Below are 57,671 nucleotides of genomic sequence, written 5' to 3' on the forward strand. Positions count from 1 at the left end.
CCACATACCTCCTTGACAGGATTGCTGAAAAGACAGGCATCGCTGCTGATCTCGGAAAGTGCTATGACTCATTGGCACCACAGATACTCTCCATAGCTTACTACCTCGTTATTGAGGAAGGGTTGCCATTATACCGTTTCACTAAATGGGGCAGCACCCACAGGCATCCTTATGGCAAGGATATTCCTTCTCAAAGGAGTAGCGAACTTTTCGGACTGATCACTGAAGAATCCAAGATGGATTACTTCAAGTACCAGGCAAAACGCCATTCCTGCGATGAATACCTCGCTTTTGATACAACATCTATCTCTTCATACTCGACATTGATAAAGCAAGCCAAGTATGGAAAGAACAAAGAAGGTGATTCCCTTCCGCAGATAAATCTTGCTCTGCTGTATGGAGAGGAATCAATGCTCCCTGTTTACTACAGGAAACTGGCAGGTAACATCACTGATGTTAAGACTATTGAGAACCTCGTTAAGGATGTGGATTTCCTTAAACTTGAAAAGCTCAAGCTTGTCATGGACAGAGGCTTTTACAGCGAGAAGAACATAAATGACCTGATGAAGCATCATCATAAGTTTCTCATCGGGGCCAGACTATCACTTAACCTTGTAAGCAACCGCCTTAACAAGATCCGTGATGATTTTGTTACCCGCTTTAACTATAATTCTGAGCTAAAGCTCTATGTTATGTCATTCACAGAAGAATGGGAGTACACTGAGGAAAAGCCTCGTTCAGGTGAAGTCATTACTGACAAACGCCGTATATATCTCCATTTCTACTACAATGACCAGAAAGCTACTGATGACAAGGTACGGTTCAATGCGATGCTTGACCGCCTTGAAAACAACCTGGTAAATGGCACTCCTGATCCGGAAGATACAAAGCTGTATCAGAAGTACTTTACAATACATGAGACACCAGTAAGAGGAAAAGTTTACTCATTCAACGAGGATGCTATACGTAAGGCTGAGCGCAACTATGGTTACTTTGCGCTTATGACCAATGGCATCAAAGACCCTGTCGAAGCGCTGCGTATATACAGGCTGAAGGATCTTATTGAGAAGTCCTTTGGCAACCTCAAAGAGCGCCTTTCCATGCGAAGGATGTCTGTCGCATCCGAGGAAAACTTTGAAGGCAAACTCTTTGTACAGTTCATTGCACTGCAACTGATGTCTTATATCAAAAAACAGATGGATGAAAATGGTCTGTTCAGCGATTACACCATGCAATCACTGCTTGACGAACTGGATGTTATTGAATACTATCAGCAGCCCGGCAAGGCCCATCACCTGTCTGAGATAACAAATAAACAACGTAAGCTCTATGAGCTTATGGAAGTACCTGTCCCGACATGATCCTTGGTATAAAAAGACGGGACTTTAGGATTAACACAGAACTTTAGCTTTGTTTGGAAACTTTCTATAAACAAATAAACGCCGTAACCATCGACATTTGCGTCTGGTTACAGCGTCATTTTTTGTGATTATTAACAAAATATAAAACGATTATAAACTCATTTCGGTATCAGATTATAAACGTGAAATTATGTATCTGAATGGTGGGGAAAAGTGAAATTTTGTCACTTAGCTTCCGCTTTAAGATACTTCTTGCCCTGTGCCTTTGTCAGGTTGTACTGGGCACAGATTTGCTCAAGGATGGTTTTATCATCATGATTAAGCTTTCTAAGGATAGTGACCGTTCCAGCAACACCTTTATCAATGCCCCTTTGTTCTGCCTTCTCAAAATCTTTTGCAAAAATTTCTCTAAAAACGTCACCCATATCTTTATCTCCCTCTAGCTTTTCAAATAGCTCTTTATTGGCTTTGGCACTTACTTTCAAGACAGCACTGGCATTTTTTCTATCGCCCTGATTTTCATACTGCCTTACCTCTTCAATAAAAGATCTGACATCCTCTTCTGCTGGGCTTATAGTTAAAATCTTCATCGCTCCCAGTTCTTTATCATCCAATTCTCTGGTAATAACAATACTTATTGGAATATCTATTATTCCACTTACCTGATATACACCTGGATAAAGTCTGCTAACAACATATCCTTCATTATTTAGCTGCTCAAACAATTTTACTGGCTTTCTGGCGCGATATATTGAAACAGTAATATCCTGTGCCTTTATTTCATCGACTTTTGAACCGAGACTCTTGTAGATTCCAGCATATCCAATCACCTTCCACAGGGTATCAATGTTCAATTCGTCTCGTGGATTCTTGTACTCGATTATATTATGCTTGCGAAAATCTCTACCTATGGCGTTATCGATGACTACGCCATCAGTCTTTTTCACGACAAGAAAATCGATTCTCAACGGTTCCTTGGAAAGAGAATGCTCTCTTTCAATTTCAATATCCGCAGAATAATTACGAAGGCTTAATTGTAAGCTCCCCTCAAAAGCAGAATGCCAATCCAGCCTCTGTTCATCAGCTGTTTCATTGTATTCTCTTTTCATTTTCAGTATAACACCTCCCTATTTTATCAACAATGATTTACTGTTAATCGCCTGCTCAAGAATTTGTTGCATTATCCCTAACGTTCTAGCGGGCTATTATTTGGAAATCCCCACTCATGCCTAGATTCATTCCGATATCGCAGCGCATTAGACGCGCTGCCTGCATGACTGGTTGCTCTGAATGAGCAAGTAAAGAGAGATTATCACTACTGATGAGTGATGTAAATAGGTTGGATGTAATCTTAAAGGAATCTTAAGAACTTAACGATTTTTGAGACACTTTTTCTTTATTACTCTGCACAGAGTTACAATGCCAATCCCCAGCAAAAAACCAATCGCATCAAAAGCCAGGTCTGTGGCACCAAACTCTCTTGTAGGAAGAAAAATCTTAAGTGTTTCATCTGCTAAAGCAACTGCAAAACATATTCCGGCTGCTTTCCAAAACTTAGGAACAGCGAAGCTCACAATACCTCCTAGCAAAAAATAAAGTGGCAAATGAAGTAGTGTCCTAAACCAATGCATATCAATCGTCCATCGTCCAGAAGCATTCGGAAATAATGCCAGGAAGATATTCTGCATTCCATACGATAGCCTGATCGTATCTTCTGGTGACTGCAATGTCAGAAAAACTATTAAAGCAAGAACTATTATTATAGGAAATAAGCGTTTGATAATAAACACCCTCTTTCAATCAGCATTGTCACACCCATACTCGTGTGAAACATAACAATACTATCATAATTATATATTCTGCACAAAACTTCATCCAAACTCCCCCTCATTTTCGCTAGTGCTTAAGAAAACATTAAGAAATTTCGACGGTAAATCTTAAGAATTTGGTTGTAAGATAAATCTTGGCTCAGGTTTCCAGAAGTCGATTCTAAGACTTCTGACATGAAGTCATGATTCTCGGTGCTTCGCCAGAGATTCCACTTTGCTACATGCAAAACTATAAAACACAGAAAGGTATATTTATGTCTATTCAAAACACAAATCTTAAAGATTACTTCCCTATGATTAGGGAAAGATCTGTAATCCAAAATGAAATCACCCAGTCGCCAATCATGGCTTCTATATTTAGCAATTGGGAAAAAGAAAAGCAAGATCTCTTTTTGGATATTTGCAGCGGTGCACGAGGCGCCAAAATGCTCTACGACTGCTTCTTTAAAGAAATCCTAAGTCCAGAGCATGTTCCGGAAAGATTATCTTCACTACTAAGTGAGCTACTTGGTAAAAAAGTCACCGTCAAACAAGTGCTCCCCAACGACAGCGAGCGCATCGCTGATGAGCTGTCACTTGTCATTACAGACATCGTAGTCGAACTGGAAGATGGAACTATTGCCAATGTCGAAGTGCAAAAAATCGGTTATGCTTTCCCCGGTGAAAGAGCCTCCTGCTACACAGCAGATCTTCTCCTTCGCCAGTACAAAAGAGTTCGCGATGAGCGCAGGGATAAGTTTTCCTACAAAGATTTTGCTCCCGTGTACACAATCATTATCATGGAAAAGAGCCCGCATATTTTTAGTGAATTCCCAGATGAATATAAACATTATATTTACGGAACTTCCGATACCGGCATCAAGCTCAATCTCCTTGAAAATATTATCTTCGTAAATGTTGATATTTTCCTCAACAAACTTCATAATGATGGTATAAATACTAAGCTTGAAGCATGGCTTACATTCCTGGGATGCGATGAACCAGCGTACATAGTCGAACTCATCAAGAAATACCCTGAATTCAAGCCATTGTATTCTCATCTGTACGACATGTGCAGAAACATTGAAGGGGTGATGAATATGTTCTCTAAAGAGCTGCAACTCATGGATCGTAATACAGTTAAATACATGATTGATGAATACCAGGAAAAGCTTGATACGGTAAAAGAGGAGCTTAATTCCACTACTGAACAGCTAAATTCCACTACCGAACAGCTAAATTCCACTACTGAACAGCTTAATTCCACCAAGGAACAACTAGATACCGCCCAAACTACCATCACCGAAAAAGATGATCAAATTGCTGATCTCAACAGTGTCATTGCCAAGCTCCAGAAAGAACTTGATGATTTGAAAAATACGAAATAAAACAAAAGCATCCCTCAGAACGGTCTACCGGCCGAACTGAGCGGATGCTCTTTTATTTTTATTCTACTGTTACGCTCTTTGCAAGGTTCCTTGGCTTATCTACATCAAGGCCTCTTGCTACAGATACGTAATATCCTAGAAGCTGAAGTGGAACTACAGCAAGGGAGCCAATGAAATGCTCATCCATCTTTGGTACGTATGTAACAAAATCAGCGATGTCTTCTATGTCATATCTTCCATAAGGTGCCAAAGCCATAAGGTATGCTCCTCGAGACTTACACTCTACCATGTTGGAAACAGTCTTCTCATAAAGCTTGTCCTGGCATAACAATCCAATAACCAATGTTCAAGGCTCGATAAGACTGATAGTTCCGTGCTTAAGCTCGCCTGCAGCATAAGCTTCAGAATGTATGTAAGAGATTTCTTTAAGCTTAAGGCTTCCCTCAAGACCAATCGCATAATCTATTCCACGTCCAATGAAAAAGACATCCTTTGAGTTGGCAATCTTAGCAGCGAACCACTGAAGTCTTTCCTTGTCATCAAGGACCTTCTGGATGCAATCAGGAATTCTCGAAACTTCTGAAAGATAATTATCATAAGTAGCTTTATCAATCTCTTCTCGAACCAAAGCAAACTCAAGCGCCAGGAGATATGCAACTACAAGCTGACAGCTATAAGCCTTAGTTGTAGCAACAGAAATCTCAGGGCCAGCAACAGTGTAAATTACATAGTCTGCCTCTCTGGCAATTGATGATCCAACTACATTTACGATTGCAAGCGTCTTGTTGCCTCTGCTCTTTGCTTCACGCAGAGCTGCAAGTGTATCTGCAGTTTCTCCGGACTGAGAAATCACAATAACAAGATTATTAGGATCAAGAAGTGGCTTTCTATATCTGAATTCAGAAGCGAGCTCTACTCTTACAGGAACCTTGGCAAGATCCTCAATAACATACTGCGCCGCCATTCCTACATGCCATGCACTTCCACATGCAACGATTGTCATTCCGGTAAAAGACCTGATTACATCTTCTTCGATACCTACCTTAACAAGGTCAAGTCTTCCATTAGTCACAAGAGATCCAATAGTATTGCGGATTGCAACTGGCTGCTCATGAATCTCTTTCATCATGAAGTGCTCAAAGCCGCCTCTTTCAGCTGATTCAGCAGAGAACTTAATCTCCACAAGCTCTTTTTCTATAAGATCACCGTTAAGATCATAGAATTCAGCCTTGCCTGGAAGAAGTCTACCCATCTCATTGTTGCCGATGTAGTATACATTCTTGGTATGATTGAGGATTGCAGGAACATCAGATGCTACATAGGTCTCGCCTTCGTTAACTCCAATGATCATAGGACTGTCTTTTCTTGCCACATAAATCTCATCAGGATAATCAGCGAACATTACCTCTAAAGCATATGAGCCACGAACTCTCACCATAGTCTTAGCAAGAGCATCAATAGGGCCAACCTTATATTTCTTGTAATAATAGTCGATCAGCTTAATAGCAACCTCTGTATCTGTGTCGCTATAGAACTCATAACCATTCTTAATGAGCTTTTCTTTTAACTCCTGATAATTTTCGATGATTCCGTTATGTACACCTACAACCTCTGATAAAACTGTTCCGGATGCAGAGCCTGTACAGTTACCGGACACATGCGGATGTGCGTTAATCTGTGAAGGACCACCGTGTGTTGCCCATCTGGTATGCCCTATACCGCAGCATCCATGAACACTCTTGCCGTTGTCTGTCTTCTCCTCAAGATTCTTGAGTCTTCCTACAGCCTTAACAACCTCAGCCTTATCCTCTCCATCTCTTACAGCAATACCTGCTGAGTCATATCCTCTATATTCAAGTTTCTTTAATCCATCAAGTAGTATTGGTGCAGCTTGGCGTTTGCCAATATATCCAACTATTCCACACATAGTATGATTTCCTCTCTATATAAATCCATATTGTACTGACTTTAAATAATAAATCTTTCGCGGAATATTATCAATAATTCTTTTTTGTTCGCACCGCACAATTTGTGGTAATTCAATTGATTTTTACCGCAAATTATGTGGCTGCTTATTATCTACCCCTTCGATCAGTTTTTATAACAAAAACTCCTAATACAAAAGCTTTCATCCTCTGTATTAGGAGTTAATTCTTAAATCAAATATAGTATTTATCCAGTTATTACTTCATCTGTTTCTTAAGCTTTTCCAGCTCAGCCTTTAGAGATGCATTCTCATCTTCTAATTCCATATTCTTATCAGCTAATTCCGTATTCTTATCAGTTAATTTCTTACGTTCAGCTTCGCCTTCCTTAAGTCCCTCGGCTCTGCCCTCAGCCTTACCCTCATGAAAAACTTTTATGTCAGGTAAATCCAGTACCTTACCACCCATAATACCACCTACCTTATCCTGCACTTTGTCATGCTTCATCGTAAGCTTATAAACAACTTTATGCGTTAACCTAATGATAACATTGTGGGATAACGCTGACAAGTTGCCTTTCTCAAGCTCCTCATCAAGTCTATCCATTATGTTTCTGAATACATCAGCAAGGTCTTCTGTTCTCTCTGCATCTTCATTAATTGACTTAAATTCACTTTCATAATTGAAAATATAAAATGGAATCATAAGATACAAATGGTTCTCAAAGATACTGTCAATCGAAAAGTCAGAAATCTTAATAATTTTAATGTCATAGCTTACTTCACCCTTAGGAGTCTCGATTATGACTTCTGCTCTATCAGGTGATGACAGTGACTTTCTCAGTAAAAGCAACCCTGCATAAGGAAATCTCACTCTCAGAATATTCCCTTCACTCTTACTCTCATCCAGAGCAGTCTGAGAATCATATTCAAACATCCTTACAAGGATCGAATTATCATAAGGCTTGCTCTCACACTCAAAATGATAAGTCTTGCTGACATCGTTCTGCGTGATCTTGAAATGCGAATCAGTGATTCTCTTCTCATCTGACTGATCAGCATGTTCGATATAATGCTCATTTCTCAGCCTGGTGATCTTGGCATTTTTATCATAATTCTCATTATAAAAATAGTTCACAAATGGAATTACAATATCATCACATTCCGTCTCCATAGTTCTGTAAGCATCATCATAAGCGAACTCAGAATAAAGCGGTGATGCCTTTTTGTCTTTGTTTTCTTCTTGCATATACATATGCCTCCTTCAAAAAATCCTAATTCTCCATCATTGAAATTGGCATCAGCAAGAACTGCTCAGCCTCTCCAGATTGGAAAAAGAACTGTGAAAGATTTTCACAGCCTGGTTATAATAGCATATGTAAATTTTAAATGCAAGAACTAATCCCTGCTCATTTGAGCAGGGTTTTTCTATCTACATAAAATCATAAGAAATTTCGACGGTAAATCTTAATAATTTCCGGTTAACATAGTCTATAGCTCATTTCTGAGCATCATAAAATTTCAGTTACATTCTTTTCTTCCGGCCTCTGAGCCATTTCCCAAAGATAGTAACAAACAGAAAGGATTTACTAATGTGCCAAGAATCAAAAATCATTAACGAATTTACCGGCAAGGACTATCTGAATGCCACCGGCCAAGTCGAGGTCGGAATGACCAACGACTACATGTTCAGGATCGTCTTTCAGCAAAACAAATTCGCGCTAAAAGGCCTTCTCTCATCTGTACTCCACTTAAAACCGAATTCGATCACAGATATAGAGATAAAAAATGTTGTTCAGCCCGGCGTAAGTATCGCTGACAAGGAATACAGAATGGACATCCTCCTAACTCTGAATAATGGCATTGTCATAAACATCGAAATGCAACTGAACAACTATGGTAACTGGCAGTTCAGGTCTGTAGCTTACATCTGCCGTGAATACGATAACATCAACCGCGGAGAAGATTACAAAAACGTTCTTCCAGTGTATCACATAGGTTTCCTTAACTTTACACTTTTCGAAGATCATCCGGAATTCTGTGCGGCTTATCAGCTGCGAAATGCCAAGGACAATTACCTTTATACTGACAGGCTCAATCTGATTGTGATAGAATTAAGCCATGAAGAGTTAGCTACACAAGATGATATCGACTATGGCATAACTGAATGGGTTCGCCTCTTCAAACCCAAAACCTGGGAGGAACTAAAAATGGTTGCACAGAATAATGAATGCATGTCTTCTGCTATTGAATCTCTCTACCTCTCAAACACAGATGAGAACATCCGCAAAGTTGCCAGAGATCGTGAAGATTTTCTCCGTTATCAGGCCAAAAGAGAAGAAACAATAAAAGAGCTTACAGATGAAAATGCTCGTCTCCGTAAGCTTTTAGAGGACAATGGCATTAAGCCATAACTTGCTATATAACTAATCCCTGCTCTTTTGAGCAGGGATATCTTTTTATAATAAATCAACCGCTTATAGCAAGACCTCTGAAACCATCAGCTTGCTTCTGACCATTCTCATCATCTGCAAATACTACTTTTATTTCATTCTTAACATCAACAACATCACCATCTAGCCAATTATTTACAACCATAATATGTCGCTGACTAAAATCATAATCGAAACTAACTTCTGGAGCAGCATATTCTTCTCCATCGATAATAATCTTGCAACTATTTGCCCCGGATATAAAATCATAATCTATACCAAGAATATCTCCTTGAAGAGATGTATTAAACGTAAAAGTATTATTATCACGAGTAAATTGCTCAGAACCTATCCACTGGAATTCATCAAACTCTGCAACTCTATCATTCACAGGAGAAATATCATTAGGATCAAATCCATATGACTCAGCAACAAGATCATTAATAGTATTCATTGTTGTCTCACAGTATACTTTATATCCATCATCATTAGGATGTACTGCATCTGCTGTAAGCGATTCATAATTCTTTTGAAGCGGTGCAATAGTATCCACCACAGGAATACTATAACGAGAAGCAATATCTTGTATTGTTTGCATCTTCAAAGTATATTCCTTCTGGCTAGATTCGAGTATTGCCAAAAGAGAAGCTTTAGGATAACGGTTTTTATCAGCACGTATCATAGCTTCATAATATAAGCTAATGTTCTCTTCTATATCATTCTGTCCATAACACAAAACAACAAGATCATAATCAACATTATCATCTAATGCCATAGTCCTAACATACCCAGCATATGATGCATTACCCCCATAGAAACATTTGTAAGATTTACCAAGACTCCAAATGATTCATTGATCTCATTTTGTAAAAGAGTACTCCACATATGGTCAGCATCAGATGCACCTGCGCCTTCCCCAATAGAGTCACCAACAACAAGAACATTTACATCAAACCCATCCACTAATTTCTGGTAAAATGAATCCACTTCTTTCTTCTCTTGCAATTCTAATTCTAATCGTTGTTGCTCTTCTTTCTGCGCCAATTGCTTCTCATGCTCTTGTTGTAATAAAACCTTTATGCTGGCTTCACGCTGCAGTTCTTGAATATGGCTATAATATAGAAGAACACCAAGAATTATTGTAAGAATCACAGATAATATAATTAGTATATAGCTAATACCCCCCGATTTTATTACGCTTATACATGCAGATTTTTTCCTTTCTACGTTTACTTTTTTCAACTACACGTTGGTGTCTGTCACCAATGTGCGCTCACACTAATTATCGCGGAGTCTTGCATTTAATAAGCCATAAATGAAACGAAATTCCTCTGTTCTTCCAAATAGCAACACACTTATTAGGAAGAAAACACTTCCCGAAACTAAGCCCCCTAAAATGCATCTATATACTAAGTTATCAGTTGGCAATAACTTAGTAGCCACAAGACTAACAACTATACTAATGATAAGTCCACAAATGTATGCGACCTGTTTCTTTAAATATATGTATCCATATTCATTATTGTAATAACTTCTAAATACAATAATACCGTTTACAATCCACAGAACAGACTGGCTTAGCACTGTTGCCAAAAGAACCCCTTCACATCCAATTGTCAATACTCCCAATAAAGAAAATGCAATGTTTACAAAAGCTCCAATAGACATAGCAATTTTACTAAGTTTAAACTCCCCTAATCCTATAAGATATTCATTTAATGGACCATAAACACAACCTATGTAATAATCTCCAGCTAAGAGCAATGAAATAGAATACTACATCACAACAGCATCACTTTTTGCCCATATTTGAACAAAAGAATCAGAAATGGTAGTGAAAGCACATGTAGATATTCCAGCAATTAAATATCTTATAAATGTATATCTCAATAACGTTCTAAACGATGAAGATTTTGTTGCGTCAGAATTCAAATAGTTTCCTATTAATGGCTGAATTGTAGACATTGTACTGTTGACAATACCTTTCATAGCACTTGATATGTACTTGTAGTTAGACAAAATGCCTACAATACCTGTTCCAAGTACTATAGAAATGATCATGTTATCAGTACCACTATAGATATATCCCGCAATTTTCCCCCCTAATACTTCCTTTGTATCATTTAAAATAACACGTAAATCAGCTTTGTCACATTTTTCTTTAGAATCAATATAGGAATATGTTCTAAATGAATATATTTTCAAGACTATATTGGCTATAATAATTTGAAAAATATTCAAAACTAAATAAAATAAATAACTGTGTAGTAACACTATTACAAATACTTTCAAAGCTGAAAAAATAACTGTAGCTATCATATCAACTAATAAACAAAGATGTTTCTTTTGATCAGCATTTAGCAGTATTCTTTGATAAGCTAATATATACGAACTTATTGAACAAATCAACTGAAGCACATATGCAAAATATATCTGCTCCCATGTAATAGATATATTCTTTACTATATAGGGAAGAAAGAAGAAAATTATAATTCCCAATACTGTAATGACAGCTGCTATAATATGATAAATCATCCTATATGATGCCATAAGCACACTTACGCGCTTTTTATCATCATCTATTATAGGTTTATACAACCTAAAAAGCATAGCAGATGTAAGTCCCATTTCTGCAAGTGATAACATGCTTACAATATCAATTAGCACACTATCTAATCCCAATAGTTCCATTCCCAAATATCTTATAGCAAATGTTCTAACTACAAATTTAGCCACAAGATTTACTAACTGTGAAGCAACCCCTATTCCAGCTCCTTTAACAGCTATTGTTTTTCGATCCATTTAATTTTTTTCCCTTATCTTAATGCATATATTAATCTCTTAGGCAAAACAGCATTAAGCCATTGCCTAAAAGCCACTGTTTTGTTAACTTCTCTTGACCTATGTAATACAATAATAACAGGATACTCGTCTTCTATGTGATTTGGTATTGAAAACATAGCATTTTCTCTCATATATTTTTCAGGTATTCGTCCATATTGAGAAGGATCACGGTGAGCAGTAATACCTTCTAACTTGCATAGCACGCTCAAAATAGACTGATCCTCCCTATGGGCAATACAATCCCCTGTATCAACATATAAACTATCAGGACAAATTAGCTCATAATTGCAGCAATACTCAAGCCATCTCTTTATAAAGCATATAGCCCTGTCTGTTTTTTTTACACATATAAATGTTCCTTGAATCTGATTGCTCTCAATAATATTTTTATTTGCCTGAACCCCCATACCTTCCAACATTGATTTCTTACTCCAATTTTTTTCTATCAGGGGAATATCACTTACCCAAATATCTGAATTTTTCATACTGTCTAATATTTTTTTACATGGTCTAATAAAATATGCGGCTGAATCACAATAAAAAATATAGTCCCCGATATTTACTTGGTCCAATGTTTTAAGAATAAAATAAGGTTTCCATAACCACAATCCAGCACCTCTTGGTTTTTCTAGTATTTCTTTATGCGAATTATAAAAACTAACATCAATATCTTCAGGATGATACTCTATAACTTTATCAAATAACCCTATTTTTTTACCTGTCCATGAATTAAAATGCTGTGCCTTAGCATATGCATCATTAGCATAATTGATTAATATTGTCCTATTATTTTTATACATTACTATTACCTTCCAAAATCAAATAATTGAACTTTTATTGTTATTATCAATTGAGTAGTTCTTTAAAAAAAGAACCATCCCTACTGTAAATGCAGCACTAATAGTATAGATGAATGAAGGATTATAAAACATAAACATTACTATACTTATTGCTGCAGACAAAACGCTATAATCACATGTGACATTTTTATTAACGTGAATCAATTGCAAACAACAAATGATCAGAATAAATAAACCTATAATTCCAAGATCCTTTAAAACCCATAAAGCAGCACTATCAACAATATAAGTATCACCTTGAAGAGCAATATAATGAGCACAAGTTCCTCTGCCAATAATAAAATAAACCGGATTCATACTATCTGAAATAATACTTTCAAACTGGAAAAGCCTTCCTTTAGCACTACCATCATTGTGCAATTCATTTAATTGGACTATATTCCCATCGCGCAACCTATATTCAACATAATAATCAATATATTTTTTGAATATATCAACATTCGTAACTAATTTGTAAACAAGAAGAAGCACGGCGAATCCTGCCACAAACACTATAATCCTGTTTGCTAACCTATTTTTTTTTAAATGAACTCCTCGGTTCTTTATAATCATAATAATGCTAGTTAACATGCAACTTAATGCAATAGTTATTAACTGCGTTCTCTCCTGTGAAAAGAATGATGCAACCAATAAAATAAGGCAACAAAAACCATTTACATATTTATAAACATATTTTTTGTTGCTAAAAATCTCAAAAAACTTAAAACAAAATAGAATTACTGTTAGTATTCCATTTGCCCTATAAAACATAAACCATTTGTATTGCTTATATAAAAAAAGCGCATTAATAATTGTATTAGCCGCAACAATTAACGATATTACTGATAACAACTCGCTCACATATCGCTTTATGTACTTATTGAATAAGAAAAATGTCGTTGGAATATATAATATAACGCGAATCAATCTAATACACTCACTAATTTTTCCTCCATTCAGTACCCCAAATGGAATCATTATTATCCATAATAATAATAATACGATCCACCATTTTAATTCGGTATTAACATTAAATCTATATCCATTGCTAATAACATTTAAGATATAAATAGCTGTCACATAAAAAATGACGAAATCCGAAATGCAAATTTTCATTTCTCCTAAACTTATTCCTATTTCAGAAGAAAAAAATGGCAAAACTACTAAAATACTAAAAAGATAAACAGTTAATGTTTTGTATTCACCTTTAATTCTCATTAATACTCCATATAGCGTCGAAAGCGCGTTATTTTTTTCGCGTAAATAATCTTCGCATTTTTATCATAAAATCTCTTATTGGTATAAATTTTCGGCATTGCCAATAAAAGGCATTTCCAATAATTTGTTTTCTCTCATATCTTTTTCCCCAATATAGTAAATTTCTTCGATATGATGCCTCTTTGCTTTGAGAAAAAATATTCAAAAGGAACTCCTCAAAAGTTTTCTGAACATTACTTACATAATTCGAATCTGCAAATGCTGGTGTGGCGAGCATTTTTTTATATTCATTTTCATTTTGATCCAATTCGATTATCTTTGAAACAATTTCTTGAATAACATTATCATCACCGTCAGCCTTAAGTCCAAAATCATGGCAATTAATGAAACTTCCTGCATTAAATTCTTTAGTAATATCAGGATTTCCCCAATATATAGGAACTGATCCAGCTGCAAATGCATGAACTATTTTTTCCGTCGTATATCCAGGAGTAGTCGAATTTTCAAAAGCTATTACAAACCTGTGTTTTTTTTGGAATTCTAACTTGCTTACTACGGGTCCCCCTATATTATTTCTATACCTTCCACCTGAATTGACTTTTTTGTAATTAGAAAGAGCATCAAATATTTTCTCCCTACATATAGCGGCATCTCCGTTGGAATATACAAAAGAACAAAAATCAGTTTTTGTATAGTCTTGTGATACTTCTTGCTTATGCTGTGCACGAATAAGATCAGAAGCGTAGTCATCTCCACTATACGCCTTAAAACCATCGACCATGTATAAAGGATATCTACAGTAACGGTCACCAAAATCCATATAATGAAAACCAATTGCATAATCGCAAATATTAAAATCTGGTACTATGTTCTCGGCAGTATAGAATATTCTTACACAGTTATATTTCAAGTAATCACTTGAATTAACAGAATATATCAGATAATCCGGATTATCAGATAATTCAACTGTATAATACTTCTTAAGGATATTACTAATAAAATTGTTCTGCGGATCAAATTTACCACCCATTCCAGAAAACTTTATCTTAATAGTTTTTTTTTGTTTCATTAAAGATGCCTCACCTATAATTAAATTATTACATCTCGTATACTTTGATATGCAATCCGAGAGTATAGAAATGTATCCTTTTTGCTACCTAGAGCAGCTTCCATCATCATTTTCTTCATATCACTATCGTATATAAATGCCTCTAATTTGTTGTATATCTCATCTACACTATCATAGTATAAGAACTGAACATTCCCACCTATATCAACATGTGAAGTTCCATCCCAATATTTAACAATCATTGGTTTCCCTTGTGCCACTGTCTGCTCCCAAAGCACTGAATGTCTCCCAGGATATACTACCAAATCTGATGCAGCTATATAACTATACAGTTCTTCTGAATTATGCCACCCAATATAAATGATTCTATCTGATAATAACGAATTAAACTTTTCCTTTAATTTATCTTCAACTGACCCAAAAACAAGTAATTTAATATGTTTTTCATCTAATCGGTTAATCGCTTCCATTAACAACAATGTTTGGTATTTAGCTGAATCTATTTTCCCACCTGTCAATATAACAAAGTCATTATCGCTTATTCTTAGCTCATCTTTTACATTCCTTATCTTGTCACATGCAGCATATACAAGATCATCATCTGCTCCCATTACCAATAATTCACATCTGTCACGAGATATACCATACATATCAACCAAAAAATCAACTCTAGCAGGCAATACACCATAAAATCTTATAGCATATTTATCTAATGCATGGGCTGTATAGCGCCAAATAATTTTATGGAGTATATACTTAGAATGCCAATTGGTTGCACTGTTCGAAAAATCTGAATGATTATCAACATACAACTTAACTTGCTTGTGATTCTTACAATATCTTGCAATCTCTAGTGAATCTAAAAAACAAACTCCATGGCAAAAGATTACATCCGGTTTTTCTTGGCATAAAGTCTGATACACACCCTTGAATCTCTTAAATTTTCTAGAAAGCTGATCTTTTCCTTCAATGTCTAAACGAATCATTTTTATGCCATCAGAATTAATATAATCACTATCTGATGTCTTACACAACTTACCATTACTTCCCCAAATCCACTTAGATGCTACAAAAGAAACTTCCATTCCTAGTCTTTTATGGTACTTGGGAAGAAGATTATCTTGATATGAAAGCCCATCCGTTACAGGCCCAGTCAAACATATATGAACAATTTTCATAGAAACTACCTCTTCTGTAGAATAACCTAATTATTTATAATAGCCTTGAACATTTTTTCATATCCACTATTATCAATTCTTGCATTACTTGCACTAATAGCATATGCATGTGCACATCCTACACAATCATTAAATTCTTTTTCATTCATAACAGAGTAATAATGAATTGCTTTTAAAAATGCACTTTCATCCCCAAGTGGTAGTACAAATCCGGCATTATATGCTTCCAAATTTTGCCAAGGCGTTAGGTCACTGATAACACATGGACAGCCGCCTGACAAAGCTTCTTGAATAGCATGTCCAAAATTTTCTCCTTTTGTTTGAAGTAAAAAAATATGATATTGTTTAAAAATATCGACTACCTTTTCTGATTCAGCAACACCTTTATATGTCCATTTAACATTTTCTGGTAGCTTATTTAATTCCTCCAAACATACATTCCATTCGTCTGAATCTTCGTTTGTGCCATATATTGATAATTCAATATCATCGTGACACTTCTGTAACATTTTAATTGACCCAATTAAATTTTTGTGGTGATTTATCCTTGACAGCCATATTACTTTTAACTGATTAACTTCTTTCTTTTTATATATATCAGCTTCATCTACTACTCTAGGCAAATCTTCCGCAATATAAATTCTAGATTTATCTGCCCTAATTTCTCTTTTTAAGTCTGATACTTCCATATCTGAAGTACATGACCAATAGAGGTTATCTACCAGTCCAAATAAATTTATAATAGTAGTAAAAGTCTTTTTTTTCACATATTTCCTATGAAACTCAAGTGGTGAGAACAATCCCATCGGTGCTATAACTACTGGAGCTTTTATAAGGCCTATTTTTTTTAGCAACATTGCTTTTAAGGCATAATCGCTAAAACATCCACATAAATAAACAATATCCACATCCGAGGCCAGTCTTCTTATAATATTAACTTTGAATCCACCTGGCTTTACATAATAAACATGCGCCTTCCCTACATCATTCCAATTAGCCTCTTTAATCCCTTCATATTGACAATCATCACCATGATCACGATCCAATGTCAGAATTTCAAAATCATATTTATCTCCATAATAATCCGATAAATTTTTAATTGACCTTACTGGTCCTCCATCTTTGTATCCAGGGAGATATCGTCCCATAATTATCAAAATTTTTAATTTTGACATTTAATTACCTCTTCTAATTCTTAGTATATGCATTCTACAAAGCATCAATTTACTTGATCATACTCGTAAATCTCTTTGTTCCTTTACCACGAAATTATATTTTTCACATTCAAACAACTTTGCATCAACAAGAAATCTATACCAATATGCTTGCAAAAAATGAAATATCCTTCCCTCAGGGCCATCCAAAAATCCTAACTTAAAATAGTAACGGTATATAAAATAAAGATGTGCTCTAAAGAACTTGGGCAACTTATAATAACCGCCATCCTTTACTATTCGTTTCATTTTTGCTTGCTCACTAGAGCCACCAGCTTCAACATATGATTGTCCAGATAACCTTAACTGATGATCCATCACTTCTTTATTACTATACCAATTATGCTTAGCCGTCCACCATTCCAAGTTTTTTTGATTATTATCTATTAAATCATGCTTAAATGTAGTTATTCTCCCTTCAGAAAGAACTATATGCTCATCCATTATTTTCATTTCGCATGAAGCTTTTCCAGTTCTAAATATTCTGAGCAAATACTCTGGATATCTACCACCATGTTTAATCCAGCGTCCCATAAAAATAGTTCTTCTCCTAATAACTACCCCATTTATAGGTGCCTCTAATTTGCATAGCTTTTCTTGAATTTCTTCTGCAAGATCTTCCATTATTTCTTCGTCGGCATCTATTCGCATGGTCCATTCAGTATCAATAAAAGTATTTGAAAAAGCCCAATTTAGTTGGTCTGCATGTGATGTAAACTCATGCAAATAGAAATCTAAAGAAGATCCAAACGCCTTTAATTCTTCATTCAATGAATCACATACACTTTTGGTCTCATCTGTGGATCCACTGTCCACTACTACAAAACGTTTTGCTATCCCTCTGAACGATTCAACGCATTTTCGTATATTTTTTTCTTCATTTTTTGTAATAATAACTACGGTTAAATCAGTCATTTTAGCCTTACTCCTACACTGTTTAATTCAGTGTTTTTATAACTTTTGCAGGATTTCCAACAATAACACTATTATCTTTAAACTTTCCTGCAACAACAGCTCCAGCACCAACTACACAACCATCACCTAGTACTGTGCCTTTTAGAATGATGGAATTACATCCAATAAAACAGTTCCTACCAATTGAGATTTCTTTAGCAGGAACCATATCTGAATTACCACCATTTTCATCATTGAGAAGCATATTTCTCTCTTCGAATTCTATTGGATGAAAATCATTATCAAGAATCTTAACGTTTCCCCCAATAGCTGTATTATCGCCAATTGCTATTCCTTTGCGAGCGTAAATCGTAGCTCCAGATATTCCTACATTATTACCTATTCTAATATAGGCTCCAGGTCTACGAGTAACGATAATGGTTCGGCTATATAGTCCTACAAGATTAGATAGAAAAGATGATTTAATAGTACATCCATCTCCTATTGAAATCTCTGCACCCTTTTTATTGAATATTACCGGAACGCCTTTAAGCAGTAATTTCTTTCCGTAATTCACTTTCTGCAGGCGCAGTAGAAGTTTGAAGTAATTGCTGTTCATTATTTAACATCGCTTTCTTGTATTTGTTGATTGATAGGTTCTTGGTAAGATTTCCTAAAAGGTATTCATGAGCTTTTCTTCCCATTTCAGCAAGTTCAGAGCTATCTGCATTGTCTATGAACCAGTTGACAATCTCCTCTATTGTATCGTAATCTCCTGGTTCTGCAATCTTGCCACAACCAATTTCATTAATAAGCATTTCTATCTCAGCGCCCTTCTCAAGAACACCGATTACTGGCTTGCCAACACCTGCAATGCCATAAAACTTAGATGGACAAGATACTCCCTTTATACCCTTGGCACTTACACACCAGTGAACATCAGCAGCATTTAATGAATAGATAAGCTTATCTTTGTCCTGATAAGGTATGAACACGATATTATTAAGAGAATGTTCTACCTTGTATTCCTCTAATTTCTTGAGCATAGCACCAGCGCCAACGAAGGCAAAAACAACTTCTCTTCCATCTGGTGTCTTAGCTCCGTTAAACTTAGCCATTACTTCAATAAGTCCATCAAGATCATAGTAAAGTCCAATATTACCTGAATACATGATGACAAATTTATCTTTTAAACCATAAGTCTCGTTAAACTCTTCAACACCCTCACTATCAGCTGCAAGAGGATGTATTTCCTTCTCATCAACCCAGTTGTTGATAATCGTATGGTTAGGAACGGACTTCTTACCAAACCTCTGTACCAAGGTCTGTTCCAGATCTCGACCTACTGTTACTACAAGATCTGATTTAACACAGCTTCTGTTGTCCATCCACTTAGCGATATCCAAGATAAATTTGAACTTAACATATCCGGTAGCTATTACCTGCTCAGGGTTAAAGTCTTGTATGCAATATACGAACAAAGGAGAAGAACCATTGGAAGCTTTTAATTTCTTTTTACCATATACGCCAAGCATTCCACCGAGAATTGGAGGCTGTGAAATAGTAAATATGTAGTCCTGTTCACCAACTAATTTAGTAGCTTTGCGCGCTCCAAAATAATATGCCAGAAGATTCTTGATGCGAGATACCTTAGAAGTCTTGGTAAACTCTGGAACTGCTATTCTGATAACCTTAACGCCATTTATCTCTTCATAGTAAAATTTTTTCTCCTGATATTCGGGGCTTATCTTACCACCATATGATGGTACAGTGCAAATAACTGTTACATCAAAGACATCAAGCATACCCTCTGCCATATCCTGTAACAGCTGCCCTGTAGAAGCAACATCAGGTGCATAATAATGCGCATAGATCAGTAGCTTCTTCTTATTTTCCTTTCCCACAACTTTCTCCTCCCTGAAACACATAGTTTGCATAATATCGACAATATTTTTCTTGAATAGTTTGTAAAACTCCTATTTTTGCGTACAAAAATCACAGCGTACACAAAATGTACGTTAATGCGTTAATTTCTATTTAGGTCTATACATGGATAAATTCTATAGAATAATCACCGATGTCACTGTTCGTTCTGGCCATATCCGTAACCGTAGCCATAGCCATAGCCGTAACCATAGCCACGCTTATAATAGCCATAACCTTTATTAGACTTATCAACTTTATTAAGAACTACACCTAGAATTCTTGCTCCGGATGCAGATAACTTATCTCTAACCTTCTGAATCAGTCTGTAATCTACATTACCAGCCTCAACTACAAGAATCGCACCATCAACAAAAGCACTTATTATTGCTGCATCGCCAACAGATGCAAGCGGCGGTGAATCAATGATCACGATGTCATACTCTTCACGAAGTTCTTTTAGAATGCTCTCGAATTTGCCTGAAGCAATGAGTTCAGTTGGGCTGTTACTTACAGGTCCAGATGGTATTACATCAAACTCAATATCATCTTCTCTGTCGTAATTCCTATAAATAATGTCGTCGAGGTCACACTGGCCCGTAAGGAAATGTGTAAGTCCATACTTGGGCTTACCCTCAACAACTCGGCTGTTAAAGATAGATTTACGAAGGTCACAGTCAATATAAAGTGTCTTCTTGCCAAGCTCAGCAAAAGATCTGACCGTCTCAAGAGCTATTGTGCTCTTACCTTCATTAGGTGTGCAGCTTGTAAAAAGAAGTGTCTTAAGATTCTCACCGCTAAAGCTGATACCTGTTCTAAGATTCTTAATTTCCTCTGCCATGGCAAAAGGAAGATATTTTTTCTCAAGTGTAATTTCTAACATGTAAACTAGCTCCTCACAATTGTTTACTTATTCACCATAGATCAACGAGTTCGCATTATCACGAAGTAGTCTATCTGCGGTAGTTACGCCATATTTCTTTCTTAGAAAGGCATAACATTTTTTTATATTTGGCGGGCGTCTCTTGAGATCATGACAATCAGAAGAAACTACATCTGCCAATTTGTTATCAACAAGAGCCTTGGCAGTATCACCTGCTCTGGTACCTGCTCTTGCAATAAGTGACTCACAATTTACCTGAACTAAAGCTCCCTGGTCTCTCAACTTGTAAACAATCGTAGGTCTATCCTGCACTGCAGGGCACCTCTCGGCATGCGCGATTATAGGTGTAAGTCCTGCCTGCGAAGCTTTCTGGATAAATATTTCAAATTCACTATCCTGCATTCTGTCTGAAGAAAATTCCAGCAAAATGCATTTCTTCTGTCCAAATGGAAGTATCTCTTCCCCTGGGATGTAACTTATATCTTCATAAACTATCTCTTCCTGCCCGCTTACGTATCCATCAAGCAGAATAGATAGTCTCTTGTCGCAGTGATATTCACGGCTAAGGTAAAGCTTTATATCACTCATCTCTGTAGTTTGTAGCCATTCCTGCAACTCATCAAAATGTCTTTTTACTTTAGAAATGGGTGTATCAAACATCCCATTTCTAAAGTGAGCTGTCGTAACAATCGTGCGTACTCCCTGGGAGTACTGCTCTGCTATAAGGCCCCTTGCTTCTTCATAGTCCGAAGTGCCATCGTCTACATAGGGCACAATATGACTATGAAGATCAGCCAGTCCAATTACTGTTTTATGAAAATCAATCATGGAAGAATTTCTTCTGAAGAGCTACTGCAGAGATAGCAATAACACCTGCACCTGCAATAACGATAAGCCAAAAATTATCACCAGTTCTAGGAGATGTCTTACGACCAGCACCGAGTACAGATCCGTTCAAAGTGCTCTTCTTGGCAACAATAGCAACAGGTGAAAGTGCTGAGAATGCACCAACAATCTTGCCCTCAACAACTGTACCAGGAACGATCTTCCAACCATCCTTGCCATAGTGCAGAACATAAACCTGTGACTTAGCTGTAATAGCAGGGAAGCTAAATGAAATGTAAAGAGGATTCTTCTCTGACATCTCAACGCCTTCCTTGGCATTTACATCCATAGAATCAAGAATTGTAAGCTCCTTAGCTGTAACAGTTGTGCCTGTGTACTCGCTTATAAGCTTAGCAAACAGCTCAAGATCAGAAAGAGCTGCAAGTGCATTCTTATCAGTAATATCAGCAATTGTAATACCCTGAGCATTAGCAGTATTTCTTCTTGCACCGAGGACCTGAGCATCAAAATTGATTGCTTCTTCCATAGTTCTGCCTGCCCCGCCAAGCTCTGTTGTTGTTGTCCTACTTACGGCCTGTGCATCAACAGAAAAGAGCACATTTGCCATCATTACTACTGCCATAGCAGCACTTACTAATAACTTCTTTTTCATATCCTTCTCCCTTTTTATATAAGAAATTTATAATTATCACTAATATCCTCAAGACCTGGTATAGAACAGATCAAGTATCAATTCAGTGAGCTTATCTTCGTCAACATAAAACTCATCATGAAGTGCGCCTTCCACATTTTCTCCAGGGAGACTACGTACTTCTCCTGAATACTCATAACGTGTCATGTGGTCTATGCTATCAGCATCTATATCCTGGTAGAGATAATCGCCTGCAGCATCCTCCATGGTTTCTACAACGGAACTTCCCTGACTCTTAATAGTCTGGAACATTGCAAGCATGAATTGTGTCTGCCTTGACATTCTGGAAATATTACTACCTCTTGTCTTTACATCTCTGTTGTGAACAAATGCCTTGGCTGCTGCTCCATCTAGGTGAATTGTTGTCCCCTTCTTGTAGGTCGGATCAAAGTCAGTTTCATCAGATGTTAATGTCATTGACACTCCTCCGATAGAATCAACTATGGGCTCTATTCCATCTATGGTAAGCGAAATAACACTTCCGATCCGCCTTCTACCAAGCAAATCTGATATTTTTTCTCTTGTGAGGTTACTGGCCTTCTGTGGAGTATTGCCGTAGGAATACTGCATTGTTAGCTGTTCAGTTCCCTTTGCAAGGAAGTTTCCATCATTATCATAAATATCAACATCTACCATGGTGTCTCTATTTATCTCAAGAGGTGTAATTATATGATTATCATTATCTATTACAAACAAAATGATGGTGTCACTTCTACCACCTTCTGTGATTCCAACGCCTTCTCTCTCCTGACTACTGCTGTCTATTCCAAGAAACAAAACAGTGTCTATATGAGAGTTCATCTCGTAGCGTGCACCTTCATAAACAATACTTCCATCGAAACTGTCTCTCTCATAAAGCCTACTGGCACCTGCTACAGAAGCTTCCTCAGTCGAATAAGAAGATGCCCTCCTGACACTGTCAGCCTGAATATTGTTGGCGTAGGTTTCACCAATCATCGCGGCTGCCAGCGCAAGAATCACAACACCTGATGCAATTAAGATCTTATTTCTGTTATTCATCATTTAGTCTTAACATCCACTCCATCAATCTGCTTCAGAACACCAACAACGAGGAATCTATTACTTCTAAGTTTCTTATCACAGGTACTAAGTACGATAAGTTTCTTATCAGCGCCAACCTTCTCATCATCTAAAATGATGCTCCTCTTAGGCACTATGTCCGTACCAAGAGATTTAATGAAAGCTGATCTGTCGGTCTTGACCGTATCATCATAGTAGTATGGTATATATGCATCACTGTACATGACCGCAGCAAAAATTTTATAGGTCAACACATGATCAGCTGTTGTAACTGTTATTTCTCTATGTTCATTAAGGAATTTCTTATCCTCAAACTTATGGAGTCCAGCAAACATTGAACCATCATTCATGTTGTGACCATAAACAACTGTGATATAGTCCTGCATGGTCTTGGAGTCACAAACCTCAATAAATGGACATCCATGAGAGGATTTAAGTCCTTCCGGTCCATGCTTGAGATAATAGGTATCATCTGTTGGATGCTGAGCTATAGGGTAATCAATAACTGTTCCAGGAACATTTATCCAGGCAAAAATATCTGGATTAGCCTTCTGAAGATTCTTGACATCTACCGTAGTCTTACTAGCTTTCTCAACAGCAGCTGCCTTGACCTTGGCAGTATTGCTAGCTGCATTATCTTCTGTTATAACTACATCCTGCTGTGTTTCTACAGCAGTTTTCTCATCAACTGTCTCTCCGTAAGCAAGTGTCGAAACTCTTTTGACAGCCTCTTTATTATTCCTATAGTCCGTGTATGCATAACTCCCTATGCCAACACCAACAATTAACACAATAACCGCTAAACACAAAAAGTATTTACTCTTATTGTTCATGACTTTTTCTTCTTGGCTTTCTTCTTTTTAGGTGACTTGGATTCATGTCCTTCAGAAATGCTCTTCTCATATGGAACAGCAGCAAGTGTACCCAGCCCGAGATACTTTCTGACATCATCCTCTGTTCTAACGGACATATCGCTAAAATGCATAACAAGAATAATTGTTATTGCAATTAGTACTCCAACCATTCCGCCCATCATTGTATTCTTCTTTTTGCTAGGGCTGATTGGGACAACCGCTGGCACAGCTTCCTCAACAGATGATGGCTTAGTTGTATCTGTAACCTCGGCAACTCGAGCTGCAAGGTTCTCAGCAAGACTATTAGCTATATCGCAGGCAAGCTGTGGATCCTGATTCTTAACAGTAATCTTGATAATTCTGGAATCTGTAGGATTATCTACTGATACTGTTCTAAGAAGGGACTCATAATCCGTATCAAGCTGCAGATCAGATATAACCCTCTCAAGTACTGGTCTACTCTTACCCAATATCTCGAAATCTACTGTAAGCTGTTTACCTATCTGGAGATCTATTGCAGAAGTAACTGTTGTTGTCTTAGAAAAAATATAGATCATAGATGAAGACTGATATAAAGGCTTGACCAAGAACAAAGTGTATAATAATGCAATTACCGCTCCTATAAGCCCACTTGCAATTATTACCCAGAGCCTACGTCTCAGAACGAAAAAAAGTTCCGCAAGATCAATCTCGTCATCTGTCTCTACAGCGCTAATAGCGTTTGTTTCAATCATAAAAAACACACTCCAATACAAAATTTCATCACAATAATCATAATATGAAATAAATTTTTTTCAAGCATTATTTTATAGATTTTTTATAATTTTTTTATTGTTTTTTTCTTTTTATCGCATTTATATAAATGTGATATTAATAACATTATCGCATTATTATAATTGTTCCCTCTGTATATCTGTATTTTTTAGCATTTTAAAACAATTATATTTATGCAATAACATTCATTTTTATTCTTATAAGCCGCATTAATACATTGTCTTCTATCATTTTCCTACAATAAAAGAGCCATCTAATGGTTAAAATCAACCATCCAATGGCTCTGTAATTTATAATTTTTCGAACATTTTCAAAATATCGAGAAGTTATCAGACAATTTAACAATCACGCACAGCGCCCACGTTTCACAGCTGCTGCCTCTTTACAAGTTCGGCAAAATAGCCATTCCTATTAATAAGTTCCTCATAACCTCCCTCTTCTACTATCTTCCCGTCATCTATAACCAGGATTCTGTCGCAGTTCTTAATAGTAGAGAGCCTATGCGCTATGACAATGCGCGTACATTTCAGCTTATCAAGGGATTCAGAAACTTTTTTCTGAGTAATATTATCAAGAGCGCTGGTCGCTTCATCAAACATGAGGATCTTAGGCTTTGGTGCAACAGCTCTTGCGATCATGAGTCTCTGCTTCTGGCCACCGGAGATTCCGCCCTGGCCCTCAGAAACATAAGTATTCATACCCATCGGCATGTTCCTGATATCATCAGCAATTCCTGCAATCTCTGCAGCTTCCCAGGCATCATCTACCGTTAGAAGGGGATCTGTTATTACTATATTAGAATAAACATCCCCCTGGAAAAGAGATCCGTTCTGGGTTACAGTACCAATCTTTCTGCGAAGGCTGGTCATATCTATCTTATTAATGTCTCTTCCATCGTAGTAGATTGCGCCCTTGGTTGGTGTTTCAAAGCCAAGCATCAACCTGAGCAGAGTACTCTTTCCGCAGCCCGTCTTACCAACGATCGCCACGTACTCTCCCGCCTTGATTCTGGTCGTAATTCCTTTCAGTATCTCAGGACCATTGTCGTCATATCTGAACTTTACGTTAGACAGCTCAATATTTCCATTAACTCTGTTTACAACAACCTTTCCCTCGCTGGACTCAGGAATCTCATTAAGTATCGGCTCTGCCAGTTTGAGGATTGGTTTAACATTGGCAGTCTGAACAGCCACAGTTGAAATAGAAGCAAAAGCTCCGCCCAGAAGTCCATAGGCTGTACTAAACGCCAAATATTCAGAAGCTGTAACTCCTGTCTTAACCGCTATGAAATATATAACCATAGTTCCGATTATTCCAATGGCCATGTTTATGGTCTTATTAAGCTTAATGATAAATGGCGGGCTATAGAGAAGATTAGCGCTCTCATTAAAAGAGTTTGCCCATTTTGCAAAAGCTCTTTTCTCCGCTCCGGCAAGCTTGATCTTCTGAATACCATTTATAAAGGCATAAGTGATACCATCTTCCTCGGCATCATACTGTCGAACCTTCTGGGTTATTCCGGTCTGAATAATAATAGTGATAATAGAAAACAAAAGTGACACTATATTTATGATAAGCGCAGGTGCCACAAGGCCTGGTGCAAAGGTGCCAATTTCAAACAGATATGCAAAGGACAACAGAATTCCAAGTGTCACAGATATCATATCGTTTACGATCAGGTCGCAGAGTTCTGTCACAGAATTGATCCTTGCAGCCAGTTCTCCGGAAGTGTATTTCCTGAAAAACCTGGCAGGCAGATTCAGCACCCTGTTCATAACTGCTGCCTCAACACATATTCCCGTCTTGAGCTCAACTCTCTCCATGATGAGATCCGAACTTGCTTCTATCAGAAACTCCGAAAATCCAAGCGCCAACAGGAAGACACCAGTTCCAAACAGCATAGAGTAGCTGTGCATATCAACTACATATCCGGACACGACCTCTACAATGGCAGTTGTCATAAGTCCGATCACAGTTACAATCGCCATCAAAAGGATATATCCCAGAATATCTGACATATCTATGCAATTACGCAGATATGCGATCAGATCATGAATTCCCAGTTTCTTATTAGGAAGTGGCTTGTAGAAGCAAATCGCCTCTGGCTCGATATTTCCGATAGTCTTCTTATTTATTGCAACTCTTTTCCCAAGCTTATAATCATAGTAGTAATATCCCTTAACACGTCCAGGTAAAAGAGCTACCACAGTGCCATCGGATTTTAATTTCCCGATCATTGGCCCGTAGGCTTCCCCAGTCCACTCGTGGTCCAGTTTAACCTCTCTGAACATAATGCCAAAAGGCCTAAGGGTATTGGCCAGATCGATATCTTCACCCAGGTCGTTAAAAGAATCATCTGCGGGCTTGAAGCCAAAGTATTTAATTATGTCTTCGATGGCAGCTTTGGTGACAACGCGGCTGTCAGTGATGTCCTTGGCTGCTTTCACGCCAATAACAGAGGAAGCCATATTAAAAATGGAATCCTCAAAAACATCCTGATCGCTTTTCATCCTCTGCCTGATCTGCTCGTCAAACCAACCCACTACTTCTTTTTCCTCTTATTAATATATTACTGTTACGCAACACTCACAAAAATCCACCTCAAGCATCGCCCAATCTCACTCATTCGTAACCAGTTCTTTATAATAGCTTCCCGATGCCATAAGCTGCTCATGAGTACCCTGCTCTGCGATCCTGCCTTCCTGCAATACTACAATATTGTCGCAGTCTCTTATAGTAGAAAGTCTGTGTGCTATTACAATACAGGTAATACCTCTCTTCTTGATAGCCTCGATGACTTTCATTTCAGTCACAGCATCAAGGGCACTTGTGGCCTCATCCAGCATAATGATAGAAGGATCCTGGGCAAGAACTCTTGCAATCTCAAGACGCTGCTTCTGTCCTCCCGAGAAGTTACCACCATTTTCTGAAACCTCTGCCTTGTAGCCGGCAGCTCTTTCCATGATCTCATCGTGAATTCCCGCATCTCTTGCAGCAAGGATCACCTCGAAATCTTCGATACTGTTATCCCAGAGCTTGATATTCTGATCTATGGTATCCTCGAAAAGAGTAATTTCCTGATCAACCACCGCAACAGAGCCGGTAAAGACATTCCTGTCTATCTCATTTATCTTTTTATCACCAAAAGTAATCTCTCCGCTCCAAGGCTTATATAGTCCTGAAATAAGCTTAGACAAAGTACTCTTACCACAGCCAGAAGCTCCAACAATAGCTACCTTACTGCCCGCCTTAATATCAAGGCTGAAATCCTCTATTACAGGAGCAGCAAGTCTGCTGTAGCCAAAGGTCACATTTTCCAGATGAATATCACCTTTGAGTTTCTGATACTCTGAGTCTTCCGAAAGACTCACGCTATCAAACAGCTCATCATCCGGATATTGCATTACATCTTCGTATCTCTCCATCTTGGAGCGCATCTCTTCAATCGCCTGTCCGGCACCAATGATTCCCATAGCTGGTGCAGTAAAATACCCCAGATACATCTGGAAGCTCATGACCATACCCAGAGTAAACTTACCTCTCATCACAAGGCCAACACCCAGGATCAGTACAATATAGCCTGCCAGAGTATTGATAAGAGCCGGGATACTTCCAAGCCAGATATTTATATGTCCGTACTCAATCTTTTCCTTGTTAACTGCTGCCTGATAACCAGCCCACTTCTTGAAAAAGCCAGCCTCTGCGCCGCTACTCTTTATAGTCTCGATCATCATTACGCCTGAAAGCGTTGTAGACTCGAGCTTGGCCACATCGCGAAGGCTCTGGCGCGTAATATTGATTCTCTTTTGAGCTATTACCCTGCCCATAAAGCTGTTAATGATAATCGTCACGATACCAACTGCTGATAAAAGCGGACTATATCTGAGCATGAATACCAGATAAAAGATCATCAACACAATATTCAAAAGAAGTGGTGCCACTGTTTCTACCAGCGTCTTAGGAATACCAGAGTTTTTTCTCTGAAGGATATCTCCAGATAATCTCTGGCTAAAAAAGTTCATGGGAAGATGCAGTACCTTCCACACATAGGTACTGTGAGTCATGATCTCAAGTTTTCCATTTATCCTGAGGGAATAGATATCAGACACAGCGCTGCTGACAATATTGAAAAAAGCAACAAAAGAGAACAGCACTATAAACGGCATCAGCAGTTCTTTGTTCTCACCTGATAAGAGTCTGTCCATGAAGAATCTGTTGAAGGCCGGATTAAGCGTGTTAAAAAGATATGCTACGAATGTAGAAAAAAGAACAAATACAATAGCAAGTGACGCTCCCTTTAACCTGAGCTTAACATAGTCAATTGCTCTGGTTCTCCTGCCACTTGGCTCAAAGTTCTCCCCCGGTTCAAAGCACAGCACAACCCCTGTAAAGCCTTCGTCAAACTCCTCCATAGACAGTTTAACAAGGCCCCTTGCAGGGTCATTTATATAGGCGTATCCGCCTCTGAATCCATTAAGTACAACAAAATGGTTGAATTCCCAGTGAATTATGCACGGAAAAGAACCGCTTTTAACTAGAATTTCTGGTTCAAAGCGGTATCCAGTAGCCGTAAGGCCATAGCTTCTTGCGGCCTTCAGTATATTCCTTGCATTGGAGCCATCTCTGGATACCCCACAGTCAAACCTGACCTTCTCAAGAGGTATCCACTTTCCGTAGTAAGCAAGGATCATGTCCAGGCATGCAGCGCCGCATTCTAATGCTTCCATCTGCATGACCACAGGCACACTGACTTTTTTACCTACGGAAGGCTTCCTTATAGTTTTATTGGCGCTCATGTACGCCACCTCAGTTTCCTTAGTTAAAGAGCATACTGATCATCTTGGTCTGCTTGTAACTAGCCTTAGCATCATAGTCTCCATCTGGGAAATCTGTCTGTGAGACAGAAATTACATGTCCTGCTTCATCTCTTCCCACAGAATCTATCGGCATGCGAACGCCGCCGATAATGACATCCATATCGTCTTTGACATTTGAAGCCACGCTCTGGTCCTCATAGGTAACTGTCAAAATGCCATTCTTAACTACTCCATCACCATAAGCATAGCTGTTAATGGTCATGAAATAGCTCCAAATATAGAGGCCGATCACACCTATCATTATCCCGATCAGGACAGCCCACATAGCAGGCGTAGTCACGCGAAGATACTCATCCAGATTATCTGGCGATGATAGCTTCTTAACGCTCTTTTCTCTAAATATTTTGTTTTCCATAGGCACGCATTATTTGCCAGTTAGAAGCGCCTTGATAGTCAGTTCTACCTGGTCCATCTTAACCCCAACTACAACATCATTGGCAAGACTAGCAACGATGGACTTCTCAAGCTCATCCCATGCATGTCCTGCAGCAATATCATCCGCTCTTGCCTCGTCCAGAGCATCTCTGTACTGATCAAGACTCCATACAAACATTGAATCAGACGGATTTCCGCCAAGTGCAGCGTAGTCAACATATCCGCCGCCGTAAACCTGCTGAAGCTTCATAATATTCTCATAATTGAGAATACCATTTTCGATGATCTCACCAATCTTACCCATGAAGCCCTTTGCAAGCGCATTTCCGCCAGACTTGGACACTGACAGAAGCTCTTTTTTCTTATCAACATCCATATCAGTCTTGGCTACAAGCTTGATCTCGCAGCTGTCCTCTTTTTTCTCCATCCACAAAAGAGCGTGGTACTCACCAGTCATTGCCCCCAGCATTCCAAGTGTCTCTTCCATGAGAAGTCTCATGTGAAGTGAATCCTTGGCGCCAAGTTCAAAGTCCTCAAGGTAATTATCAATCTTTCCAAGCGCATCATAGAGCTTGAAATTCTTATTAGTGATCAGTATCTTCTCAGATTCCATAATTTGTCTCCCCGCATAAAAAAATTATTCTTGTTAAGCTTATTACTCGATAGTCAGAATATCTGAGAAACCAGTAACCTCAAAGATTTCCTTAACTTCTTCTGTAGCATTTCTGACAACCATTGTGCCCTGCTTGTTCATTGTCTTCTGAGCTGACAAAAGAACACGAAGTCCTGCAGATGAAATGTACTCAAGCTTAGAAAGATCAAATACAAGATTCTCAACACCGCCAAGACTTGCTGTAAGCTGTGTCTCAAGATCTGGTGCAGTCATAGTATCAAGTCTTCCCTCAAGACTGATGTTAAGATCCTTTTCTGCTAAAGTTTTTGTAATGTTCAACATGTGTTTTCCCTCCTGTAACACTTTTTAGATTAGTTAAAAAATCTATATTATTCCGCCCAGTTTCTGGATGGATTAATACCACAATTATTTTTCCAGTTCATACTCCTCAGGATATGGCTCTATTCCCAAAGCGTATCTCACCTGCTTTTCTATTTCCGGCTCGGTAAGCGTTGGTGCAAATGCATCAACATCCTCCATAAGCCCTATACCTGCGAACTTCTCACTATCAATGCAGCTGATAACTATAAAGGGCTCGTCATGCTCCTCGAACTCCAAGGTGCCTGTTCTGTAGTAATTGCCCTCATACAAAAAAGCTCGTCTTTCGTCGAATTCCTCGCGATTTTTCTCGTTAATTTCAAGGGGCTTTGCGCCATATTTTTCAAACATAGCTTCCACATACTGTAGTTTCTTTTCAATTTCTTCCTGTGATACCATGTTTCTTCCCCCTTTCTGATCATTCTTGTTTACTGTTTTCTCTTTTAACCTTCCTCAAGCTTTCTGATTCTCTCTGCTTCAGCCAGCACCTTATCTGTCCAGTGTTCGTCTGGCTCGCAGATTCTCAAAACTCTGAAGCCATATCTTTTACCATTTTCTATGATCGCATCCTCGTCATCCACGTGAAGTGAGATGCGATAGAAGGTGGGCATTTTCTGTGGAAGAGTCTCTGCCTTGGATCCTTGCACTTCCGCCCTGTGCCTGTAGCCATTTACTATGTCGTTAAAATGAATTCCATATCTTTTGAAAAGAGATTTAATATACACATCCGTACGAAAAGAGGAGGTGTATACCCATACTTCAAAGCCTCTTCTCTGAAGCTCATTTATCAGATATACAGTTCCCTTTCTGAGCCTCTCGGGAAACATCTTATTGAGCGGAAATCTCAGTTCCGGCTCTGTTTCCATATAGTCGGGACTCACAAACAGGACTTCGTCCAGGTCAAAAGAGATTTTCATTTAGCATACCTCGAATCAGACTACAGCTTCTTAATCAGGGTGAGAATGTTCTTGCCATCCTCATGTTTGTACTGCACATCATCCATACTCTTCTTGACCATGTATATTCCAAGGCCGCCGATACCCCTTTCCTCTGCAGAAAGCGTAATGTCCGGATCTTCCTTGGCAAGAGGATCATACGGAGTTCCGCTATCCATGAAGGTGATAGACACCTGGCCAGCAGTGTCAGTATCCAAAAGAATTTCCGCCTGGCCGATAGCATCCCCGTAGGCGTAGCTTGCTATGTTGATATAGATTTCTTCTACAGCAACACTGATCTGCATCATCGCTTTCATTGGGCACTCTATTTTTTCAAGATTCGCCTCAACGAATTCATTGACTTTCAGCAGGTTTTCTTTAGTTGCTTCCACAGTGAGTTTTTCCATAACGCTCCCTTGTTATATACGCGCGAAGACACTTGCAGCTCTATACTGCAAGTGTCGGAGAATTTATCATATCTGCGACATGTTACCGCATTCTTTACATTTCCCCCTCGTTCCTGAGTACACAATAAATGTTGTCGTCTTATTGCAGAACGGGCACTTAGCCTGTGCCGTTTTCTCCTCCGTATTCGATGCTGTACTGCCTCTTCCTCTTGCGTTCCCGCCAGTTACATTCTCAAGTTCGTTTTCATCAATAGACATAATCTTCTCATCCATAGGCATCACCTTATTTATGACTTTACTTATTCATTTTTGAAAGATACTTAACTGCAGATGGCTTATAATCAGCTGCCTCCCAGTCTTCAAAAATTTCTGCTCTCATATTTCCGGTATATTTTTTCTCCATATTAAGAGCATCCCAGGCTGCCTCAAACTCTTCCTTCTTGATTTTAAACATTCCCTTTTCATCAGTATGTGCGTTAGTTCCACCAATCACCTTCTCAAGTTCTTTATCATTTAAAGTGTTCATTGGTCTGTCCTCCTCTATCCCTTTGATATATCTTTATACGAAGGTCACTGATTAGTGGCACAAAAGAATTATAAATATATTATAAAGTAAATTTGTCAGTCAATTTCTTAAATTATTCTAATATTTTCACGGATTTCCAGCCCTTGCATCACTTGAACTCAACGCACATCATGGTCAGATCATCGAACTGTTCCGCATCTCCCACAAACTCGCTGACTGCATCCCTTACATTTGTAAGAATCTGCTCAGGGCCTGCATTCATATCCTTATTCAGAGCCTGAAGCATACGTTCAGGGCCAAACATCTTAACATCAGCATTAGTAGCCTCCGGAACTCCATCTGTATAAACGAACAGCTTGTCGCCATGCTCTAGCTGTATCTCGTATTCCTTGTACTTAATTCCTTCCATTCCGCCTATTACGAAGCCGTGCTTATCCTTGAATATCTCAAAAGAGCCATCGGCGCGCTTGATTGCCGGATACTCATGGCCAGCATTGGCGCATGACAGTCTTCCTGTAGAAATCTCCAGAATTCCAAACCACACAGTTACAAACATCTCTGTTTGGTTGGAGCTTGAAAGAGCTTCATTAGTCTTGTTCAAGGTCTCAGCAGCAGACTGCCCCAGCATTGCACAGCTCTGAAGAATCACCTTGGATATCATCATGAAAAGAGCTGCCGGAATACCTTTGCCTGAAACATCAGCCATTACAAGTCCCAGATGGTCATCATCAATAAGGAAGAAGTCATAGAAATCGCCTCCTACCTCCCTTGCCGGATCCATCATGGCGTAGATGTCAAACTCAGGTCTGTCAGGAAATGGCGGAAAATCGTGTGGTAGCATACTAGCCTGTATCTGGGTTGCCAGGTTAAGCTCCGCTCCAATCCTCTCTTTTTCTGCAGTTGCACGCTGAATGTCAGAAATGTAAGTCTTCATTCTGTCAGTCATCTGGCCAAAAGAGGTGGCAAGCTCCTGAATCTCATCGCCGGTATTCTCATTCCACTCAAAGTCCAGATTCTCACCTTCGAGGTTATGAACCTTATCTGTTAAAAGAGTGATTGGCTTAACCAGATGTTTACTGAGGATATTGGAAGCTATAACAGTAATGATCGCCATAGCCACTATCATTCCAAACATTCTGACAAGAGCTCTTTTTATCAATTTCTGAATTGCAGAATATTCGTCGTTATGGCTTTCCTTAAGAGTTGCCAATAGCTTTTCATTTGGAGCCAGCACTGTCTTTTCAGGAATTATAGAAACCAGTGACCAACCAACTAGCTCAACTGGTGAATAAGCAAGGTAGCATTTAACGCCATCTATATCTAACAGTTCAAGTCCACTCTCTCCACTGGCAGCTTTGTGACCAAAGTCTGATAGTCCCTTATCATTTTCTTCTACAAGAACACTCTGGGGACTAAGCTGGCCTTCTTTCCTTGATGAGAATATAACCTTACCATTTCCATCGATGATGCAGGAATCACCTTCATCGCCGATTTTGGCGTTCATCATCATGTTCTCAACACCCTGAAGATAGAGGCCTGCTCCAGCTACGCCAACAAACTCTTTTCCCTTATAGATAGGAACTCCGCACATAATGGCCTGTTTGCCAGTGTCATAGTCTTCCTGAATATCTGTAAAGACAACGCTCTTCTCAGCCTTAGCCTTCACATACCAGGGGCGAAGTCTGGGATCCAGATACACGTAGTTGCCGTTTTCATCCCATCTTTCCTTGATGACAGGGCCTGCAAGAAGGACTATTCCTGTCTCTGTTCCGATATATGATGCTCCAAGCTCGTCATACTGGTTGTACATTGCAGTCAGATTGCCCTGAAGGCTTCCTATCATTGACAGTTCTTCAAGGATAGACTCATCCTCTGGATCTACACCCTCTGCATATACGAACTGGCCTTTCATTTTGCCAATTTCTGATTTATCTGGAATTGAAACTGTAGATTTTCCGTATTTCTCCGGATTGGTATAAATGTCCGTTGCTGCATCAGCGTTGATTGTTACTGTTCCTGCAAAGTCTGCGAACATTTCATTAAGAATATAGGCGCATCCAAGTGCTGTCGCACTAAGTCTCTCTGTTATCTGAGTACGTAGTGCCTCATCAGAGTATTCCTCCACCTGTCCACCTGTCTTTTCAGAATTACTAAGTGTGATATCTCTGATATTGATCAGCATCTGCATGGTAATGACGCCAAATAAGATCAAAAGAATTGAAGAAATGACCAGCATTATCTTCATGATTTTTTTCTTCATCAAATAGTCCCCTCATATTATTTGAATTAGAAATAACTATATTACATATAATTTTATCGAATATTATATATTTTTACAATGAAAAAAGCCCTTCACGCGGGCATTGCCCACGCAAAGGACTCTACAAACGCCTCTATTACTCGCTGATTGTGAACTGTCCAATGAGACTGTTGAGGGATTCTGACTGTTCGGAGAGTTCCTGTGATACAGCGCTGGACTCCTCGGCTGTAGCAGAGTTACTCTGCACAACATTAGAAATCATATCAATTCCCTTATCAATCTCATCCATACTCTGTGCCTGCTGCTCTGCAAGGTCGCCAGTCTGAATGATCATCTCTGTGATCTCCTCAACACTGTGCTGCATTGCGTCAAGAGCTTCTGTTGTCTCAGCTACTACAGAGTTACCATTGTTGATCTCATCCATGGTATCTGCAATGAGCTGATGTGTATTCTTGGCAGCTTCACTACTCTGATCTGCCAGCTTACCGATCTGATCAGCAACAACTGCAAAGCCTTTTCCTGTTTCACCTGCTCTTGCAGCTTCGATAGAAGCGTTAAGTGCAAGGAGTGATGTCTGCTTGGCAATTGCTTCGATAGAGTTAGTAACCTGCTCAATCTCAGCTGAAGCCTCTGTGATTCTTGTCATGGCATCAGTAACAAGATGCATCTTTCTGGCACTGGTCTCAGCGTTATCTCTAACCTCTGTTGCCATTGTCTTACTCTTCTCGGCAACCTCAGCAAGCTGTTTGGTCTGCTCTGTAACTGAATTAACAGATGCTGTAAGCTCCTCAACTGCTGCTGCCTGATCTGTTGAACCTTCTGCCAGGTCGTTAGCACCCTGTGACATGTTGATGGCACCCTGTGATACCTGCTGTGATGAATTACGAACTTCCAGAAGTGTACTACTGAGGTTCTCTGCGATATCATTAAGAGCATTTCTGATAGTAGCATAGTCACCGATGTAGAGCTTCTCGTTTCTTGAGCCAGCAGAGAAATCTCCGCCTGACATACGCTTAAGAGTCTCATCAATATCTTTTACGATGTCCTCAATGACATCTGTCGAATAAGTGATATCATCAGCAAGCTTGCCAAGCTCGTCCTCGGAATCGGTTTTTATCTTAACTTCCAGCTTACCCTTTGCCATATCATCTGCAGCCTTGGAGATTTCCTGAATCGGTCCAAGAATACTGCCAACAAGCGCTCCTCTTGCCTTAACCATGTAGAGAATCGCATTTATAACTATCAAAAGAGATATGACTGTCATTATCAGAACAGTAACAATAGCGAGAGTATAAGCAGACTTAGCCTGAGCCTTGGCTGAAATACCAATCTCCTTGAAGTCCTTAACAACTACCTTGATGGCTTCATTAATGTTGGCAACATAGAAATCATAGATTTCATCTTTGCTGTAACCAGCTCTGGACATTTCTTCCAACTTATCGTCAGCAGTGTCGATGTCCTTAATATGCTGATATACAGTAGTGAGGTCACCCTTATAAACCTTGGAAAGAGTATCAAGACCATCATTTAATTCCTGGAGCTTTTCCTCTACTCCTGCATACTGAGCATTTCTGTCATCATCATCATGTGCAGAAAGAGCCCACAGATAATACTTGGCAAGAGCCTGTATTGTGATTCTGATCTCGCCCTGCTGAGTATTCTGTTCATAATAGACGTTGTAGATATTATGCAGATTGAAAATAGCCAGGAAATCAATCAGGACAATTGCAGCAAAAATCATGATCAGGTTAGTCCTGAAATTGCCAAACACCTTTTTGAACTTGTCAGCTACAGGTAGTTTTCTAAATGACTCCTTGCTAAAAGAATCTTTTTTCTTAGCTGCGTCTGCCATATTATCCTCCTTAGACATAAAATTATCAGCCACAGGATTAAGTTTTCCTATAGCAATCTTTTATGAAATCTTGCGCTATTACAAATGTTATATCGTCTACTTATACATTATATTTTATGCAATTTTCCAATAAAATGTCATAAATATGTATAAATTTATATAAAATTTTGAGAAATAAGTATTGCTTATGTCATGCATAAAAAATATTGATTTTACTTATGGATGCTAACTTGATATTATTGTTATGGTCAGTAAATAGTGACCCGTAAATTTTTTTGATATCAGAGAGGGAAATGAAAATGGTAAAAGCAGTAGTAGGAGCTAACTGGGGAGATGAAGGAAAGGGTAAGATCACAGATACTCTGTCAGATCAGGCAGACGTTGTTATCCGCTTTCAGGGTGGTGCCAATGCAGGCCACACAATAGTTAATGATTATGGCAAATTTGCACTCCACACAATGCCATCTGGTGTATTCCATCAGAACATTATGAACATCATTGGTAACGGAGTTGCATTCGATATTACTAAGTTCATGAACGAACTTAATGAGATCACATCTAAGGGAGTTCCTGCTCCACAGATCATGATCTCTGACAGAGTACAGGTTATGATGCCTTATCACGTACTCTTCGATACACTTGAGGAAGCAAGACTTGCTGGTAAGAGCTTTGGTTCTACCAAGTCAGGTATCGCTCCTTTCTATTCAGACAAATACTCCAAGATTGGCTGGCAGATCAATGAGTTCTTTCAGGATGACGCAGCTATCAAGGAGAAGATTGCACGTGTTGCAGAGATCAAGGACGTTCTCCTTGTAAACTTATATCATTCAGATCCTATCGATCAGGAAGCTCTTTTCAACCAGATCGTTGAATGGAGAGAGCAGATTAAGCCTTACATCGGCAATGTAGCTCTTTATCTTGATAAGGCTATCAAGGAAGGCAAGACAATCCTCCTCGAGGGTCAGCTTGGAACAATGAAGGATCCAGACCACGGTATCTATCCTATGGTTACATCCTCATCACCTCTTGCAGCTTATGGTGCAATCGGTGCAGGTATTCCTCCTTATGAGATCAAGCAGGTTGTTACAGTATCCAAGGCTTATTCTTCTGCTGTTGGTGCTGGTGCATTTGTTTCAGAGCTCTTTGGAGATGAAGCTGAGGAGCTTCGTAGACGTGGTGGTGACGGCGGCGAGTACGGTGCAACTACAGGAAGACCCAGACGTGTTGGCTGGTATGACTGCGTAGCTAGTAAGTACGGCTGCAGACTTCAGGGCACAACAGATGTAGCTTTCACAGTACTTGATGTACTTGGCTATCTTGATGAGATTCCAGTTTGTGTTGGCTATGACATCGACGGCGAGGTTACAACAGAATTCCCTGTAACTCACCTTCTCGACAAGGCTAAGCCAGTTTACAAGACTCTTCCAGGTTGGAAGTGCGAGATCCGTGGTATCAAGAAGTACGAAGATCTCCCAGAGAACTGCCGTAACTACATCGAGTTCATCGAGGAGCAGATTGGTTACCCTATCACAATGGTAAGTAACGGCCCAGCTCGTTCAGATATTATCTACAGAGAGAGCAAGCTTTCTAAATAATATATTTGGAATAATAAATGGAGAAGCAGATTCAGGTTCTGCTTCTCCATATTTTTTATCTCTTATAGAATGTAATGTAATTGCCACGCTTTTGCTTACTCTCATACATCGCTGAATCAGCCTGTTTGTAGTAATCAGCAAAGGACTGACCATCATTCGGCCTACAGAAGGTTGCTCCAACGCTTATCTCCATCTTCCAGTCAGGCGCTTCCGGCACATGTATCTGTTCTGAATTCATGAAAAGACGATCTGCAACGATAAGACCAATATCCACTGTATCAACTCCTGACGCAAATACCATGAACTCATCTCCGCCAAGTCTGAATACGATATCAGAATCTCTGAAGGTCTCTGTAAGGCAATCTGCCATTGCGATAATCACCTTATCTCCAACATCATGGCCGTATGTATCATTGACCTTTTTAAAGTGATCAGCATCGACAATAAGGAGCATTCCCTTTCTTCCAGCTTCAAAGGCCTCGTAGAGTCGTATCTCGCCTCCGTTTCTGTTGAGTATCTTGGTAAGGGAATCCGTCTCAGCTTTTTTACGAAGCGCTTCCTGTCGTCTTCTATCTTCATCAATAGACTCTGTAGCCCAGATTACACGGGTTACATTGCCTTCCTCATCTCTTTCTCCTGCAATGAAATACATTCGAGTCCAATGATTATCAATATCAAGGAAATCGTGAGATATAGATTTATTGTCTTTTAATCTTTCTCCAAGAGTTGGGAAATTCATAAACTCTGCCAGCATGGCTCTGGAAGATTCCACCGCAATGCCTTCAGCTATCTCATCAACTCGTTCAAGCGAATATGGTTTAGCTGAAAGAATCTGAGTTAACCTTTCACTGACCCACATCTTATTAAGCTTAAGCTCTTTTAAATCCAGTATAGAAAGAGAAAGGTAAATATCTGCAATTGCAGCCAGCTCGCCTTCAAGCTGACTTCTTTCTCTGTGTTTTTTCTTATAAAGATGAATAGCTGCCCAGAATGAAATAAATACTATAGTAAGGACAAATATAGAATGAGCATATATAAATCCAATGGCTCCAAACAGCCTGCCCTCATCGAATACAAACACTGTATACCAGTCGTTATTAATACGTTTACTAAAAATAAATTTCTTATTGCGTCCTTTTCCTACAGAAAAGATGTTATTATGGGCTGCAGATACTCCTTTGAAAATGTCCACGTACTCATCGTTGATCTCCCTGGCATAATTTTTGCCAATCTGGCTCTCATCCGAATGTGCAACGACAAGTCCGTCCGCATCCAGCACCAACACTGCTTCCAGCTCTTTATATTTGACAAGATCCGCATCTTTTTCCTGAATACTATCCAGGTAAAAGTCCATAGAAATAACGCTTTCTTTATCACTCAGGAGCCTACTGACAGACATCATGACCATTCCTGTCTGCACATTGACATAAGGCTCTACATAAGTAATATCCCCGTCAGCCTTTACAGCATCTATGTACCAAGGCCTGCTCGTAGCAACATAGTCACCTGGCGGAAGCCAGCCTGATCCATCAATGTACTCTCCTCGTATATAGCCATATATTCCAGTAGCATTACTCTCAATTATCTCTGAATAAACATCCGTTTCCTTAACCAGATAGTTTTTGATGTCTTCATTGGTGGCGCCTTCTTCCATCATAGTCTCAACGCCCTGAGACGAGAAAATTACAGCATCCCTTGGAAAAGAAAGATAGTACTCTATCTCCTGGGACAAAGTAAGAACTTCAGAATTCCACATGTTAATAGTACTTTGCCTTGTAACGATGTAGAGTCTGACAAAAAGAGCAAATATCACGAATGTACCTGCTACAGCAATGAATATTATGACCAGATAATCTTTATCTATGTCTGGCTTTTTATTTTTTTGAGGGTATTTATCCATTTATCACCTATGATTTCTCTAGAAAATTCCCCATTTATCAGCCATGTATATGAACCCAAATTCGCGAAAATATTATAACATATCGATAATAATGAATCAAAATAATGTACAATTCAAAATATTCTTTTTCACTAAAAATCATACAATCACTAATTGCAATGACGGCTGTTGAATAATATAATAAAATGTGAAATATTTTAATTGTATTTAAAGTTTTAGATTTTCCTAAAACATTTTTCTCTAAATTGTATGACGGGGAGTTATTATGCTACACATTAAAAATCTTGACGAGGGATTAGAGCTCTTTAAGGCTCTGGGATCTGATATCAGAATCGAAATTATCAATATACTTCTGAAAGAAAGCGGAATGAACATGAATGAGCTGGCCAAAAAGCTCAAGATTACTAACGGTGCTCTGACAAGCCATATCCGTAAGCTCGAGGAATGTGGAATCGTCACTGTTTCTGCTGAAGGCTCCGGTCATGGTAACCAGAAATTCTGCTCTGTAAATCTTGATAAGATTCTGATTGATATTCAGGATGCTCCTGTACCCACCAACGTTTACAGCGCTGAGATCAAGGTTGGTCATTTCAATGACTACGAGGTATACCCTACCTGTGGCCTTGCTTCCAGCAAGAATCTAATTGGCGAAGTAGACGACACCAGATACTTTGCCCATCAGGACCGCTTTGATGCAGATATACTGTGGTTTACAAGAGGCTATGTCGAGTATGGCATTCCTAACTTTATCCCTGTTGGCCAGCAGATTGACGAAATCTGTATTTCAGCTGAGCTTAGCTCTGAGGCCCCAGGAGTCAATAATGTATGGCCTTCAGATATTTATTTTTCCCTCAATGGAACAGAGCTTGGAACCTGGACTTCACCTGGGGATTTTGGCGATGTTAAAGGTATCTTTACCCCCGATTGGTGGTTTCCTAATTGGAACCAATATGGTATGCTCAAAATGCTGGTGATAGGTCACAAAGGCACATTTATCGACGGCATTATGATCTCCAAGGTTACGATTGACGACCTTGCTCTCACATCCAAGAGCAGTCTGAAGCTAAGACTTGAAGTTCCTGAGAATGCCAAGAATGTGGGTGGCCTTACAATTTTTGGAAAAGGATTTGGCAATTACAATCAGGACATCAATGTTAAGATTGCCTATAGCCCCATAGAATAAATGAGCAGGTATATTACAATAGGAATTCTGGCACATGTAGATGCCGGTAAAACAACACTTTCAGAGGCGCTTTTGTACACCTCTGGAGCAATCAGGAAACTTGGCCGCGTGGATCACAAGGATGCTTTTCTTGACAGCTATGAGCTTGAGAGATCACGCGGCATTACTATATTCTCCAAACAGGCAGTTTTTCAGCACGGCGATATTTCTTTTACCCTGCTGGATACTCCTGGTCACGCCGACTTCTCCCCTGAAATGGAGAGAACTCTTCAGGTCCTTGATATGGCCATTCTGGTCATCAGTGCTGCTGATGGCGTAACCAGCCAGGCAAGGCTCCTATGGAAGCTCCTTGATCACTACAAGGTTCCCACAATCATTTTCGTTAATAAGATGGATCAGCCAGGCGCAGACAAGGCTCAGATTCTTGCTGGGTTAAAAGAAAATCTCAGCAGCCACTGCGTTGATTTTGGTATGGACTCAGAAAATCTGGATGCTTCTGATTTGGATGTATCTGCAAAAGAAAGACTATGTTCATTTATCCAGAATCCCGAGATACAGGAAGAGCTTGCTGTATGCGATGATGAGCTGCTTGCAGAATTCCTGGAAGGCCATGTCGTTACTAGTGATGAGGTCAGAAGTCTTGTGAATTCCCGCAAGTGTTATCCATGTCTTTTCGGCTCTGCCCTTAAGCCCTATGGGGTAAAAGAGCTGCTGGATATGTTAAGTAAATTTGCAGATGCTACCAATAACGTCAACGATAGTTTCTCTGCCCGTGTATATAAGATAAGCCGTGACTCCCAGGGAAACAGACTGACACATATGAAGCTTCTGAGCGGAAGTCTCAAGGTAAGAGACGTGATTCAGGATGAGAAGATAGATCAGATCCGCCTTTTTTCAGGAGACAAATTTGAATCGCTTCCTGAAGCAACAGCTGGAATGATTGTTGCAGTGTCAGGCCTATCTGGAACAAGAGCCGGAGAAGGCCTTGGCACGCTTGCCGGCGCAGTATCTACAGAGGTTATTCAGCCTATTTTATCATGCGCTCTCATCCTTCCAGAGGAAGTCGACACTATTTCTTTTTATAAGAAGATTAAGGTCTTGGAAGAGGAAGAACCTATGCTCCTTGTATCTCTCCACGAGACAACAGGCGAGATCATGGTGCAGATCATGGGCGATGTTCAGAAAGAGATTCTCCATCACCTGATTCAGACTCGCTTTGGAATAGATGTCAGATTCGGTCAGGGACAGATCGTATATAAAGAGACAATTGCAGGCCCCGTCGAGGGTGTCGGCCACTTTGAGCCCCTAAGGCACTACGCCGAGGTACACCTTCTTCTTGAGCCAACTGAACCAGGAAGCGGTATTTCTTTTGACAACAAATGCTCTACCGATCAGCTCAATCTCAACTGGCAGAGGCTCATATTGACTCACCTCCAGGAGAAGAAGCACGTGGGTGTCCTCACTGGCTCTGAGATTACAGATATGAGGATCACTCTTTTAACAGGAAGAGCTCATGAAAAGCACACAGAAGGCGGTGATTTCAGACAAGCCACCTACAGAGCAGTCAGACAGGGACTTATGGAGGCTCAGTCTGTTCTGCTTGAGCCTATGTTTGATTTTAGAATCGAAGTTCCACAGGAGAACGTTGGCCGCGTCCTTACTGATATCCAGAAAATGAACGGCACTGTGGGCCTTCCAGATATAGAAAACGGCAAATCCGTAGTAACAGGCACTGTTCCAGCAGCGTGCCTCTATGACTATGCCCAGGAGCTCAAGAGCTATACCCATGGCGAGGGCGTGTTGTCCACAACGCTTAGTGGCTATGCACCATGTCATAACACCGAGGAAGTTCTCGAGGCGCGAGGCTACTATCCAGAGCTTGATACAGCTAATCCAGCATCCTCAGTATTCTGCTCTCACGGCGCAGGAACTATTATTCCTTGGGATGAAGTGCGCTCTCACATGCACCTAGAAAGCGCCTGGTCTCCTGACAAGGGAATAACCGTAGGCACTGACCTTACCGACAACATCGACATGGAGGCCCTCAAAAAGCTCCAAGCCAAGAGCACTCGTAAGACTACTGATAACAGAACCTTTGATGAGATAGAAAGAGACCTTCGTTTTGCTGAAAACGAGCTCAAAGATATATTCGAGAGAACCTACGGAACCATCAAGCCAAGATACGTAGAAAACGAGGAAGACAGAAAGCGCTATGCGCGCCAGGATGCAGAAAGAGCAAGACAGGAAGCCATCGCTCAGGGGTTGATCAATCCAGAAGAGGCTCCGGAAGTTACTCTTTCAAATAAAAAGCTAAATAGTAAGAAGGAACAACGCCTTGCTGAGCGTCAGAAGGAATACCTTCTGGTTGATGGCTACAACGTCATCTATGCAAGCGATGAGCTTAAGAGCCTTGCTACCACTGACCTGAAGGCTGCAAGAGATGCTCTTATAGATAAGCTTGTTAATTTCCAGGGCTACCGAAGAGAACAGGTAATCCTCGTATTTGACGCCTACAGAGTCCGCGGAGGCACAGAACACCTCGAAGATCACGCCGGGCTATCTGTTATCTACACCAAGGAAGCAGAAACTGCCGATCAGTACATAGAAAAGGCCGCCCACGAAATCGGCAAGAAATACCGCGTAACTGTCGCCACTTCCGATGCCATCGAACAGGTCATCGTCATGAGTAGTGGCGCCATCAGACTCTCCGCAAGAGAATTCTGGGAAGAAGTAGCACACACCGAAGGGCAGATTAGGGAACACTTTTGAGCATGAATTCAAAACTCGCTGTTGTTATAAATCGAATATGGGCAGATTTCCGCAAAAACTGGCAGTTTATCGTGATAGTCCTAGGCTGGTGGATAGCAATGAATCTTATCTTCCACCACACCTGCCCAGTTGTACTGCTATGTGGCTATCCCTGCCCAGGATGCGGGATCACAAGGGCTTTTTTCTCGTTCTTTACCCTTCATCCCATCAGGGCGTTTCAGTATAATCCAACTTATCCTCTTTGGTTACTGGTTATACTTGCTGCTATATGGGTTCGATACATCAAGGGCCAGAGCCTAAAACGGCTCTACTACCCTCTTCTTTTTACTGCTGTGATTACGCTAGCCGTCTATATTTATAGAATTGTATTTCTTTTCCCTGGAACCGAGCCCATGGTTTATGTTCCTGGGAATCTCTTTGAACTTATCCGCTCTGCACTTTAACTAGTTATTTAGCCGCAATCTGGGAATTAGCCACAATTCGGCTAAGCATTTTGGGCCTACTTTTTGCCTTGTTTAGCCGCATATGTTATATTCTATGAGTTTCGGCTAATGCCTGCAGCATACATCATTAGCCGCAAATACTTAAATTACAATTTTCGGCTAATATTGTTTTCGCCATCGTTAGCCGAAATAAGCTAAAAATGGCCTCTGCGGTTAATTCACCCACCAAACATAGCAAAATGTTTTAGCCGCAACTATCAATAATCTCAAATGCGGCTAATAATCACCCCAAAAGCTTCACAAACATAAAAGCTTCACAAACATAAATGCTTCAAAAACATAAATGCTTCAAAAACAAAAAACCTGGCATCTGAGGTCATACCTCAAATGCCAGGTTCAACAATTCTCATATTAAATCATTCACATAAGAATCCTTACGCGAAAGCCTGCGCAACAAATATTTACACAATATTACGCATTGTGCTCGAGAAGGTAGTCGTTAAGAGCATCAACGATCTCTTCGCCGTCAATTCCGTGAACAGCGCATGCCTCAGCAAGTGACTCCATCTGAGAAGCCGGGCAGTGGATACATCCCATTCCGCACTCCATAAGGAACTGTGCAGCAAGAGGATGCTTAACAATAAGATCACCTACAAGCATATCTGCAGTAACGAGAGTGCCCTCGTTCTTAAGTTCTTCACTCATCTTATATTCCTCACTTTCTGTATCATTACCAAAGAATAAATCCTTTAAAAATCCCATAAATGTTTCCTTTAAAGATAAACTTTAAATTGCACAAAATGTATTTTACTCTCTTGCTTATGGATTTGCAAGTATGTTTTCAAACGTGTATAGTCTGGAATCTCCGGTTCTCATGATACGAGTATCCTGGTTATAACCAGTTCCAGCGAAGTTAGGATTAAGAGCAAGACCATGATTATTAAGAGCTGCTCCTGTAGCGACAGCCTTCTGCTCTTCGCCGTTTAAATGTACAACCTTGTCCATGATGTTGTGGATGATACCATCCTGTTTAACATGAACAGGTGCGATTGTATTAACAAGGCTTCCAAAATCCTTGAGATTAAGCGGAACAACGCGGTTTGTTACATTGTAGAGCTTATCCTCAGAAAGACCCTTACACTTGATCTTGCGATAATCATTATTAGGTCTTGAGCCCTTCTCTACAGCAAATGCGACAGCTCTATTCGCATCCTTGCTGACAATCATATATCCATAATCAGGGAGTCTATAGTAATCACCGAACTGGAAAACCTCTCTCCACTTCTTGTAGAACTCTACCTGACCAGCAATAACCTTCTTGTCTGAATCAGACATCTCGCAAAGATTAAGCTCATAGCCAAAGCATCCAGGGCATGCAATCTCAAATCTTGTCTCAAGAGGCACTGTATTAAGTGTCTGATGGTTAGGACATGCAGAAACATGCGCGCCAACTGTACTTGCAGGGTATCCATAGCTATAGCCTCTCTGGATATCAAGTCTGCAGAAAGCATCAGTATCATCGCTTCCCCAAATCTGAGGGAAGTAACTGAGGATACCAAGATCAAATCTATTACCACCAGCAGAACAGCCCTCGAAAAGAATCTCTGGGAAGCTCTCTGTGAGTTCCTTCATAATACGATAAAGGCCGATGTAGTATCTGTGCTGGAATTCGCCCTGTCTGTCAGCAGGAAGTGAAGCTGAGAATCTGTCTGAGAAGATTCTGTTCATATCCCACTTAACGTAAGCTACATTACCTGCGGAAAAGACCTTCTTCATGGCGTCAATCACATAATCCTGAACCTCTTCTCTGGAAAGATCAAGGTTCATCTGATTACGTCCTGTTGAATGTGGCTTACCAGGAACAGCTACAGCCCAATCAGGATGTGCTCTGTACAGATCACTATCCTCGTTGACCATTTCAGGCTCAACCCAAAGGCCAAACATAAGGCCAAGGTCATTTATCTTATCAGCAAGCTCCTTGATTCCTCCAGGGAGCTTTTTCTTATTCTCATACCAGTCGCCAAGTGAAGATGTCTCATCATTACGCTTGCCAAACAAGCCATCATCCATTACAAATAGCTCAATACAGCACTTCTTGGCCTCTTTGGCAAGAGATACAAGTGAGTTCTGAGTAATATCAAAGTATGAAGCCTCCCAGCTGTTGATAAGGATTGGTCTAGCCCTATCTCTCCAAGAGCCTCTTACGATATGCTTACGAACAAAATCCTGCATACGAATGCTCATGCCATTATAGCCCTGAGAAGAGTATGCCATAACAGCCTCTGGGGCCTCAAATTTGCTACCAGGAGTAAGAAGCCAGTTAAATCCTACCGGCTGAATTCCGCACACGAATCTGCTCATATTCTTGGCATTTGAAGAAAGAGCTTCGTAGTGGTTACCACTATACACAAGGTTAAAGCCATAGCATTCGCCGTGGTTCTCATCTGTATCGAGGTCACTTACGATTACAAAGGGATTGGATCTGGAACCTGATTCGCCTGCTGCAAGCTCCTCGCATACTACCTTGCCACCTGTGCATACGCTCTCATGAATTCCCATCTCATCTGCCCATCTGCCATGGAAGGATGTGAATTTAAGAGAAGGAGTATCGAAATCAATCTGTGTACTAAGGATTCTGTCGATTCTAACATCCTTGTCACTTTCGTTGTGAAGCACTGCACTTCTCGTAATGACATCACTGTCAGTAAATACGGAGTAGATCATTTCAAGGCTTGTGCCATATCCAGGATCCTTCAAGGTGATAATAAGCTGCTGAGTCTTATCTCTCTTAGCAGCGCTATCACTTGAAACATCTGCATCGTCATAAGATGACGGAAGTGTCTTAAGTGCCTTTTTGCCATCTGTGACCTTCATACTATAGTACTGGAAATCCACAGTAGTATTGCCATCAGCATAAGTGAGCTCAACGAATGGCTCTCTGATGTCACCCTTACCAAAAGAGGACATCTCAAGGCCAAGCATCTCAAGGAAAGTATCCTTGTGCTCAGCTGAGTAAATGTTCATATTACCGCCGCCGTGGTAATGCTTGGGCCCAATGGCATCAGCTATAGCCACAAGACCGTCCTTGCCATTTTTGAAGGCCTGCTCAAGGTCTCCTGCCTCAACTGCCTTCTGATAGCACTCCTTGGAAATTATAGAGCTGCCAAAATGGATATGCTCTAAATGTCCTGAATTAGTTCTTCTAAATAAATAAGATGTATTCGCTGTCTGCAGCAAAAAGATGTTACCATCTGCGTAAATCAATTTCTAAAACCTCCAAATAAAACTTCTACAAAAATGTCGAACCAGGCTCTCACAAAGCCTGATCACCCATCCAATCTGAATGTCACGCCTTGATTCCATTGATGATGACATTGATCATCATATTAAGAGAATCCTCATAGCTGTACTCTGTGCGAGCAAGCTCCTCAGAACTAAGGAACTTCTCGATAGCGCCCTCAACCATAAGCTTGATGAGCTGAATAGGAACTCTTTTGATAAGTCCCTGATCCATAGCCTGATTAAGAAGCTTTTCTGTCTCACCCCAGTCGCTCTCTACCCTCTCGGCTACCTTCATGTAAACCTTAGGATATTTCTCTTTTAACTGATAAACTCTTCTAAAGTCGATATTCTTGTAGTTATCAGGAAGACAAACAATAAGCTTGGAAATCTTGTCAACAAGATCAAGAGACTCGTCTGCTACAATCTCAGCCTCCTTCTTCTTGATGGCAGAAAAACCATAATCAACAGTGGCAAAGAACAGCTCGTCCTTGTCGTCAAACTCCTTGTATATAGTCTTCTTACTGATATGAAGCTCTCTGGAAATATCATCCATTGTGAACTTCATTCCTTTCTCATTGAACTGGTCTATAACCGCGTCCATTATCTGCTTTCTTGTCTCTTCCATGTAACCCTCCTTGTGTTTGCATTCCCCTCGCCATGTTTACGCAAGTGTTATTCTTTCCTTACCCCAACTACAAATTTCTTTATCACATTTCTGCGAGTACCTTAACAAGATACTCCCAAACATTCGCTGTTGATTTAACTGAAAGCTTCTCCCCTGTTGAGTGAATGTCCTTCATATCTGGTCCGATTGAGATACAGTCGAGATTCTCAATCTTCTCACTGAGGATTCCACACTCAAGACCTGCATGGATAGCCTGAAGCTGTGGTGCCTTGCCATACATGTTCTGGTAAACCTTGACCATGTGGTCGCGAAGCTCTGAGTGCTGTCTGTACTTCCAGCCTGGGTACTCTCCGCTTACTGAAATCTCTGCGCCGAAAACCTCTCCGATAGTAAGAAGCTTATTTATCAGTACCTTCTTGGAAGACTCTACGCTACTACGAACTGACTGCTCGAGAGTAACAACATCGCCCTCTGTCTTGATGATTCCAAGGTTGAGTGATGTCTCTACAAGGCCAGCTACCATTGCACTCATAGCCTGTACTCCATCTGGCATTACTGTTATCATCTTGGCAAGTTTTTCTGTAGACTTGGAATCAAACGCCTTAACGCTGGCATTTCCCTCTTCCTTGGCAAAAGAAATCTCTAAGCCTTCATCCTTACCTTCAAGCTCTCCCTTAACCTCCTGAAGAACTCTATTTACAATGCTCTCTGCCTTATCTGCAGCGCTTCCGTCTACAACAAAAGACAAACTTGCTGTTGAAGGAATAGCGTTATCTGCAACACCGCCCTCGATACTGATGAGGCTTACAGGCATCTCTTTAGAAACTTCAGCAAGTACTCTGCCTGCGATGTGGTTGGCATTTCCTCTTCCGCACTTGATCATCTCACCTGAGTGACCACCAAGAAGCCCTGAAATAGCTACGCTGCACTTAGCACCATTAACCTCAGCCTGTGCCATAGGAAGCTTGGAATAAACTCTTGCTCCGCCAGCACAACTTGTAATGAATACGCCTTCCTCTTCGTTGTCGATATTGATCATTCTCTTGCCAGCAAGTCCAGAAAGATCAATAGCTGCTGCTCCAAACATTCCAGTCTCTTCGTTAGTTGTGATCACAACCTCAAGTGGTGGATGAGGGATCTCTTTTGAATCAAGAAGTGCAAGGCAGTAAGCCACAGCGATACCATCATCACCGCCAAGGCTTGTACCCTCTGCCCATACATACTCGCCATCTGTCGCTATACGAAGTCCATCTGTCTTCATATCGATGTCGCAGCTATCTTCCTTAACTGCAACCATATCCATATGGCCCTGAAGAATAACTGGCTCTTTATCCTCATAGCCTGCTGTTCCTGGAGCCTTGATGATTACGTTGAGCTCTGAGTCCTGAGTAACCTCATAGCCTCTTTCCTTGGCAAAAGAAACAAGATAGTCGCTTATCTTCTGAAGATTTCCTGAGCCGTGTGGGATATTGCAAAGCTCCTCAAAAAAATGAAATACTTCCTTGGGCTGTAAATTATCAAATACTGCCATATATATTCACCTCGTTGATATAAAAACTATTAGTAAATCAATAATTATCTTCCTGCAAAATAAAAAATGCAGATGCATCATATACTCGATACCCCTACATTTTATCCTATAAAAACTATTAATACAATAAAAGTTTCCAGAATAAATTTCATTCTGGAAACTTTTTATTTCTTACAAAAATCTCTATCAAAAATGATTAAGCGATCTTCTCTTTTGCAAGCTCTGCAAGTGTCTTGAATCCGTCTGGATCGTTAACTGCAAGCTCAGCAAGCATCTTTCTGTTGATGTCTACGCCTGCAAGCTTAAGACCATGCATCATGTTGCTGTATGAAAGACCGTTGATTCTAGCTGCAGCGTTGATACGTGTGATCCAAAGAGATCTCATGTCTCTCTTCTTCTGCTTACGACCAGCGAAAGCTGATGTAAGTGCTCTCATAACTGACTGCTTAGCAACTCTATACTGCTTAGATCTAGCTCCTCTATAGCCCTTTGCAAGCTTTAATACTCTATTGTGCTTCTTCTTGGCATTTAATGCGCCTTTAACTCTTGCCATTGTAAAATCCTCCTAAATTAATCTAATACTACTGGTACTACCGAAAACCTAACGCGAAACTAATTAAGCGTAAGGAAGAATGCTCTTCATTGCCTTTACATTAGTAGCGTCAACGAGTCCAGCATGTCTAAGATTTCTCTTTCTCATTGTGGACTTCTTTGTTAAGATGTGGCGCTTGTACGCTTTGTTTCTCATGAGCTTGCCTGTGCCTGTAACCTTGAATCTCTTGGCAGCAGCTCTCTTTGTTTTCATCTTTTGCTGCATAACTAAATCCTCCTGTGAATCTAAATAATTTTCTCTGCTATATGATATCGGATTGCCAGGATTATTAAGTGCAATCCAGAAATAGCATATATATTTTCAACCAACGAATTGGTGAAAAATCAGTTCTTCTTCTCGGTAAGGAACATTGTCATGCTACGTCCCTCAACCTTAGGCTGTTTCTCGATAACAGCGATATCTGAAAGTGCCTCAGCAAAGTCTGTAAGGATATGTACGCTTGCTCCCATGTGAGCCATCTCACGTCCGCGGAAACGAAGTGTTACCTTAACTCTATTTCCTTTCTCAAGGAATTTCTTAGCCGCATTAACCTTTGTGTTCAGATCGTTGGTATCAATGTTAGGTGAAAGTCTGATTTCCTTAATCTCAACAGTCTTCTGTTTCTTCTTGGCTTCCTTCTCTTTGCGAAGCTGCTCATACTTGAACTTACCGTAGTCAACAACTCTGCAAACAGGTGGCTTAGCTGTAGGAGCAATCATAACAAGGTCAACGCCCTCTTCATCAGCTACGTTTCTAGCATCCTGAATGGACATTACTCCAAGCTGCTCGCCGTCGATACCGATAACTCTTACCTCTTTAGCTCTGATCTGATCGTTAATAAATAATTCGCTAATGGCTTTATACCTCCAAACAATAAAAAGAAAAAATAAAAAAGTGGATACACTTGCAAATGTATCCACATAGAATCATAATCAAACACAAACTTGTTGTATTTAAAAAAGATATTAACGCCTGCTAGCTACGCCGCAGGGTGAGAGTGGATACTCTGCTTGGTTATCAAATACTGTGATAATATAACACGACAGTATTGTTTTGTCAACACCTCAATGCTATAATTACTTTTCGTATGAAAAAACTACATTAGGGGTGTATTTGACAATAAAAAAAGACTTTTATGTACCACAATTTTGTTTTCACTTTTTCTGATGAGCGGATGTGGCAAGAACACAGGCACATTCAGCCAGGGCTGATCACTTAAACATACGAGGATACTTGTTTATACAGGTATCCTCTTTTTTATTGCTTCATTTTTGATGATTACTGGACTGTAGACGGTAAGATCATCACTTTTCCTTACAGTAATCATGAAGAATTCACCATGTCTAACACGCTTCCTACGGTCTATGGAGATCAGATTCTTGTTCTTCGCTGCTACTATGACCACTTTACAGTATCAATTGATGGCACAGAGATTCTTGAAGACCGCCCAAACAAATTGTTTGGCCACGAAACAAACGTTGGTAAAAAAGAAATCTGGATACCTCTTTCTGCTGATTTTACCGGAAAGACTATATCCATCAAACTCAATATGCAAAAAGCCCTATATGGCTCTGAGCTTACAGAAGGCTTTATAACAACGCGCTCTGGCTATGGAATAATGCAGATGAAGAGCAATGTTCCCTCTATTGTTCTGTTCGTATTGTTCACAGTCACTGGTATTTGCGAAGTCATAGTATCTGCCTTCTTTATAGTATTAAAGCCCGCATAGTAATCATGCGGGCTTTTTGTATGTTTAGATATTTATGCTTTATTAGCCAGTGGCCTGAAGATTGTCATCCTTCCAGTCCAACCAATTATCCTGGCAACGATAACTCCAAGGATTACTCCGCAGCTATCAATGAGAACATCTCTTTTCTGAGGGCTTCGCCCAGCTACAAAGGATTGGTGATATTCATCTAGTCCAGCGAAAGCTATACAAAAGCCTCCTGCCAGAATCACAAGCCACAAGCCTCTGATTCCATATACATAAAGCGGAAAAGCTACTGTAATCGCCAGCACAAAATACTCAGTAAAATGCGCTGTCTTTCTGATGTAGTACTGTGACTTCTCAGAAAGCTGCTCAATTCTCTGCAAACTCCAGCCCTTGTCAAAGGTCTCATTGGCAACTGAGAAGACTTTAACTCCAACCTGAAAGCTTAGTTCCGAGCTTGCATCTGCATCCTGCCCAGAGAAAGTAAATATCAGAAACATCATCATGATTGCAGGTACAAAAGATAAAGGCTTAAGTACGAATCGCAATGTTTGTTTAATATATAAAAGAAAATACTTCATATAATAACTATCTAATCCTTATTACTGCCTGATTATTTCTTACTATTTTTCATCGACTTACTTGAAGTCTTTTTGCCCTTATCCTTATCAGACTTCTTCTCTGTCTTGCCCGATTTCTTGCCCTTAGCAGGCTTCTTGGCAACACTGTAGCCGAACTTACCAAGCTTCTCGCCAAGCATAAAATACTCACCGTGAGAATAAGCAACAAGCTTAGCCTTACCAAGGTCAAGTCTTCCCTTGTCGTCCATGAGCTTTTCATCAACAGAAACGCTCACAACCTCTGCAATAAACATATCGTGAGTTCCAAGCTCTACTATCTGCTTGACCTTACACTCGATATTTACTGGAGCTTCTGTGATTCCAGGAGCTGATATCTTCTGTGAAGGAAGGGGAGTCAGCTTCATCTCTTTGAATTTATCATAGTCGCGACCTGAGCGAACTCCGCACCAGTCAGCTGCATATGCAATGTTCTTACTGGTGAGATTAACTACAAACTCGCCTGTTTCCTTGAGAATATCGTAGGAGTATCTCTCTTTTCTCACAGAAATAGAAAGCATGGCAGGATCACTACAAATAGTGCCTGCCCATGCTACTGTTATTATGTTAGGTTTCTCGCCCTCTCTCTGGCAGCTCACCATTACTGGTGGTGCTGGATAGAGCATATTTCCAGGGCGCCATACTTCTTTAGACATTAAACTACCTCTTTTACCTGGTCAAAAGATAATCAGAGATCTTTAACAACCTGCTCCATCTCAGTGATAGCTTCGCCAAATACAGCAAGTGCTGCATCGATAGGTGCCTTAGTTGTAAGATCAACACCAGCAATCTTGAGAAGGCTTACTGGATCCTGTGTGCATCCGCTTGAAAGGAACTTCTTGTACTGCTCTACTGCTGGAGCACCCTCCTTGAGGATTCTGTCAGCGATAGCAACTGCAGCTGCAAAGCTAGTAGCGTACTGATATACATAGAAGTTGTAATAGAAATGAGGAATTCTGCACCACTCCCATCCAATCTGTGCATCTGAAATCATATCTGCGCCAAAATACTGCTTGTTAAGGTCAAGGTATACGTCATAAAGTGACTCTGCTGTAAGAGGAGTTCCTGCCTCTGCCATCTCGCAGGTCTTGCGCTCGAACTCTTCGAACATTGTCTGACGGAACATTGTGCCCTTGAAGCTGTCAAGGAAGTGGTTGATGATAAATGCCTTCTCCTGCGCGCTTTCTGCATGATCCTTCATGTAGTGATAAAGAAGTACTTCGTTAGTTGTAGATGCAACCTCAGCTACAAAAATCTTGTAATTAGCATCAACGATTGTCTGAGCCTTGTTGGAGTACCATGTATGCATTGAGTGGCCCATCTCGTGAACAAGTGTAAATACATCATCAAGAGTATCGTTGTAGTTAAGGAGCATGTAAGGATGTACATCATAAACGCCTGAAGAATAAGCGCCGCCTCTCTTACCCTCGTTCTCTACTACGTCGATCCATCTGTTCTCATATGCCTCTTTTACCACATCAAGATAGTCCTCGCCGAGAGGTGCAAGAGCCTTAAGAGAGAGCTCTTTGGCCTCCTCATAGGAAACCTTCATGTCGTAGTCAGCGAGCATTGGAACGTATACGTCGTACATGTGGAGCTCGTCTACACCAAGGAGCTTCTTACGAAGTGAAACATACTGGTGCATCTTGCTCATGTTGTCGTGAATTGACTCAAATAAGCTGTCGCAAACAGCAGGTGAAACGTCGTTGCCATCTACTGCTGCCTCGAATGCTGAATTGTACTTGCGGGCCTTAGCCTCGAAGATACGGCTCTTAACTTCGCCGTCGTACATAGCAGCCCAAGTATTCTTGAACTCCTCATATCTGCCATAGAAAGCCTCAAAGCTTGCCTTTCTAAGGTCTCTGTCCTTGGACATCTGTGTTGGAACAAATCTTCCGTTTGAAAGCTGAACCTCTTCGCCCTTGGAATCCTTAACTGAAGGGAACTTGAGGTCTGCGTTTGAAAGCATTCCGTACGCCTTCTGTGATGCACCCTGCATCTCGCCAGCGCTTGCAAGAAGCTGCTCCATCTCACTTGAGAGCATGTGATCTTTAAGTCTTCTGATCTCGCCGATCATTCTCTTATATCTGCCAAGGTCTGGTGTCTGAGCATAGAACTTCTCAAGCTCCTCATCAGAAATAGCCAGAACTTCTGGGCTGATGTAAGCTGACTTCTCAGCAGAGTACATGTAAGCAGACATTGCTCTCTGCTTCATTCCCTGATACTTGCCATTGGCTGTATCCTGGTCTTCTCTCATGTGCGCATAACCGTGAACTCTGTCGATGTAGAGGTTAAGCTCCTCATCAAGCTTCATTACAGCAAGAAGGTTCTCGCTGCTGTCAGCAAGCTTACCTGCATAAGCTGCAATCTTGTCTGAAAGCTCATTGATCTTATTAAGCTCTTCCTCCCACTTCTGTTCATCATCATAAATATCCTCAAGTCTCCATTTGAGCTCAAGGGCTACTTCGTCACGCTTAGGTAATCTGTCCTGCATTTGTTATACCTCTCTTTTCCTGTATTAGCCAATTAAGTGGATATCAATCTGGTAATATCCTGCGAATATCTCCATCCTCTACTATGAGGGGCATGAACTTCGAGCCCTTTATTCCAAGCTCAGTAAGCTCCTCATCGATCTTCTTGTCTGAATAGTCGTAGGTGTTCAAAAATACGCTGTTTATGCCATTTGCAAACGCAACACCGACGTCGCTACAAAGATCATTTCCTATCATAACACACTTCTCAGAAATAAGGCTATTATCCTTTATCAGCTTTTCCAGAAATTCTCTCTGAGGCTTCTTGATGCCCTTATCTGACGAGATAAAAATGTCGTCAAAATAGTCTGTGAGCCCCGCTACCTCCAGCTCTTTCTCCGTAAAGGCGCGCTGCGCATTAGACAAAAGAAATATGCCCTTGCCTGATTTCTTGAGTTTATCCATTGTTTCAATTACGCCCTCGTAAACTACAAGCTTATCGCGGGAAACCTCTCTGAAATACACGCATAGCTGGCGGATTTCTGGAGAGTTTGCAAATGCTATAGGATCACAGGTAACAATATCTGATTCGTCTTCTGGCCCCTCAAGGATCAGTCTCACCCACACATCTTCAATCCTGATTTCAGGCCATCTTGCTCCATTTTTCTTCTGAAGCTTATTCTCTTCATCCTTGCAGATTTCGAGATATCTTTTCCTAAGAGACTTGGAAGTGTACTTAGAGCCGTATTCCTTTTCCAGGTACAGCGCCATCTTCTCCCACAGCTCTGGCTGCTCCTCATCAGTATGTATGTCGATGAGAGTTCCATATAAATCAAAAATATAGTTGTCGAATTCTTTTTTCATAAACTCCTCGAAATGTAACTGTACTCATACAGTATATCTTAAACTATCACATCATCTTACTGACATGATACTCAATCACTCGATCACAACAATTCCATAAGACGGAATTGTAAGTGTTGTTCCCTCAAGAGTGCTCGCCTCTTCACCCACATTGATCTGATATGCAAGCGTTGGTTTGTTTCCTGTTCCGCTCCACTTGGAGAGGTCAATAGCCTTGGACTCTTTGTCATTATTGATGAGCACCAGAATTGGCTCGTATTCAGCATCTGCGCCAGACTCGCCAATTACCGGATTCTCTGGTGTCATAGTCCTGACGAATGCTCCAAGATAATCATCAGAAAGCTCCTCTACAGGAACAGTCTTGCCCCTTGCAATAACAGGGAAAGTATTTCTAAGGCGGATTGCCTTCTTGTAATAGTTATAGATCGAGTAAGGATCCTCTGCCTGCTCCTGAAGGGATGGATAAGTCATGTCGAACTTCTCCATATCCTTAGGGCCATCACACATGCCGGTTAAATCACCAGAATCAGCGCTCACCCACTGCATAGGCGCACGCTTATTCTCATCCTTACCAGAGCCTTTCATTCCGAGCTCCTCGCCGTAGTAAACAAAGGCATTTCCGCCCATGAGGAGGTTAAGTGCTCCAGCCATCTTGACCATGTTCTCAGAGCCTCTTCCCACGAA

The 57,671-nt window shown here is 40.1% G+C and carries 53 protein-coding genes and 1 pseudogene (1 of these 54 running past the window's edge); 8 read left to right on the forward strand and 46 right to left on the reverse strand.

Going from position 1 to position 57,671, the window contains the following annotated elements; translation table 11 throughout:
* Window positions 1-1,361 (forward strand): IS1634 family transposase (locus IJI01_RS01645; RefSeq protein WP_292184892.1); only part of this gene is annotated, 1,361 nt, incomplete at its 5' end.
* A gap of 224 nt (window positions 1,362-1,585) precedes the next feature.
* Here the strand turns inward: IJI01_RS01645 and IJI01_RS01650 are convergent.
* Both IJI01_RS01650 and IJI01_RS01655 read right to left on the reverse strand, forming a co-directional pair.
* Entirely contained in the window at window positions 1,586-2,470 is an 885-nt protein-coding gene (locus tag IJI01_RS01650; protein WP_292184895.1) for a hypothetical protein, read from the reverse strand.
* A gap of 261 nt (window positions 2,471-2,731) precedes the next feature.
* Window positions 2,732-3,151, reverse strand: a complete 420-nt coding sequence (locus IJI01_RS01655) for a VanZ family protein (RefSeq protein ID WP_292184898.1) — start codon at window positions 3,149-3,151, stop codon at window positions 2,732-2,734.
* 293 nt (window positions 3,152-3,444) lie between these two features.
* Here IJI01_RS01655 and IJI01_RS01660 point away from each other — a divergent pair, with 293 nt between their 5' ends.
* Window positions 3,445-4,557 (forward strand): PD-(D/E)XK nuclease family transposase, encoded by a 1,113-nt coding sequence (locus tag IJI01_RS01660; protein WP_292184901.1) that lies wholly within the window; start codon window positions 3,445-3,447, stop codon window positions 4,555-4,557.
* 58 nt (window positions 4,558-4,615) lie between these two features.
* On the opposite strand, the pseudogene glmS reads toward IJI01_RS01660, so the two are convergent.
* Together glmS and IJI01_RS01670 are read right to left on the reverse strand one after the other, a co-directional pair.
* Window positions 4,616-6,484: pseudogene (glmS, locus tag IJI01_RS01665) on the reverse strand (glutamine--fructose-6-phosphate transaminase (isomerizing)).
* A gap of 256 nt (window positions 6,485-6,740) precedes the next feature.
* Window positions 6,741-7,730 (reverse strand): bZIP transcription factor, encoded by a 990-nt coding sequence (locus IJI01_RS01670; RefSeq protein WP_292184904.1) that lies wholly within the window; start codon window positions 7,728-7,730, stop codon window positions 6,741-6,743.
* Between the two features lie 343 nt (window positions 7,731-8,073).
* On the opposite strand from IJI01_RS01670, the gene IJI01_RS01675 reads away from it, so the two are divergent.
* Window positions 8,074-8,895 carry an Rpn family recombination-promoting nuclease/putative transposase gene (locus tag IJI01_RS01675; RefSeq protein ID WP_292184907.1) on the forward strand — a complete coding sequence of 274 codons (822 nt, stop codon included), beginning with the start codon at window positions 8,074-8,076 and terminating at the stop codon, window positions 8,893-8,895.
* Window positions 8,896-8,950: 55 nt separating this feature from the next.
* Here the strand turns inward: IJI01_RS01675 and IJI01_RS01680 are convergent, their stop codons facing one another.
* The 29 genes from IJI01_RS01680 to IJI01_RS01820 all read right to left on the reverse strand — a co-directional run bounded on the left by IJI01_RS01680 (window position 8,951) and on the right by IJI01_RS01820 (window position 37,404).
* Window positions 8,951-9,688 carry an SGNH/GDSL hydrolase family protein gene (locus tag IJI01_RS01680; RefSeq protein WP_292184909.1) on the reverse strand — a complete coding sequence of 246 codons (738 nt, stop codon included), beginning with the start codon at window positions 9,686-9,688 and terminating at the stop codon, window positions 8,951-8,953.
* On the reverse strand, window positions 9,679-10,155 hold the full coding sequence (locus IJI01_RS01685) for a hypothetical protein (RefSeq protein ID WP_292184912.1): 477 nt from the start codon (window positions 10,153-10,155) through the stop codon (window positions 9,679-9,681). The genes IJI01_RS01680 and IJI01_RS01685 overlap by 10 nt, the downstream gene beginning before the upstream one ends.
* A gap of 534 nt (window positions 10,156-10,689) precedes the next feature.
* Complete coding sequence (locus tag IJI01_RS01690; RefSeq protein WP_292184915.1) at window positions 10,690-11,715, reverse strand: oligosaccharide flippase family protein; 1,026 nt, start codon at window positions 11,713-11,715, stop codon at window positions 10,690-10,692.
* 14 nt (window positions 11,716-11,729) lie between these two features.
* A complete protein-coding gene (locus IJI01_RS01695; protein WP_292184918.1) occupies window positions 11,730-12,557 on the reverse strand; it encodes a hypothetical protein in 828 nt (275 codons plus the stop codon).
* An 18-nt stretch (window positions 12,558-12,575) separates the two neighbouring features.
* The gene (locus IJI01_RS01700) at window positions 12,576-13,814 is read right to left on the reverse strand and encodes a hypothetical protein (protein ID WP_292184921.1); all 1,239 of its coding nucleotides are present in this window, start codon (window positions 13,812-13,814) and stop codon (window positions 12,576-12,578) included.
* Between the two features lie 28 nt (window positions 13,815-13,842).
* On the reverse strand, window positions 13,843-14,883 hold the full coding sequence (locus tag IJI01_RS01705) for a glycosyltransferase family 10 domain-containing protein (RefSeq protein ID WP_292184924.1): 1,041 nt from the start codon (window positions 14,881-14,883) through the stop codon (window positions 13,843-13,845).
* 20 nt (window positions 14,884-14,903) lie between these two features.
* On the reverse strand, window positions 14,904-16,061 hold the full coding sequence (locus tag IJI01_RS01710) for a glycosyltransferase family 4 protein (protein ID WP_292184927.1): 1,158 nt from the start codon (window positions 16,059-16,061) through the stop codon (window positions 14,904-14,906).
* A 26-nt stretch (window positions 16,062-16,087) separates the two neighbouring features.
* Window positions 16,088-17,236, reverse strand: coding sequence for a glycosyltransferase family 4 protein (locus IJI01_RS01715; RefSeq protein ID WP_292184930.1), 1,149 nt, complete (start codon window positions 17,234-17,236; stop codon window positions 16,088-16,090).
* A 57-nt stretch (window positions 17,237-17,293) separates the two neighbouring features.
* Complete coding sequence (locus tag IJI01_RS01720; protein ID WP_292184935.1) at window positions 17,294-18,190, reverse strand: glycosyltransferase family 2 protein; 897 nt, start codon at window positions 18,188-18,190, stop codon at window positions 17,294-17,296.
* A 22-nt stretch (window positions 18,191-18,212) separates the two neighbouring features.
* Window positions 18,213-18,746, reverse strand: a complete 534-nt coding sequence (locus tag IJI01_RS01725; protein WP_292184938.1) for an acyltransferase — start codon at window positions 18,744-18,746, stop codon at window positions 18,213-18,215.
* Entirely contained in the window at window positions 18,718-20,073 is a 1,356-nt protein-coding gene (locus IJI01_RS01730; RefSeq protein ID WP_292184941.1) for a glycosyltransferase family 4 protein, read from the reverse strand. The genes IJI01_RS01725 and IJI01_RS01730 overlap by 29 nt, the downstream gene beginning before the upstream one ends.
* 176 nt (window positions 20,074-20,249) lie before the next feature.
* Complete coding sequence (locus tag IJI01_RS01735; RefSeq protein ID WP_292184943.1) at window positions 20,250-20,975, reverse strand: CpsD/CapB family tyrosine-protein kinase; 726 nt, start codon at window positions 20,973-20,975, stop codon at window positions 20,250-20,252.
* Window positions 20,976-21,002: 27 nt separating this feature from the next.
* Window positions 21,003-21,803, reverse strand: coding sequence for a tyrosine-protein phosphatase (locus IJI01_RS01740; protein ID WP_292184945.1), 801 nt, complete (start codon window positions 21,801-21,803; stop codon window positions 21,003-21,005).
* A complete protein-coding gene (locus IJI01_RS01745) occupies window positions 21,796-22,473 on the reverse strand; it encodes a hypothetical protein (RefSeq protein WP_292184948.1) in 678 nt (225 codons plus the stop codon). Before IJI01_RS01745 ends, IJI01_RS01740 begins: the two co-directional genes overlap by 8 nt.
* A gap of 48 nt (window positions 22,474-22,521) precedes the next feature.
* A complete protein-coding gene (locus IJI01_RS01750) occupies window positions 22,522-23,535 on the reverse strand; it encodes an LCP family protein (protein ID WP_292184950.1) in 1,014 nt (337 codons plus the stop codon).
* A complete protein-coding gene (locus tag IJI01_RS01755; RefSeq protein ID WP_292184952.1) occupies window positions 23,532-24,386 on the reverse strand; it encodes a class B sortase in 855 nt (284 codons plus the stop codon). Before IJI01_RS01755 ends, IJI01_RS01750 begins: the two co-directional genes overlap by 4 nt.
* Window positions 24,383-25,141 (reverse strand): YveK family protein, encoded by a 759-nt coding sequence (locus tag IJI01_RS01760; RefSeq protein ID WP_292184955.1) that lies wholly within the window; start codon window positions 25,139-25,141, stop codon window positions 24,383-24,385. Before IJI01_RS01760 ends, IJI01_RS01755 begins: the two co-directional genes overlap by 4 nt.
* Window positions 25,142-25,546: 405 nt before the next feature.
* On the reverse strand, window positions 25,547-27,724 hold the full coding sequence (locus tag IJI01_RS01765; protein ID WP_292184958.1) for an ATP-binding cassette domain-containing protein: 2,178 nt from the start codon (window positions 27,722-27,724) through the stop codon (window positions 25,547-25,549).
* Window positions 27,725-27,799: 75 nt separating this feature from the next.
* On the reverse strand, window positions 27,800-29,977 hold the full coding sequence (locus tag IJI01_RS01770; RefSeq protein WP_292184960.1) for an NHLP family bacteriocin export ABC transporter peptidase/permease/ATPase subunit: 2,178 nt from the start codon (window positions 29,975-29,977) through the stop codon (window positions 27,800-27,802).
* A 19-nt stretch (window positions 29,978-29,996) separates the two neighbouring features.
* Window positions 29,997-30,413, reverse strand: coding sequence for a hypothetical protein (locus tag IJI01_RS01775; RefSeq protein ID WP_292184963.1), 417 nt, complete (start codon window positions 30,411-30,413; stop codon window positions 29,997-29,999).
* A gap of 9 nt (window positions 30,414-30,422) precedes the next feature.
* Window positions 30,423-31,046 (reverse strand): hypothetical protein, encoded by a 624-nt coding sequence (locus tag IJI01_RS01780; protein WP_292184966.1) that lies wholly within the window; start codon window positions 31,044-31,046, stop codon window positions 30,423-30,425.
* A gap of 42 nt (window positions 31,047-31,088) precedes the next feature.
* Window positions 31,089-31,388 (reverse strand): STAS domain-containing protein, encoded by a 300-nt coding sequence (locus IJI01_RS01785; RefSeq protein ID WP_292184969.1) that lies wholly within the window; start codon window positions 31,386-31,388, stop codon window positions 31,089-31,091.
* Between the two features lie 84 nt (window positions 31,389-31,472).
* The gene (locus IJI01_RS01790; protein WP_292184972.1) at window positions 31,473-31,823 is read right to left on the reverse strand and encodes a hypothetical protein; all 351 of its coding nucleotides are present in this window, start codon (window positions 31,821-31,823) and stop codon (window positions 31,473-31,475) included.
* Between the two features lie 44 nt (window positions 31,824-31,867).
* On the reverse strand, window positions 31,868-32,341 hold the full coding sequence (locus tag IJI01_RS01795) for an HAD family hydrolase (RefSeq protein WP_292184975.1): 474 nt from the start codon (window positions 32,339-32,341) through the stop codon (window positions 31,868-31,870).
* A gap of 20 nt (window positions 32,342-32,361) precedes the next feature.
* Complete coding sequence (locus IJI01_RS01800; protein WP_292184978.1) at window positions 32,362-32,766, reverse strand: ATP-binding protein; 405 nt, start codon at window positions 32,764-32,766, stop codon at window positions 32,362-32,364.
* 66 nt (window positions 32,767-32,832) lie between these two features.
* Window positions 32,833-33,039 (reverse strand): hypothetical protein, encoded by a 207-nt coding sequence (locus IJI01_RS01805; RefSeq protein ID WP_292184981.1) that lies wholly within the window; start codon window positions 33,037-33,039, stop codon window positions 32,833-32,835.
* Between the two features lie 22 nt (window positions 33,040-33,061).
* Window positions 33,062-33,292, reverse strand: coding sequence for a bacteriocin (locus IJI01_RS01810; RefSeq protein ID WP_292184984.1), 231 nt, complete (start codon window positions 33,290-33,292; stop codon window positions 33,062-33,064).
* A gap of 148 nt (window positions 33,293-33,440) precedes the next feature.
* Window positions 33,441-35,552, reverse strand: a complete 2,112-nt coding sequence (locus tag IJI01_RS01815; protein ID WP_292184987.1) for a SpoIIE family protein phosphatase — start codon at window positions 35,550-35,552, stop codon at window positions 33,441-33,443.
* 136 nt (window positions 35,553-35,688) lie between these two features.
* The gene (locus IJI01_RS01820; RefSeq protein WP_292184989.1) at window positions 35,689-37,404 is read right to left on the reverse strand and encodes a methyl-accepting chemotaxis protein; all 1,716 of its coding nucleotides are present in this window, start codon (window positions 37,402-37,404) and stop codon (window positions 35,689-35,691) included.
* Window positions 37,405-37,703: 299 nt separating this feature from the next.
* Between IJI01_RS01820 and IJI01_RS01825 the strand changes: the two genes are divergently transcribed.
* Window positions 37,704-38,999 carry an adenylosuccinate synthase gene (locus IJI01_RS01825; protein WP_292184991.1) on the forward strand — a complete coding sequence of 432 codons (1,296 nt, stop codon included), beginning with the start codon at window positions 37,704-37,706 and terminating at the stop codon, window positions 38,997-38,999.
* 55 nt (window positions 39,000-39,054) lie between these two features.
* On the opposite strand, the gene IJI01_RS01830 is transcribed toward IJI01_RS01825, so the two are convergent.
* Window positions 39,055-40,899 (reverse strand): sensor domain-containing diguanylate cyclase, encoded by a 1,845-nt coding sequence (locus IJI01_RS01830; protein ID WP_292184994.1) that lies wholly within the window; start codon window positions 40,897-40,899, stop codon window positions 39,055-39,057.
* 265 nt (window positions 40,900-41,164) lie between these two features.
* On the opposite strand from IJI01_RS01830, the gene IJI01_RS01835 reads away from it, so the two are divergent.
* From IJI01_RS01835 to IJI01_RS01845, 3 genes are read left to right on the forward strand one after another with little or no spacing between them, the layout of a single operon-like run.
* Complete coding sequence (locus IJI01_RS01835; RefSeq protein ID WP_292184997.1) at window positions 41,165-42,082, forward strand: ArsR/SmtB family transcription factor; 918 nt, start codon at window positions 41,165-41,167, stop codon at window positions 42,080-42,082.
* Window positions 42,083-44,851, forward strand: coding sequence for a translation factor GTPase family protein (locus tag IJI01_RS01840; RefSeq protein ID WP_292185000.1), 2,769 nt, complete (start codon window positions 42,083-42,085; stop codon window positions 44,849-44,851).
* Window positions 44,852-44,853: 2 nt separating this feature from the next.
* On the forward strand, window positions 44,854-45,294 hold the full coding sequence (locus IJI01_RS01845; protein WP_292185174.1) for a DUF2752 domain-containing protein: 441 nt from the start codon (window positions 44,854-44,856) through the stop codon (window positions 45,292-45,294).
* A gap of 471 nt (window positions 45,295-45,765) precedes the next feature.
* Here IJI01_RS01845 and IJI01_RS01850 read toward each other — a convergent pair whose 3' ends face one another.
* From IJI01_RS01850 to infC, 7 genes are all read right to left on the reverse strand, one after another.
* On the reverse strand, window positions 45,766-46,056 hold the full coding sequence (locus tag IJI01_RS01850; protein ID WP_292185003.1) for a DUF1858 domain-containing protein: 291 nt from the start codon (window positions 46,054-46,056) through the stop codon (window positions 45,766-45,768).
* Window positions 46,057-46,113: 57 nt separating this feature from the next.
* Entirely contained in the window at window positions 46,114-48,558 is a 2,445-nt protein-coding gene (locus IJI01_RS01855) for an alpha-galactosidase (protein WP_292185006.1), read from the reverse strand.
* Between the two features lie 82 nt (window positions 48,559-48,640).
* Complete coding sequence (locus IJI01_RS01860; RefSeq protein ID WP_292185009.1) at window positions 48,641-49,201, reverse strand: TetR/AcrR family transcriptional regulator; 561 nt, start codon at window positions 49,199-49,201, stop codon at window positions 48,641-48,643.
* An 82-nt stretch (window positions 49,202-49,283) separates the two neighbouring features.
* The gene (locus tag IJI01_RS01865; protein WP_292185014.1) at window positions 49,284-50,732 is read right to left on the reverse strand and encodes an aminoacyl-histidine dipeptidase; all 1,449 of its coding nucleotides are present in this window, start codon (window positions 50,730-50,732) and stop codon (window positions 49,284-49,286) included.
* A gap of 196 nt (window positions 50,733-50,928) precedes the next feature.
* Window positions 50,929-51,285 (reverse strand): 50S ribosomal protein L20, encoded by a 357-nt coding sequence (rplT, locus tag IJI01_RS01870; RefSeq protein ID WP_013280184.1) that lies wholly within the window; start codon window positions 51,283-51,285, stop codon window positions 50,929-50,931.
* 63 nt (window positions 51,286-51,348) lie between these two features.
* Window positions 51,349-51,549 carry a 50S ribosomal protein L35 gene (rpmI, locus tag IJI01_RS01875; protein WP_292185019.1) on the reverse strand — a complete coding sequence of 67 codons (201 nt, stop codon included), beginning with the start codon at window positions 51,547-51,549 and terminating at the stop codon, window positions 51,349-51,351.
* A gap of 119 nt (window positions 51,550-51,668) precedes the next feature.
* Complete coding sequence (infC, locus tag IJI01_RS01880; RefSeq protein WP_292185177.1) at window positions 51,669-52,199, reverse strand: translation initiation factor IF-3; 531 nt, start codon at window positions 52,197-52,199, stop codon at window positions 51,669-51,671.
* A 464-nt stretch (window positions 52,200-52,663) separates the two neighbouring features.
* Between infC and IJI01_RS01885 the strand changes: the two genes are divergently transcribed.
* Complete coding sequence (locus IJI01_RS01885; protein WP_292185022.1) at window positions 52,664-53,053, forward strand: hypothetical protein; 390 nt, start codon at window positions 52,664-52,666, stop codon at window positions 53,051-53,053.
* 32 nt (window positions 53,054-53,085) lie between these two features.
* Here the strand turns inward: IJI01_RS01885 and IJI01_RS01890 are convergent, their stop codons facing one another.
* The 5 genes from IJI01_RS01890 to IJI01_RS01910 all read right to left on the reverse strand — a co-directional run.
* A complete protein-coding gene (locus tag IJI01_RS01890; protein WP_292185024.1) occupies window positions 53,086-53,616 on the reverse strand; it encodes a VanZ family protein in 531 nt (176 codons plus the stop codon).
* A gap of 32 nt (window positions 53,617-53,648) precedes the next feature.
* Entirely contained in the window at window positions 53,649-54,308 is a 660-nt protein-coding gene (locus tag IJI01_RS01895) for a flavin reductase family protein (RefSeq protein WP_292185028.1), read from the reverse strand.
* A 32-nt stretch (window positions 54,309-54,340) separates the two neighbouring features.
* Complete coding sequence (gene pepF, locus IJI01_RS01900; RefSeq protein ID WP_292185031.1) at window positions 54,341-56,146, reverse strand: oligoendopeptidase F; 1,806 nt, start codon at window positions 56,144-56,146, stop codon at window positions 54,341-54,343.
* Window positions 56,147-56,189: 43 nt separating this feature from the next.
* Window positions 56,190-56,987 carry an HAD family hydrolase gene (locus IJI01_RS01905; RefSeq protein ID WP_292185034.1) on the reverse strand — a complete coding sequence of 266 codons (798 nt, stop codon included), beginning with the start codon at window positions 56,985-56,987 and terminating at the stop codon, window positions 56,190-56,192.
* 75 nt (window positions 56,988-57,062) lie between these two features.
* A protein-coding gene (locus IJI01_RS01910; protein ID WP_292185037.1) for an alpha-amylase family glycosyl hydrolase crosses the window boundary here: on the reverse strand, window positions 57,063-57,671 show its 3' end. The gene runs 1,245 nt beyond the window's last position; 609 of the gene's 1,854 nt are visible here — the last part of the coding sequence; the start codon falls outside the window, past its right edge; the stop codon is at window positions 57,063-57,065.

The organism is Butyrivibrio sp. (genome assembly GCF_017433805.1).
In the GTDB taxonomy this organism is placed as follows: Bacteria; Bacillota; Clostridia; order Lachnospirales; family Lachnospiraceae; genus Butyrivibrio.

What these genes read in the sequence shown, in the direction of transcription:
- IJI01_RS01650 (WP_292184895.1), bottom strand. Translation starts at nt 2,470, where the DNA reads ATGAAAAGAGAATACAATGAAACAGCTGATGAACAGAGGCTGGATTGG.
- IJI01_RS01660 (WP_292184901.1), top strand. Translation starts at nt 3,445, where the DNA reads ATGTCTATTCAAAACACAAATCTTAAAGATTACTTCCCTATGATTAGG.
- IJI01_RS01670 (WP_292184904.1), bottom strand. Translation starts at nt 7,730, where the DNA reads ATGCAAGAAGAAAACAAAGACAAAAAGGCATCACCGCTTTATTCTGAG.
- IJI01_RS01675 (WP_292184907.1), top strand. Translation starts at nt 8,074, where the DNA reads ATGTGCCAAGAATCAAAAATCATTAACGAATTTACCGGCAAGGACTAT.
- IJI01_RS01680 (WP_292184909.1), bottom strand. Translation starts at nt 9,688, where the DNA reads ATGGCATTAGATGATAATGTTGATTATGATCTTGTTGTTTTGTGTTAT.
- IJI01_RS01690 (WP_292184915.1), bottom strand. Translation starts at nt 11,715, where the DNA reads ATGGATCGAAAAACAATAGCTGTTAAAGGAGCTGGAATAGGGGTTGCT.
- IJI01_RS01695 (WP_292184918.1), bottom strand. Translation starts at nt 12,557, where the DNA reads ATGTATAAAAATAATAGGACAATATTAATCAATTATGCTAATGATGCA.
- IJI01_RS01700 (WP_292184921.1), bottom strand. Translation starts at nt 13,814, where the DNA reads ATGAGAATTAAAGGTGAATACAAAACATTAACTGTTTATCTTTTTAGT.
- IJI01_RS01705 (WP_292184924.1), bottom strand. Translation starts at nt 14,883, where the DNA reads ATGAAACAAAAAAAAACTATTAAGATAAAGTTTTCTGGAATGGGTGGT.
- IJI01_RS01710 (WP_292184927.1), bottom strand. Translation starts at nt 16,061, where the DNA reads ATGAAAATTGTTCATATATGTTTGACTGGGCCTGTAACGGATGGGCTT.
- IJI01_RS01715 (WP_292184930.1), bottom strand. Translation starts at nt 17,236, where the DNA reads ATGTCAAAATTAAAAATTTTGATAATTATGGGACGATATCTCCCTGGA.
- IJI01_RS01720 (WP_292184935.1), bottom strand. Translation starts at nt 18,190, where the DNA reads ATGACTGATTTAACCGTAGTTATTATTACAAAAAATGAAGAAAAAAAT.
- IJI01_RS01735 (WP_292184943.1), bottom strand. Translation starts at nt 20,975, where the DNA reads ATGTTAGAAATTACACTTGAGAAAAAATATCTTCCTTTTGCCATGGCA.
- IJI01_RS01740 (WP_292184945.1), bottom strand. Translation starts at nt 21,803, where the DNA reads ATGATTGATTTTCATAAAACAGTAATTGGACTGGCTGATCTTCATAGT.
- IJI01_RS01745 (WP_292184948.1), bottom strand. Translation starts at nt 22,473, where the DNA reads ATGAAAAAGAAGTTATTAGTAAGTGCTGCTATGGCAGTAGTAATGATG.
- IJI01_RS01750 (WP_292184950.1), bottom strand. Translation starts at nt 23,535, where the DNA reads ATGATGAATAACAGAAATAAGATCTTAATTGCATCAGGTGTTGTGATT.
- IJI01_RS01755 (WP_292184952.1), bottom strand. Translation starts at nt 24,386, where the DNA reads ATGAACAATAAGAGTAAATACTTTTTGTGTTTAGCGGTTATTGTGTTA.
- IJI01_RS01760 (WP_292184955.1), bottom strand. Translation starts at nt 25,141, where the DNA reads ATGATTGAAACAAACGCTATTAGCGCTGTAGAGACAGATGACGAGATT.
- IJI01_RS01770 (WP_292184960.1), bottom strand. Translation starts at nt 29,977, where the DNA reads ATGAGCGCCAATAAAACTATAAGGAAGCCTTCCGTAGGTAAAAAAGTC.
- IJI01_RS01775 (WP_292184963.1), bottom strand. Translation starts at nt 30,413, where the DNA reads ATGGAAAACAAAATATTTAGAGAAAAGAGCGTTAAGAAGCTATCATCG.
- IJI01_RS01780 (WP_292184966.1), bottom strand. Translation starts at nt 31,046, where the DNA reads ATGGAATCTGAGAAGATACTGATCACTAATAAGAATTTCAAGCTCTAT.
- IJI01_RS01785 (WP_292184969.1), bottom strand. Translation starts at nt 31,388, where the DNA reads ATGTTGAACATTACAAAAACTTTAGCAGAAAAGGATCTTAACATCAGT.
- IJI01_RS01790 (WP_292184972.1), bottom strand. Translation starts at nt 31,823, where the DNA reads ATGGTATCACAGGAAGAAATTGAAAAGAAACTACAGTATGTGGAAGCT.
- IJI01_RS01795 (WP_292184975.1), bottom strand. Translation starts at nt 32,341, where the DNA reads ATGAAAATCTCTTTTGACCTGGACGAAGTCCTGTTTGTGAGTCCCGAC.
- IJI01_RS01800 (WP_292184978.1), bottom strand. Translation starts at nt 32,766, where the DNA reads ATGGAAAAACTCACTGTGGAAGCAACTAAAGAAAACCTGCTGAAAGTC.
- IJI01_RS01805 (WP_292184981.1), bottom strand. Translation starts at nt 33,039, where the DNA reads ATGGATGAGAAGATTATGTCTATTGATGAAAACGAACTTGAGAATGTA.
- IJI01_RS01810 (WP_292184984.1), bottom strand. Translation starts at nt 33,292, where the DNA reads ATGAACACTTTAAATGATAAAGAACTTGAGAAGGTGATTGGTGGAACT.
- IJI01_RS01815 (WP_292184987.1), bottom strand. Translation starts at nt 35,552, where the DNA reads ATGAAGAAAAAAATCATGAAGATAATGCTGGTCATTTCTTCAATTCTT.
- IJI01_RS01820 (WP_292184989.1), bottom strand. Translation starts at nt 37,404, where the DNA reads ATGGCAGACGCAGCTAAGAAAAAAGATTCTTTTAGCAAGGAGTCATTT.
- IJI01_RS01825 (WP_292184991.1), top strand. Translation starts at nt 37,704, where the DNA reads ATGGTAAAAGCAGTAGTAGGAGCTAACTGGGGAGATGAAGGAAAGGGT.
- IJI01_RS01830 (WP_292184994.1), bottom strand. Translation starts at nt 40,899, where the DNA reads ATGGATAAATACCCTCAAAAAAATAAAAAGCCAGACATAGATAAAGAT.
- IJI01_RS01835 (WP_292184997.1), top strand. Translation starts at nt 41,165, where the DNA reads ATGCTACACATTAAAAATCTTGACGAGGGATTAGAGCTCTTTAAGGCT.
- IJI01_RS01840 (WP_292185000.1), top strand. Translation starts at nt 42,083, where the DNA reads ATGAGCAGGTATATTACAATAGGAATTCTGGCACATGTAGATGCCGGT.
- IJI01_RS01845 (WP_292185174.1), top strand. Translation starts at nt 44,854, where the DNA reads ATGAATTCAAAACTCGCTGTTGTTATAAATCGAATATGGGCAGATTTC.
- IJI01_RS01850 (WP_292185003.1), bottom strand. Translation starts at nt 46,056, where the DNA reads ATGGGATTTTTAAAGGATTTATTCTTTGGTAATGATACAGAAAGTGAG.
- IJI01_RS01860 (WP_292185009.1), bottom strand. Translation starts at nt 49,201, where the DNA reads ATGGAAGAGACAAGAAAGCAGATAATGGACGCGGTTATAGACCAGTTC.
- IJI01_RS01865 (WP_292185014.1), bottom strand. Translation starts at nt 50,732, where the DNA reads ATGGCAGTATTTGATAATTTACAGCCCAAGGAAGTATTTCATTTTTTT.
- rplT (WP_013280184.1), bottom strand. Translation starts at nt 51,285, where the DNA reads ATGGCAAGAGTTAAAGGCGCATTAAATGCCAAGAAGAAGCACAATAGA.
- rpmI (WP_292185019.1), bottom strand. Translation starts at nt 51,549, where the DNA reads ATGCAGCAAAAGATGAAAACAAAGAGAGCTGCTGCCAAGAGATTCAAG.
- IJI01_RS01885 (WP_292185022.1), top strand. Translation starts at nt 52,664, where the DNA reads ATGTCTAACACGCTTCCTACGGTCTATGGAGATCAGATTCTTGTTCTT.
- IJI01_RS01890 (WP_292185024.1), bottom strand. Translation starts at nt 53,616, where the DNA reads ATGAAGTATTTTCTTTTATATATTAAACAAACATTGCGATTCGTACTT.
- IJI01_RS01895 (WP_292185028.1), bottom strand. Translation starts at nt 54,308, where the DNA reads ATGTCTAAAGAAGTATGGCGCCCTGGAAATATGCTCTATCCAGCACCA.
- pepF (WP_292185031.1), bottom strand. Translation starts at nt 56,146, where the DNA reads ATGCAGGACAGATTACCTAAGCGTGACGAAGTAGCCCTTGAGCTCAAA.
- IJI01_RS01905 (WP_292185034.1), bottom strand. Translation starts at nt 56,987, where the DNA reads ATGAAAAAAGAATTCGACAACTATATTTTTGATTTATATGGAACTCTC.